The sequence below is a fragment of the Sulfitobacter pontiacus genome (genome assembly GCF_040790665.1).
In the GTDB taxonomy this organism is placed as follows: domain Bacteria; phylum Pseudomonadota; class Alphaproteobacteria; order Rhodobacterales; family Rhodobacteraceae; genus Sulfitobacter; species Sulfitobacter pontiacus.
On the sequence record NZ_CP160849.1, the window covers coordinates 1135975 to 1193645 of the forward strand.

The 57671-nt window shown below is 59.3% G+C and carries 48 protein-coding genes (2 of these 48 only partly in view); 17 read left to right on the top strand and 31 right to left on the bottom strand.

Translation table 11 applies throughout. From position 1 onward, the window contains the following. The 5 genes from AB1495_RS05610 to AB1495_RS05630 all read right to left on the bottom strand — a co-directional run. On the bottom strand, window positions 1-1103 hold the 5' portion of the coding sequence (locus AB1495_RS05610; protein WP_167543141.1) for a polysaccharide biosynthesis tyrosine autokinase. 1027 nt of this gene lie to the left of the window's left edge; only the first 1103 of its 2130 coding nucleotides appear in the window; its start codon is at window positions 1101-1103; the stop codon falls past the left edge of the window. Window positions 1104-1328: 225 nt separating this feature from the next. Then, a complete protein-coding gene (locus AB1495_RS05615) occupies window positions 1329-1892 on the bottom strand; it encodes a membrane integrity-associated transporter subunit PqiC (protein WP_074636576.1) in 564 nt (187 codons plus the stop codon). Between the two features lie 3 nt (window positions 1893-1895). Beyond that, a complete protein-coding gene (locus tag AB1495_RS05620) occupies window positions 1896-3980 on the bottom strand; it encodes an MlaD family protein (protein ID WP_244268951.1) in 2085 nt (694 codons plus the stop codon). Beyond that, the gene (locus tag AB1495_RS05625) at window positions 3973-4578 is read right to left on the bottom strand and encodes a paraquat-inducible protein A (RefSeq protein WP_009825638.1); all 606 of its coding nucleotides are present in this window, start codon (window positions 4576-4578) and stop codon (window positions 3973-3975) included. The genes AB1495_RS05620 and AB1495_RS05625 overlap by 8 nt, the downstream gene beginning before the upstream one ends. Before the next feature lie 11 nt (window positions 4579-4589). Beyond that, entirely contained in the window at window positions 4590-5237 is a 648-nt protein-coding gene (locus tag AB1495_RS05630) for a paraquat-inducible protein A (protein ID WP_005850602.1), read from the bottom strand. 166 nt (window positions 5238-5403) lie between these two features. Between AB1495_RS05630 and AB1495_RS05635 the strand changes: the two genes are divergently transcribed. Then, complete coding sequence (locus AB1495_RS05635) at window positions 5404-5964, top strand: type 1 glutamine amidotransferase domain-containing protein (protein ID WP_074636579.1); 561 nt, start codon at window positions 5404-5406, stop codon at window positions 5962-5964. A 66-nt stretch (window positions 5965-6030) separates the two neighbouring features. On the opposite strand, the gene AB1495_RS05640 is transcribed toward AB1495_RS05635, so the two are convergent. The 6 genes from AB1495_RS05640 to AB1495_RS05665 form a co-directional block, all read right to left on the bottom strand. Further along, the gene (locus AB1495_RS05640) at window positions 6031-7005 is read right to left on the bottom strand and encodes a C45 family autoproteolytic acyltransferase/hydolase (RefSeq protein WP_074636581.1); all 975 of its coding nucleotides are present in this window, start codon (window positions 7003-7005) and stop codon (window positions 6031-6033) included. Window positions 7006-7023: 18 nt separating this feature from the next. Next, window positions 7024-8484 carry a biotin carboxylase gene (locus AB1495_RS05645; RefSeq protein WP_009825641.1) on the bottom strand — a complete coding sequence of 487 codons (1461 nt, stop codon included), beginning with the start codon at window positions 8482-8484 and terminating at the stop codon, window positions 7024-7026. 23 nt (window positions 8485-8507) lie between these two features. Then, the gene (locus tag AB1495_RS05650; RefSeq protein WP_074636583.1) at window positions 8508-11246 is read right to left on the bottom strand and encodes an aminotransferase class I/II-fold pyridoxal phosphate-dependent enzyme; all 2739 of its coding nucleotides are present in this window, start codon (window positions 11244-11246) and stop codon (window positions 8508-8510) included. A gap of 83 nt (window positions 11247-11329) precedes the next feature. After that, window positions 11330-12436: a carbon-nitrogen hydrolase family protein gene (locus AB1495_RS05655; protein WP_009825643.1), complete on the bottom strand. Its 1107-nt coding sequence runs from the start codon at window positions 12434-12436 to the stop codon at window positions 11330-11332. Window positions 12437-12603: 167 nt separating this feature from the next. Further along, on the bottom strand, window positions 12604-15372 hold the full coding sequence (locus AB1495_RS05660) for a TRAP transporter permease (RefSeq protein ID WP_074636585.1): 2769 nt from the start codon (window positions 15370-15372) through the stop codon (window positions 12604-12606). 123 nt (window positions 15373-15495) lie between these two features. Further along, window positions 15496-16455, bottom strand: a complete 960-nt coding sequence (locus AB1495_RS05665; RefSeq protein ID WP_005850616.1) for a TAXI family TRAP transporter solute-binding subunit — start codon at window positions 16453-16455, stop codon at window positions 15496-15498. Between the two features lie 445 nt (window positions 16456-16900). On the opposite strand from AB1495_RS05665, the gene AB1495_RS05670 reads away from it, so the two are divergent. Next, window positions 16901-18517: an FMN-binding glutamate synthase family protein gene (locus AB1495_RS05670; protein WP_074636587.1), complete on the top strand. Its 1617-nt coding sequence runs from the start codon at window positions 16901-16903 to the stop codon at window positions 18515-18517. Window positions 18518-18587: 70 nt separating this feature from the next. Here AB1495_RS05670 and gabT read toward each other — a convergent pair whose 3' ends face one another. After that, window positions 18588-19982, bottom strand: a complete 1395-nt coding sequence (gene gabT, locus AB1495_RS05675) for a 4-aminobutyrate--2-oxoglutarate transaminase (protein WP_197145863.1) — start codon at window positions 19980-19982, stop codon at window positions 18588-18590. Window positions 19983-20160: 178 nt separating this feature from the next. On the opposite strand from gabT, the gene AB1495_RS05680 reads away from it, so the two are divergent. Continuing rightward, window positions 20161-20712: a cupin domain-containing protein gene (locus AB1495_RS05680; protein ID WP_009825647.1), complete on the top strand. Its 552-nt coding sequence runs from the start codon at window positions 20161-20163 to the stop codon at window positions 20710-20712. A 43-nt stretch (window positions 20713-20755) separates the two neighbouring features. Here AB1495_RS05680 and AB1495_RS05685 read toward each other — a convergent pair whose 3' ends face one another. The 4 genes from AB1495_RS05685 to AB1495_RS05700 form a co-directional block, all read right to left on the bottom strand. Continuing rightward, window positions 20756-20905, bottom strand: a complete 150-nt coding sequence (locus tag AB1495_RS05685) for a hypothetical protein (RefSeq protein WP_005850628.1) — start codon at window positions 20903-20905, stop codon at window positions 20756-20758. Between the two features lie 295 nt (window positions 20906-21200). Continuing rightward, window positions 21201-22871 carry a sensor histidine kinase gene (locus AB1495_RS05690; RefSeq protein ID WP_244268953.1) on the bottom strand — a complete coding sequence of 557 codons (1671 nt, stop codon included), beginning with the start codon at window positions 22869-22871 and terminating at the stop codon, window positions 21201-21203. Window positions 22872-22924: 53 nt separating this feature from the next. Then, complete coding sequence (locus tag AB1495_RS05695) at window positions 22925-23482, bottom strand: RNA polymerase sigma factor (RefSeq protein WP_005850631.1); 558 nt, start codon at window positions 23480-23482, stop codon at window positions 22925-22927. Continuing rightward, the gene (locus tag AB1495_RS05700) at window positions 23479-23634 is read right to left on the bottom strand and encodes a NepR family anti-sigma factor (RefSeq protein ID WP_005850632.1); all 156 of its coding nucleotides are present in this window, start codon (window positions 23632-23634) and stop codon (window positions 23479-23481) included. The genes AB1495_RS05695 and AB1495_RS05700 overlap by 4 nt, the downstream gene beginning before the upstream one ends. 108 nt (window positions 23635-23742) lie before the next feature. Between AB1495_RS05700 and AB1495_RS05705 the strand changes: the two genes are divergently transcribed. The 3 genes from AB1495_RS05705 (at window position 23743) to AB1495_RS05715 (ending at window position 25378) form a co-directional block, all read left to right on the top strand. Beyond that, window positions 23743-24552, top strand: coding sequence for a response regulator (locus tag AB1495_RS05705; RefSeq protein WP_074636590.1), 810 nt, complete (start codon window positions 23743-23745; stop codon window positions 24550-24552). A 146-nt stretch (window positions 24553-24698) separates the two neighbouring features. After that, complete coding sequence (locus AB1495_RS05710) at window positions 24699-25001, top strand: YqjD family protein (RefSeq protein ID WP_235183729.1); 303 nt, start codon at window positions 24699-24701, stop codon at window positions 24999-25001. 11 nt (window positions 25002-25012) lie between these two features. Beyond that, window positions 25013-25378, top strand: a complete 366-nt coding sequence (locus AB1495_RS05715; protein ID WP_235183728.1) for a hypothetical protein — start codon at window positions 25013-25015, stop codon at window positions 25376-25378. On the opposite strand, the gene AB1495_RS05720 is transcribed toward AB1495_RS05715, so the two are convergent. Then, a complete protein-coding gene (locus AB1495_RS05720; protein WP_009825650.1) occupies window positions 25341-25697 on the bottom strand; it encodes a hypothetical protein in 357 nt (118 codons plus the stop codon). The genes AB1495_RS05715 and AB1495_RS05720 overlap by 38 nt on opposite strands. 83 nt (window positions 25698-25780) lie before the next feature. On the opposite strand from AB1495_RS05720, the gene AB1495_RS05725 reads away from it, so the two are divergent. Next, entirely contained in the window at window positions 25781-26509 is a 729-nt protein-coding gene (locus AB1495_RS05725; protein ID WP_005850638.1) for a Crp/Fnr family transcriptional regulator, read from the top strand. A 3-nt stretch (window positions 26510-26512) separates the two neighbouring features. On the opposite strand, the gene AB1495_RS05730 is transcribed toward AB1495_RS05725, so the two are convergent. After that, window positions 26513-27439 (bottom strand): YihY/virulence factor BrkB family protein, encoded by a 927-nt coding sequence (locus tag AB1495_RS05730; protein ID WP_005850639.1) that lies wholly within the window; start codon window positions 27437-27439, stop codon window positions 26513-26515. 53 nt (window positions 27440-27492) lie between these two features. Continuing rightward, window positions 27493-28344, bottom strand: a complete 852-nt coding sequence (locus AB1495_RS05735) for a formate/nitrite transporter family protein (RefSeq protein ID WP_074636592.1) — start codon at window positions 28342-28344, stop codon at window positions 27493-27495. A 120-nt stretch (window positions 28345-28464) separates the two neighbouring features. Here AB1495_RS05735 and AB1495_RS05740 point away from each other — a divergent pair, with 120 nt between their 5' ends. Then, window positions 28465-29715, top strand: a complete 1251-nt coding sequence (locus AB1495_RS05740; RefSeq protein ID WP_074636593.1) for an aminotransferase class V-fold PLP-dependent enzyme — start codon at window positions 28465-28467, stop codon at window positions 29713-29715. Between the two features lie 100 nt (window positions 29716-29815). Then, entirely contained in the window at window positions 29816-31096 is a 1281-nt protein-coding gene (locus AB1495_RS05745) for an acetylornithine deacetylase/succinyl-diaminopimelate desuccinylase family protein (protein WP_074636595.1), read from the top strand. 5 nt (window positions 31097-31101) lie between these two features. Here AB1495_RS05745 and AB1495_RS05750 read toward each other — a convergent pair whose 3' ends face one another. Next, on the bottom strand, window positions 31102-32373 hold the full coding sequence (locus AB1495_RS05750) for an Hsp70 family protein (RefSeq protein ID WP_074636756.1): 1272 nt from the start codon (window positions 32371-32373) through the stop codon (window positions 31102-31104). Between the two features lie 142 nt (window positions 32374-32515). Between AB1495_RS05750 and AB1495_RS05755 the strand changes: the two genes are divergently transcribed. Beyond that, complete coding sequence (locus AB1495_RS05755) at window positions 32516-33994, top strand: ABC transporter substrate-binding protein (RefSeq protein WP_074636597.1); 1479 nt, start codon at window positions 32516-32518, stop codon at window positions 33992-33994. Between the two features lie 70 nt (window positions 33995-34064). On the opposite strand, the gene AB1495_RS05760 is transcribed toward AB1495_RS05755, so the two are convergent. Beyond that, the gene (locus AB1495_RS05760; RefSeq protein ID WP_244268955.1) at window positions 34065-35702 is read right to left on the bottom strand and encodes a type I secretion system permease/ATPase; all 1638 of its coding nucleotides are present in this window, start codon (window positions 35700-35702) and stop codon (window positions 34065-34067) included. Between the two features lie 236 nt (window positions 35703-35938). Then, a complete protein-coding gene (locus AB1495_RS05765) occupies window positions 35939-37093 on the bottom strand; it encodes an O-antigen ligase family protein (protein WP_367581970.1) in 1155 nt (384 codons plus the stop codon). 323 nt (window positions 37094-37416) lie between these two features. On the opposite strand from AB1495_RS05765, the gene AB1495_RS05770 reads away from it, so the two are divergent. Beyond that, a complete protein-coding gene (locus tag AB1495_RS05770; RefSeq protein ID WP_244268957.1) occupies window positions 37417-39495 on the top strand; it encodes a hypothetical protein in 2079 nt (692 codons plus the stop codon). Here AB1495_RS05770 and AB1495_RS05775 read toward each other — a convergent pair. Genes AB1495_RS05775 through AB1495_RS05790 form a run of 4 tightly spaced genes read right to left on the bottom strand, consistent with a single transcriptional unit; the run spans window position 39467 to window position 44338 of the window. Further along, on the bottom strand, window positions 39467-40561 hold the full coding sequence (locus AB1495_RS05775; protein ID WP_074636602.1) for an acyltransferase: 1095 nt from the start codon (window positions 40559-40561) through the stop codon (window positions 39467-39469). The two genes, AB1495_RS05770 and AB1495_RS05775, sit on opposite strands and share 29 nt — an antisense overlap. A 57-nt stretch (window positions 40562-40618) precedes the next feature. Then, window positions 40619-42028 (bottom strand): oligosaccharide flippase family protein, encoded by a 1410-nt coding sequence (locus AB1495_RS05780; RefSeq protein ID WP_244268959.1) that lies wholly within the window; start codon window positions 42026-42028, stop codon window positions 40619-40621. A 27-nt stretch (window positions 42029-42055) separates the two neighbouring features. Next, entirely contained in the window at window positions 42056-42973 is a 918-nt protein-coding gene (locus AB1495_RS05785; RefSeq protein WP_074636605.1) for a glycosyltransferase family 2 protein, read from the bottom strand. 48 nt (window positions 42974-43021) lie between these two features. Further along, a complete protein-coding gene (locus tag AB1495_RS05790) occupies window positions 43022-44338 on the bottom strand; it encodes an HlyD family type I secretion periplasmic adaptor subunit (protein WP_244268961.1) in 1317 nt (438 codons plus the stop codon). A 570-nt stretch (window positions 44339-44908) separates the two neighbouring features. Here AB1495_RS05790 and AB1495_RS05795 point away from each other — a divergent pair. Further along, window positions 44909-48178, top strand: coding sequence for a Hint domain-containing protein (locus AB1495_RS05795; RefSeq protein ID WP_074636607.1), 3270 nt, complete (start codon window positions 44909-44911; stop codon window positions 48176-48178). A gap of 98 nt (window positions 48179-48276) precedes the next feature. On the opposite strand, the gene AB1495_RS05800 is transcribed toward AB1495_RS05795, so the two are convergent. Further along, a complete protein-coding gene (locus tag AB1495_RS05800; protein WP_083350893.1) occupies window positions 48277-48729 on the bottom strand; it encodes a hypothetical protein in 453 nt (150 codons plus the stop codon). Between the two features lie 172 nt (window positions 48730-48901). On the opposite strand from AB1495_RS05800, the gene AB1495_RS05805 reads away from it, so the two are divergent. The 4 genes from AB1495_RS05805 to AB1495_RS05820 all read left to right on the top strand — a co-directional run bounded on the left by AB1495_RS05805 (window position 48902) and on the right by AB1495_RS05820 (window position 53307). Next, window positions 48902-49849: an ABC transporter permease gene (locus tag AB1495_RS05805; protein ID WP_074636762.1), complete on the top strand. Its 948-nt coding sequence runs from the start codon at window positions 48902-48904 to the stop codon at window positions 49847-49849. Beyond that, window positions 49846-50661, top strand: a complete 816-nt coding sequence (locus tag AB1495_RS05810; RefSeq protein WP_074636608.1) for an ABC transporter permease — start codon at window positions 49846-49848, stop codon at window positions 50659-50661. The genes AB1495_RS05805 and AB1495_RS05810 overlap by 4 nt, the downstream gene beginning before the upstream one ends. Beyond that, window positions 50658-52244, top strand: a complete 1587-nt coding sequence (locus tag AB1495_RS05815) for an ABC transporter ATP-binding protein (protein WP_074636610.1) — start codon at window positions 50658-50660, stop codon at window positions 52242-52244. Before AB1495_RS05810 ends, AB1495_RS05815 begins: the two co-directional genes overlap by 4 nt. A gap of 67 nt (window positions 52245-52311) precedes the next feature. After that, window positions 52312-53307, top strand: a complete 996-nt coding sequence (locus AB1495_RS05820) for a P1 family peptidase (protein WP_074636612.1) — start codon at window positions 52312-52314, stop codon at window positions 53305-53307. Between the two features lie 62 nt (window positions 53308-53369). Here AB1495_RS05820 and AB1495_RS05825 read toward each other — a convergent pair whose 3' ends face one another. The 4 genes from AB1495_RS05825 to AB1495_RS05840 form a co-directional block, all read right to left on the bottom strand. Next, the gene (locus AB1495_RS05825; RefSeq protein WP_074636613.1) at window positions 53370-53852 is read right to left on the bottom strand and encodes a cytochrome c family protein; all 483 of its coding nucleotides are present in this window, start codon (window positions 53850-53852) and stop codon (window positions 53370-53372) included. Between the two features lie 91 nt (window positions 53853-53943). Continuing rightward, window positions 53944-54648: a fumarylacetoacetate hydrolase family protein gene (locus AB1495_RS05830; RefSeq protein WP_074636615.1), complete on the bottom strand. Its 705-nt coding sequence runs from the start codon at window positions 54646-54648 to the stop codon at window positions 53944-53946. Between the two features lie 159 nt (window positions 54649-54807). Then, the gene (locus tag AB1495_RS05835; protein WP_074636617.1) at window positions 54808-56319 is read right to left on the bottom strand and encodes a heme biosynthesis protein HemY; all 1512 of its coding nucleotides are present in this window, start codon (window positions 56317-56319) and stop codon (window positions 54808-54810) included. Window positions 56320-56331: 12 nt separating this feature from the next. Beyond that, entirely contained in the window at window positions 56332-57231 is a 900-nt protein-coding gene (locus AB1495_RS05840) for a COG4223 family protein (protein ID WP_074636618.1), read from the bottom strand. Between AB1495_RS05840 and AB1495_RS05845 the strand changes: the two genes are divergently transcribed. Beyond that, window positions 57212-57671: the 5' portion of a hypothetical protein gene (locus tag AB1495_RS05845; RefSeq protein WP_244268962.1), read on the top strand. Its footprint extends 272 nt past the window's final position; only the first 460 of its 732 coding nucleotides appear in the window; the start codon lies at window positions 57212-57214; its stop codon lies off the right edge, out of view. The two genes, AB1495_RS05840 and AB1495_RS05845, sit on opposite strands and share 20 nt — an antisense overlap.

The following is a 57671-nucleotide window of genomic DNA, read 5'->3' on the forward strand; positions in this document are numbered from 1 at the left end:
AGCTCAATCAGGTCTTGTCCTTGCGAGGCCAGCTGCGCTGCAAGCTCTTCTTCCGAGTTGCGCAGCGCCTCAAGTTGTTGCGTGCTGCGCACAAGATCAGCCCGAACCCGTGTCATCACCGTGTCAAACCGCAGGTCAAATGCCGTCTGGTTCGTTTCGGACGACAGCCCGTTGCTAAAGATACGGGTCAGTGCGGCGTCTTGCGCGGCGTCGAGCTTTTCATCCGGCGTCTGCGCGGCCTCCAGGTCAGCAAGGCGTGTTTGAAGCGCCTCGCGCGTCAAGGCGGCACCATCAATGCGGTCACGGAGCTCTTTGATCTGACGCTCAAGCGCTTGCAGGCCCTCGATCGAAACCAGTTGGGTGCGCGCCGTAAATTCGGATACTTTCTTCTCGGCATTCTCAAGCTCGATCTGAAGCTCGGACACACGATTGCTTAGCCATTCAGTCGCTTTTTCCGTCGCCTCGAATTTCACTTCGATCTGGTTCAAGATGTACAGTTCGACAATCGTATTCGCGATCTGGGCAGATTTAACCGGAGATTCCGTTTCAGCCGTGACGTTGAACACAAGGCTTTGGCGGATGTTAGAAACCGAGACCTTGTCCAGCAAAGCCTGCACAACCGCATCGCGGGTTTTGGCTTTCTGAAGTTCAGGGTCCAACTCTTCTTCGGGTGCCCCCGAAGACAGCATCCCCTTGAGGCCAGAGATCATGCCACCGATCATGGACGGTTCGCGCAGTGCGCCGTTAAACTCTGGGTCATCAATCAGGTTCAGCCGGTCGACAACTTTGCCCGCCAACCCACGGGACCGCAGCACTTCGACCTCTGTATTGACCTCGGTGCTATCGCCCGAGAACCCGCCAACCACGGCCTGCAGGTCCACGATGCTGTCTTCCTTGGTGTCCAGCACCACAACCGCGGTGGACCGATAGGTCGGCACAGCCACGCCATAGGCATAGTACCCCGCCAGCAGCATGAAAATCAGTGTGACAGCAGCGATAATCAGCTTGCCCCGCCACAACGTACCAATCAGCGCGCCAAGATCGATGGTGTCGTCATCTTCGTCCCTGGGCCCGGAAAAGTTCGATTGGCTTTGGTTCATCATATGCATGTGGTCCGTTGATCATGGCCAGAACTGGCTAAAAGTAATGTATCAGGCAAGATGCCCGCGATATCGCAGGTAGCGTCAACGGGCATGAGATGAAGAAGGTCTGCCTGTTATGCGATTGCGCCCAAAGGGTGATGGCGGCCTTGCTAAATCCTTATGAAAAAAATTCAATCAAAAGTCGTATAAAATTTTCCCCTATCGGGAAATCGCGCTGGAATTACGTCACTTTAGTCCATTCTTGGCGATATAGCTGGCCAAATCAAGGATCAGTTGCCCCCGTGCGGCTGCAATGGCAGCCGGTCCCCCCTTGGGGTCGAAAGCCACGGTCAGGTCAAACAACCCCGATCGTTCGCTTCCACCGGTGGATACGGCGACGAAATACTGGCCCGAGGCGCGGAACTGGCCTGTTTCAGCGGCCAGCAATTCGGTGAACCGCAGCTCAAGCCGGGCATCGGGATAGGCTTCGAATGGCCAAGGCTCGGATGCGATCCGACGGTTGGTGAGGCGCGACAGGTTCTCGCTCAATTCCAATGCGACGGCCCGTTCGGGCGAATCCGCCCAAAGTTCGTCGGAAGAGCTCACCAACGTACCGTTCGATTTGCGCACGTGGATTTCATCGGCAGCCGCATAGCTGGGCAGCGATACGTCACGCACTTCGACCGAGTTGAAGCGGATGCTCACCTGCTCTGTGACCGGGGGCATGTCCACGGCATAGCGATCTGCGGATCCACAAGCGGCAAGAAAGGCCACGAGACCAAGGCTTGCGATACTTTTTACAACGTTCATATTTTACCGTCCCAGCAACAATGAATTGGGGTTACGTTCAATGGTGCGCGCCAAGGATGCAAGCGCATCGGCTGCTTTTTGGATATCACGCATGGTTTCTTGTGCGGTACGGCTGATCTGATCACCCTTGTTGTACCCTTCAATTGTACGCTCTGCCTGCGTGAACAGGGTCGACAGACGGTTCACGATCTGTGGCAGGTCTTGTGCCGACACCGCGATGTTATCCGCCGCGTTACGCGCTGATGCCAGCGTCCGGTTCACGTTCTCGACCGCGCCGCCTTCGCGCAGTTCCTGCAGCGTATAGTTCAGCTCGTCCAACGCGTTTTTCAGCGATCCGGGCAGCGCCACGGCGTCCGGTGTACCAATCACCTGATCGGCAGAGCGGGTCAGCGCGGTCAACTCGTCCACCAGCTGTTGCAGTTCCAGCTCGCTTGCCTTGGCGGCGACGGCCTGCATCTCTTCGACCAGTTCGGGCACGCCCTCGGTCGAGGTGCTGAAGGAGGTGGCGGCCTCCGAGACGGAGTCGACCGCATCCAGCAGACGTTTCGCCATCTGCTCTTCCTCGAGTGTCGCGACCAGCGTCTCGACACGCAGCAGCGTGGCGTTCAGCGATACGGGGATATTCTGCACCTCATCCGACGATACCAGCCCCGTGACCTCGTTGATCAACGTGCGGACATCGCGCGGGGTCTGTTGCAGCTCGTCACTGCCAACAAAGGCCTGTAGCGAATTCATCAGACCGATGGCGCTGTTCAACAGCTCTTCGATGGGCAGGTTGTTGATGCGGCTAAAGACACCTTCGACAGTGGCAGCGGCATCTGATGTTTCGTTCTTGGTCGTCGGCATAACAGGGAAGTTTTCGCCCGCGGCCACCAGACGCCCGCTTGGCGCGTCCTCGACCACCACCAGTTCAACCTTCAGGCCACCGGTCAACAGGCTAGCAGAGGCAAGCCGCGCGCGCAGACCGTTCACAACACGGTCCTGCAAGAACGCCAGCGCGCTTTCGGCAGATACATCACCCGGCAGGCCAAGCCGCGCGGGCTGGATGGCCAGCGTCACGTTCAACCGCACGCGGCTGTCACCAAACTGGTCGTAATCCACGATACCGGCGAGGGAGTCGACCTCGCCGATGTTCAGACCGCTCAGCTCGACAGGGGCGCCGACGGCCAGTCCGGAAACGTTTTCATCAAAGATCACGTTGATCAACAGCGGCTCGACTTCCGAGGCGTTGAAAACCGCGCTGCGAGCGTCTTCCTTGCTTGGGAAAATGTCGAATACGGTGCCGTCTTGCACGCGGTCGCCGCCGGAAACGAATGTATCAAACGTCACCCCGCCCCCGATAAGCGTCGCAATGGACTGAAAGTCGATCTCGGCACCACCTGGCCCGAGGGAGAGGCTGAAACCAGAGCTGTCCCAGAAGCGTGTGCTGCTGTTGATCAGGTTGCGGTGCTCTTCGTAAATCAGCGCCTCTACGATGGCAAAGTTCCCGCGTGGGGCGATCTCTGCCTTGCCCAAACGGCCCACCTCGATCCCACGATACAGGATCGGGGCATCATCGGTCAGGGTGCCGTTGCCAACGGTGCGGAAGGCGATTTGCAGACCGGATTGCCCGGCGCGGATCAGCGGTGGCGAATCCGACCCGACGAACCGTTCGGCGAAATCGCCCACTTCGTCATTCCAGCTGCCCTCGATATAGACGCCGCTTAGCACCGTCCCCAACCCCGAGATCCCCTGCGCCGAAACCTCGGGCTGGACGATCCAGAAGGACGCGCTTGCGTCGATAAAGGGCGCCACATTCTTGTCCACGCGGATCGACGCGACGACCTTGCCCAGACCGGTGGTAAAGCCGACTTCCTCGACCCGGCCAACGGTCACGTCACGGTAACGCAATTCGGTCTCGCCCGCCTTGATGCCGGCCCCTTTGTCAAATTCGACAAAAATCACCGGACCGCGGGAATTGTAGCTGTTGAACGCAACACCCAAAGCCGCAACCAACGCCAGGATCGGGATGATCCAGACGATCGACGCGCTGCTCAGGAACAGTTTGCGCGCGGATTTAACCTTAACCTCGGGTGGCGTGTCAGACATGTTGATCGGGGTCCCCATCGAAAGCATTCGTGTCCCAGATCAGTCTGGAGTCGAAGGCCTGTGCAGAAAGCATGGTAAAAATGACCGACAAGGCGAAAAACATGCTCGCAGGGCCGGGGTTAATGGTCGCAAGGGTTTTGAGTTGCACCAGCGACGAGAGGATCGCAACCACAAAGATATCGATCATAGACCAGCGGCCGATATACTCTACAATTTCATACATCACATGGCGCGACCGATGTGCCGCGGCATTACGCGTCTTAACGCTGACCGCCAGATAGGCGATTGCCCAGAACTTGGCCAGCGGGATCGCGACCGACGCGAGCAGGATGATAAAGGCAATACCGTAAGAGCCGTGATGCGCCAGTTCGACCGCACCGCCGACGATGGTGCTTTCATCCACCTGAAACAGGGTCCGCGTTTTCAGCATCGGGTACATATTGGCGGGGATATAGCACATCAGCCCCACGACCCAGAACGCCCAGACCCGCTGCATACTGCCAAAGTCACGCGACAGCATCTTGTGGCCGCAGCGTTGGCAGACAGGCGTGCCGATAGGCCACGCACGGGTACACCGTGTGCAGGCCACCAACCCCATGTCGCGGGCGCTTAGGATTTCTTGGGATTTTCCAGCGAATTCCATACCGACCATTTACACATGAATTTGTCCTGCGCCACAATCAGAACAACCAAACCACAAAACATCCAGAAAGCTGGCCCAAACCCCACAGTTGCCAGATCGGCAATCTTCACCAGCGCCACGGCACAGCCAAGCGCGAAAATCTCGGCCATCGACCACGGTTGCAACGCTTGCGACAGGCGGAACGCCTGCATTGCGTGGCGTGCGGGCGGCAGGTCCAGCACGATGGGCACCAGCACATAGAGCGTCAGCATCACCCGCGCCAAGGGCACCAGCATGATCAAGGCAGCCGTCGCCAGCGACAGCAGCAAAAGTGGCCCGCTGGAAAACGCCAGCGCCGCGTCCATCACAGAGACAGAGTTCTTGTTGCCCGCCGCATCAATATCCAGAAACGGAAAGAACGTCGCGCCAAGGATCAGAACAAAGGTGGCAATGGCGATGGCAATGATCTTCAGCCCCGCTTTTTTGCGCGGTTCGATCAACACGGTATGGCACCGTTCGCACACCGCCTTCTCGCCGACCTTGGGCACCTTGAGGTGATACACGGCGTCGCATTGGGGGCAGACGATGATCTCCTCCAGATTGACGGATGGTGCAGGGTCGACGGTGTCTTTCATCCCCTTGGTATAAAGGAGATCACAAACCGTGTGTATCGAATTCTGGACACGAAAAGTTCATTCTGGGCATCGGCGGAATCCCGTCAATGCAGGTTCCAGCGCTGGAACATTCGCGCAGTGTCTTTGTTGTGTCGGTGAAGATAGCGAAGATGAAAGGAGCTTTCTAATGACACAGATCACAGACGCGAAAATTCTGATCCTATCCACCAATGGTTTCGAGCAATCCGAGCTGGAGCGCCCGTTGAATGACCTCAAGGCCAAAGGGGCCACCGTGCATGTTGCCACCCCTGATGGCAAAGACATCAAGGGCTGGGACAAAGACGACTGGGGCAACACAGTTGCTGCCGACAAAGCCCTGTCGGATGTCACTGTTGATGACTACGACGCGATTGTCCTGCCCGGCGGTCAGATCAACCCCGACCTGCTGCGCGCCAACAAGGACGCGGTATCGCTGATCAAAAGCTTTGCTGACGCGGGCAAGACCGTTGCCGCGATCTGCCACGCCCCTTGGCTGCTGATCGAAGCAGGCATTATCAAAGGCCGCGCCGCAACCTCCTATGCCTCAATCGCGACGGATGTCAAAAACGCCGGTGCGCATTACGAGGATAGCGAAGTTGTCGTGGACCAAGGCATCATCACCAGCCGCTCCCCGGAAGATCTGGATGCGTTTATCGCCAAGATCGTCGAGGAAGTCGAAGAAGGTGAACACAGCCGCAAAGCCGCTTAAATTAGGCGACAGCGAACCACAAAGGCGGGGCATGTGTCCCGCCTTTTTTCGTGCGCAGGGAAAAAGTTACGCCACAACCCCCGGCATCAGGACGTTGCGCGACCCTTCCTCGAACGCGTCCAGCTTCTGATGCCAGACGGTTCCGGGCCAGCGATGCTCCATCTCGCGTTTGCGGGGGCGATAGACAGCGGTATAAAGCGTGCCGAAGCCTGCGTTGAACTGGTGCGAATACAGCGGCGGTTTCAGGAACGTATTGATGAATTTCTCTTCCGGATCACGGTGGAACCGGAGCCGTTGCAGCAGATATCTTTCGCGTTCAACCGTCGCCGTGAACCGCGCATGGCTGATCCATTCGACATTCTCCTGATGGTTGGTGGCCACCGCTGCCTTGGTGATGATCGCAGGCCGATCCGGTGCCATCAGCGCCGTCAGATACTTGCGTTTGCGGTCCAACACGGTGACGTTATAGCTCATGTGGGTCGGCACACGTGCCAGAATTTCGCCCGCTTGCTCGGCAGTCTCGCAGGTTTGCAGCACATAGCGCAGGATCAGCGGCACGCCAAAGCCCACCCCCACCACACGACGGCCCCCAAAGGTGAGCGAGATCGACAGCCCCGCGTCATTCACCCCGTCCACCAGCCCGAACAACCCGTCAGAGGTGCCCATCACGCGGCGCCCCTTCCAGCCGGTGTGCAGCACCAGACTGTCGAACGCGTTGGTGTTATAGTCATAGTTGCGCACCATGACAGGTTCCTTGCCGCCCCAAACCGCCTGACTGCATCCCGATAGATAGGGCGGAGGGCAGTAAAAGCTCAGGAACCTTGCCGCCAGATCACCCCCGCCCGCCTGATCACATAGATCTTCGTACAGCGGGATGAGGTCGGGCATATGCGCCTTTAGCGCACGACGACATTCGGCATAGGTCGGGCGCGCGGGCTCGCCCTCCTTCAGCCACCATTTACGGTAGAAGGGCCAATATTCGGCGAAAAGCCCGGCCCATTTGGGACCGGGCAATTCTTCTGAAATGGCACGCCACAGCATGTGCTGCCCTTTCGGTGCTTAAAGGATTTTGAACGCCGGATCAGACATCGCCGGACCCGCCTCTGCGACGGGCAGAGGACGACCGTTCACCGATTGCTTGATCCCGTGAATCCACTTTTTCGCGCGCTCATTCAACTGGAAAGACTTCGTCATCGACCGACCGCGGGTCACAAGGATGCCAATATCGGCCCCTTCATAGCGGTAATCCCCCGGTTGCAGGATACGCAGGAAGAACGCCTCGTTCTCGGATTCCACGGCGCGACGGTGATAATCGAAACGGTCAAACACAACGCGGCCATCTTCCAGCATCTTGTAAATGCCTGTTTCGGGCGCTTCGGTGCAGATATCGACGCTGTCTTCGGTATGTTTGATCACCATCTGGCTCCAACCGTCGATCATCTCGGGGTCGGCCCAACGGTTGTTCAGCTCTTCTACATCCAGATTGAACTTCTTCTTGCTGAATTCCAGCAGGTGGAACAGGAACAAGGGCGCATCCGCATGGGCAAAGGCGGCGTGGTTCGTCATCGACGACGCGCCCGTGATGCGCGGGTTCAGCTCGCCCAGCCAGATGTCACCGGTCTTTTTGTCGATCAGGAAGTCGAGCTCGAAATAGCCGCGATAGCCTTCCTTGCGCAGCTGTTCGCCGAACTTATAGGTCAGCTCGCGCGCTTTCTGGCGGACCTTGGGCGGGAAGGCGGTCGACAGGATTTCATTGCCACACCAGCCCCCGCGATAGGGCGTCAGATCCTTGAAACCGACCAATTCGGTCATCAAGGGGCCAACGATCGTGCCCTCCTTGGTGGCACAAGCCTCGATCGCGGAACCGCGGCAGTCGATCCGCTTCATGATCTTGATCTCGCCCTCGCCGACGATTTCGGATTCATGACGGCGGAAGTCTGCTTCGGACTTGATAAAGAACGTCGTGTGGCCACTGTCACCAAAGGCGGATTGCAGCACCAGATCGTGACCGATCCCGGCCTTCTCGCAGGTCTTCTTGAGGTCTTCGTAATCCTTGACCTCGGCCAGCACGTTCGGCACCGACGGCACACCGGCCTTGTTGCCGATCCGCACGGTTTCGATCTTGTTGTCCATCTTTTGGCGCAGCTTGGCCTTGGGGAACCAGACATCCGCCCCCAGCTCTTTCGACAGACGTTCGGTTTCCTCGTCGAACATCAGGAACACGAACTTGGGCTTGCCACCGCGCCGCTTGACGAAGTCGATCACCTCTTTGTGCTGCAACAGATAGTTGTTGATGTCTTCGATGCTCTGGAATTCAGCGTGGGGCTGTTCCGAGGGGCAGAACACGTTGGGGTGCTTGCCGCCGTAGCAGTCGATGTAACAGATATACTTAAAGTTTTTCACCCACTCATCGAGACCAAGAAGGTTAAAGTTCGTGGCCGAGATAAAGTAAACAGGGTCTTCGTTACGGTGAAAGAACCGACGAATTTCCGAGATATTCTTGAGAACAGTCGTTGCCATGATATTTGGTCCTTTGCTTAATCTTAGTCAGGTGAAGACGACAGGTTTTTCTTGCGCACCCGTTTCAGCGCCGCATCCGTAAAGACGCGCAGCCCCAGATCGGGGCGGTAACCGTGGATTTCGCTGACGTCCAAATTCCGCATGAACGACAGGATTTCCTGGCTTACCACCTGTCCGGGGACGAGGATGGGAAAGCCGGGGGGATAGGGGATGATAAAGCTGGCGGACACGACCGTCTGGTTGGCGTCCATCGCCTCTTTCAGCGTGCCGTTCAGCTCCAGGTAATCGGTGTTCTTCTCGTCATAGGCGAGGAAAAACGCCGTGCGGATATCCCCTTCGGAGGTGACGTCGTCGTTGCGGAAGGCCTCGTGAAAGCGGCTGAAGTCCGGCAGCGGCGGGTAGTTCTCCATCAGGTTGGCGACGCGGTTGTCGAAAGACCGACGCTCCATCTTGCTGGCGTCATCCAGACGGTCATCCAGCGATTTCGCGATCTCGACCAGCACCTCGATCAGATAGGCGACGCTGGACCGCGTGGTGCCGATATTGGTCATGAACAAGACCGTGTTGCGCGATGTCTTGTTGATCTGGATGCCGTATTTATCCATCAGAATATCGGTCTTGAACGTGTCACCGTCCCAGCCCGTCCCGCCGACCAGCAGCGTCACACGGCTGGCATCAAGGACGAACTGGTCTTTCTCCCAGCAGTCCCACATATCGGTCCAGCCCTGTTCCTGATGGTAATAGCTGGTCACTCCGCTTTCGCGGTATTCCTCGGGGATCATGTCGCCCGCTGTCAGCACCTTGAAGTATTTGCTCAGCAGCGGGTGGTCGGCAATCGCACGACGCATGGACAAAGCGGCCTCGATCTGGCGCTGCACGAATTCGAAGCCTTCAAGTTCCACCTGTCGTCGCCCCACATCAAGCGAGGCGATGATCTGGTAGTTCGGCGAGGTCGAGGTATGGGTCATATAGGCTTCGTGGAAGCTTTGTTCGACCTCGCCCTTAAAGTCCTGATCGTTCACGTGAATCATCGATCCCTGCCGCAGGGAGGTCAGCGTTTTATGGGTCGATTGCGTGGTATAGACCCGCACCCTCGAATCCGGCGCAGGGATCAACCGCGTGTTCAGCAGCGTCTCGTCGTCGGCATCCTTCAGTTCAGCCTGTTGCTTTTCATAGGCGATGCGGTGGTCGTCCGACTTGAACCGCGCGCGCAGCGTATTGGCCGCGTTCATGCCCGTACGCTGGCGATAGGTCGGGTTGAAACGGGCAAAAGCGAACCACGCCTCGTCCCACAGGAAGATGAGGTCAGGCTTGATCGCCAGACATTCCTCCATCACCCGTTCGACGTTATAGACCAGCCCGTCAAAGGTGCAGTTTGTCAGCAGCAACATGCGCACCTGATCCAGCTTGCCCGCAGCCTTGAGCGCCAGAAGCTGATGCTTGATCTCGCGCAGGGGCACGGCACCGTACATGGAATATTCATTCAGCGGGTAGCTATCAAGGTAGCACACCTGCGCCCCCGCCAGCACCATCCCGTAGTGGTGGGATTTGTGGCAATCGCGATCGACCAGCACGATGTCACCGGGGCGCACCAGAGCCTGCACCACGATCTTGTTGCAGGTCGAAGTGCCATTGGTGGCAAAGAACGTCTGCTTGGACCCGAAGGCGCGGCTGGCCAGTTCTTGCGCCTCTTTGATCGGCCCGTGTGGTTCAAGCAAGCTGTCCAGCCCGCCCGAGGTGGCAGAGGTTTCGGCCAAAAAGATGTTCGGCCCGTAGAACGCGCCCATGTCCTGAATCCAATGCGACCGCGTGATCGACTTGCCCCGGCTGATCGGCATCGCGTGGAAAACGCCCGTGGGCTGTTTGGAATATTCGACAAGCGCCGTGAAGAAAGGCGATTTGTTCCGCGCCTGCACCCCGCGCAGAATGTTCAGATGCAGCTCCATAAAGTCTTCTTGGTTATAAAAGACCCGACGGCAGATCCCCAGATCCAGACCCGCGATATCCTCGACCGACCGTTCGGTCACCAGATAGGCGTCGAGCTCGGGGCGAACCTTGGCGATCATGCGGCAAAGCTCGGGGCCGTAGTTCTCGGGCTGGAGCTTGTCGATCTCTTCTTGCCCGCCAGCACGCGCCAGATACCGAACAAGGATCGTCTCGTCCATCTTGGACTTGAGCGTCAGCCCCGGGCGCACAACGATGGCCTGGATGTTGTGGTTGAACAGCACCGCGATCAGCGCGTCTTCGATGGATTTGACCACCACGGCTTCGTAGTGGAACGGGTCTTCGGGGCGGCGCATCCGGCTGACGTTGGATTTCAGCCAGCGCTCTTGCTGGTCGTTCACATCATCGACGATCAGCACCTCGAAATACGGTTTGGTCAGCGCCCGCGCCTCGGGAGAGAGCATCGCCTCGTCGTCATGTTCGTCGTGATCGATGCTGTCGCGTTCCAGCGGGATGGTGCGACGGCGATAGGCCCCTGTTGTCAGCGCCCGCGTGATGCGGTTCACCGCAAAGGCCATGTCGTCAAAGCTGTTGTTATTCAGCATCCGCTGCAGGTGTTCGAACGCCGCCATGCCCGGAAAGGCCCAATAGGGTTCGATCAGCGACAGGGAGTCAAACAGCGCGGCGCATTTGCTGCGCAGGGCTTCGATTTCCTTGGCTGTGGTGGTGCGGGTCAGGCCGCTCGCCGCTTCACGCAGCGCGCTCCATCGGTCGGACCTCAGCTGAATTGCCGACGAATAATCGTTCATAGAATGCATCAATCGTACTCCGCTTTGGGCGGTCGACTGCTGCATCCCGGTGTCCGGCACTTTTGAAAAGCGCCGGACCTGAACGCCGCAGCCTAGCCGCTAGATGTCGGCCCGCTGCCCGGCAAATCACCGGGCTTTACGGGTGGATTTGGTGTCGCTGCAGCCGGAGCCACAGGTGTTTCGGCAGGGGCCGTGATATTGGCAGTCCCCGCCGTTGGATTTGGTAGCGGTTCGGGGGCAAAGCCCGGCTGAACCGCTGGTGTCGTTGTTTCATGCCCTTTGAACACGGGCGCGTCCGGTACCCGCTGCGCGGGCACATCGACGTGCAGACCGGCGCGGGTCCCCTGATGGGGCACCTCAAGCGGGCCAAGCGTGTTCAGATAGGCGTCTGTCCCGCTGGAACGGTCATAGATCGAGAAGTCGGTAGACCGGTCGCGGAAGGATTTAAGCACCTGCCCCAGACCCTTCATGCCGGTTTCGCGCTGACGACGCACCATCGACAGATCGACTTCGATCGGGAACATGTCTTCCTGACCGGCGGACTGGTGCAGGACCATTGACGTCGGATCGACAACCAGCGATTTACCGACGCCGCCTGCGCCCAGACCGTTGACCGCAAAGACATAGCACTGGAACTGCGCCGCGGTCGCGCGGGCAATCGCCAGCTCTGCGTCGCGGTCGGTGGTGCCGGTCAGAACCGGTGTCAGCAGAACCTCGACGCCTTGGCTGGTCAACTGGCGCGTGGTTTCGGGGAACCACATGTCATAGCAGATCGACAAGCCGAAACGCCCGACTTCCGGCACGTCGAACACACAGAATTCGGTGCCCGCCGCGATGCCGGATTCATAGGGCCGGAACGGGAACATCTTGGCGTAGCGGCGGATGATCTCGCCCTCGGGGTTGATCACCACGGCGGTGTTGTACACGCGCCCGTCCTCGGGGTTCTTGAGGAACATGGAGCCGGGGATCAGCCAGACACGGTGCTTGCGTGCAGCGGCCTGAAACACCTCTAGCGTTTCATTCTCGGGGGGCAATGCAAACCGGTCAAGCGGGCCAAAGGGGGCCAGCTCGGAAAACAGGACCATCTGGGTCCAAGGAAAACGCGCCATCAGGATGTCCAGTCGTTGGATCATGCCATCGACGTTGGACTCCAGCGCGTTGACGTACATCTGCACGCCTGCAATCGCAAAAGGTGTCATAACTTGTCACTCCGTCCAAACGGGCGGAAGGGGCCGGAAATACTCCGCCCATACGCCCAAGGTGACAAGTCCATACTCCCATTGTTGGGAATATTAAACACGTGACGTGATGGCGAACCCACCGTCATTTGCATGGCTTCTATGCGTAACATGCACAAACTAATTTGCTACACCACCGCTGCTTTGTGGGCCGCACGTGCATTGCGGCCCCGTTGCATGACGACCACGAGGGCCAGCAACAACAGCGCGGGGATAAACATCCAGTATTTACTTGGGGTTGCCACGGGTTTGAGCACGCGCAGCACCTCTTGGTCCCAATCCAGACCCGCCGATTGCGCGGCAGAGTTGTACAGAACGTCGTCGATGAACATCTGGTCGCCCTCGACACGCGTAATCACGCCGGCAGCCTCCAGCCGTTCTTCGCCCGTGGAGCCTTCGTTGATGGGCAGAAGGGCGACAAATTCGATCGGGTCACCCAGATCATTGATACCCGCGACGCGCAGGCGCAGATCCTCCCCAAGCGGTGTGTCGGCCGCGGCCTGTACAATCTCGGCCGGTGCTTCTTCGGTGTAGGGCGGAAAGACCATATCCATCCAGAAACCGGGCCGGAACAGGGTAAAGGCGATCAGCAACAGGGCAATCGTCTCGTAGAAGCGGTTCCGCGCAAGGAACCAGCCCTGGGTCGCCGCTGCAAACAGCAGCATCGCAAAGGTCGCGACAATGAAGACGAATATACCCTGCACCATCGTCACATCAATCAACAGAAGTTCGGTGTTGAAGATGAACAGGAACGGCAGGGCCGCCGTCCGCAAGCTGTAGAAGAACGCGACGACACCGGTCTTGATCGGATCCCCACCAGACACAGCCGCGGCGGCAAAGCTCGCCAGCCCGACCGGAGGCGTCACATCAGCCATGATGCCAAAGTAGAACACGAACAGGTGCACCGCGATCAGCGGCACGATCAGACCGTTCTGCTGCCCCAGTGTCACAATGACGGGCGCCAGCAAGGCCGACACAACGATATAGTTCGCCGTCGTCGGCAGCCCCATCCCAAGGATCAGCGACAGGATCGCGGTCAGGAACAGGATCGCAAGGATATTGCCGCCCGACAGAACCTCGACCACATCGGCAAGCGCCGACCCAACGCCGGTCTGGCTGACAACGCCCACGATGATACCCGCAGTTGCCGTGGCGATACCGATACCGATCATGTTGCGCGCCCCGACGACCAAGCCATCGATCAGGTCACGCACCCCCGCGACCACATCATTGGCAAACTGGCTTTCGCCCCGGAAAATCGCCATCAGCGGACGCTGTGTCACGAGGATAAAGATCATATAGGTCGTGGCCCAGAACGCCGACAGGCCGGGTGACAGACGATCCACCATCAAGGCCCAGACCAGCACGACGATCGGCAGGATAAAGTGCAGGCCCGACCGCACCGTCGGACCGGGCAAGGGCAAACGTGTCACCGGCTCGTTCGGATCATCGAGCACCAGCGGCTCTTCTTTCGATCCGATGTACAGCAGACCGGCATAGACCGCGGTCAGCAACACAAAGATGATATAGCCTGCCGTCTCGGGGAAGGCAGGGCGCAGCCAGCCCATGCCATAGTAAACGGCAAAGCTCAGCGCACAGATGCAGGCGATGATAAAGGCGGACACCAGCAAGCGCTGCACAATCGGCTTGGGCGTATAGGGGCGTTCCAACCCGACCATACCGGCCTTCAGCGCTTCGAGGTGCACAATATACACCAGCGCGATGTAAGAGATCACCGCGGGCAGAAACGCGTGTTTCACCACATCGAAATAGGGGATGCCCACATATTCAACCATCAGGAAGGCCGCGGCCCCCATGACGGGCGGCATGATCTGACCGTTGACCGAAGACGCAACCTCGACCGCGCCGGCCTTTTCAGAGCTGAACCCCACCTTTTTCATCAGTGGAATGGTAAATGTCCCCGTGGTCACGACGTTGGCGATGGAGGAGCCCGAGATCAGCCCCGTCATCGCAGAGGACACAACAGCAGCCTTCGCAGGCCCGCCTTTCATGTGGCCCATCATGCTGAAGGCGACCTGGATGAAATAGTTACCGGCACCGGCCTTATCCAGCAGCGCGCCGAACAGGACGAAGAGGAATACGAAAGACGTCGACACACCAAGCGCGATGCCAAACACACCTTCGGTGGTGATCCACTGATGGTTCACGATCTCAGAAAGCGAGTTACCCTTATGCGCGATGATATCCGGCATCATCGGGCCCAAGACGTTATAGACAAGGAAGACCGACGCAACGATCATCAGCGCAGGCCCAAGGGCGCGGCGCGTTGCCTCTAGCAGGATCATGATGCCGATCACGAAAACGACCGTATCTTGCATGTTCGGCGCACCGACACGGCCCGAGATCTCGCGATAATACACAAACAGATACAACGCAGCCGCCGCGCCAACCAGCGCCAGGGCCCATTCCCACAAGGGGATACGGTCTTTGGGCGATCCAAGCACGACACATGCGACAATGACGATGGCGACCAGCGGGATCCACCAGGTCGGCGTGCCGTCTTTGGCCGCGACCATGAACAGATAGGCCAGCACGACGGGCACGATAATCCCCAGCCCCAGTTGCACCTTGGTGCGCGCGGCGGGGAAGGCGGCGATGCCAAGGAAGATAGCAAAGGCCAGGTGGATTGACCGGGCTTCGGTATCGTTAAAAACACCCCAGCCGAAAACAAATGGAAGCGGGGAGGCGATCCACAGCTGGAAAAGCGACCACGCCAGCGCGGTCAACGCCAGAAAGACGCCAACGCTTCCGGTCGCTGACCTGCCGCCCGTGTCCGAAGACGCGACAAGTTCGTCCAGTTCGCTTTGGCTCAGCCCGCCTTTTCCGGCGGCTTCGGCTTCTACAGCGGCGGCTTGGTGTTGATCGTTCTGTGACATCTTCGTCCCCTTGGTGGCCCCGTATCAGGACAGGTGCACGTTTATTGTCGGTCGACTGCGGTCGTTGCCGCAGGATGCGAACGCGAGGCTGTCCTCGCGTTCGCGAATGGTCAAACGGCGGGCTTATTCAATCCAGCCACGCTCTTTGTAGTACTTCGCCGCACCATCATGCAGAGGGGCGGACAGACCGTCTTTGATCATCTCTTCTTCTTTGAGGTTCTCAAACGCGGGGTGCAGCTTTTTGAAGCGGTCAAAGTTGTCGAACACAGCTTTTACAACTTCGTACACGACTTCTTCGTCCACATCAGCGGAGGTCACAAAGGTCGCTTTCACGCCGAATGTTTTCACATCCGCGTCGGTGCCTTTGTACATGCCACCGGGGATGGTGGAGTATGCGTAGAAGGGGTTATCGGCGACCAGCTTGTCGATCGCTTCGCCTTCAACCGGCACCAGCTTGGCGTCGACGGTGGACACGGCTTCCTGGATCGACCCGTTGGGGTGGCCCACGGTGTAGATGATCGCGTCGACCTTGTTATCGCCCAAAGCGGCGGCCTGTTCGGCTGGCTTCAGCTCGGATGCGAGCGCGAAGTCATCCATTGTCCAGCCTTTGGCGTCCAGAACGACTTCCATCGTGGCGCGCTGACCGGAACCGGGGTTACCGACGTTGACGCGTTTGCCTTTCAAGTCGTCAAAGCTTTCGATGCCGGAATCGGCACGCGCGATGACGTTGAAGGGTTCGGCGTGTACGGAAAAGACCGCGCGCTCTTTGTCGAACTTGTCGCCTTCGAACTGCGAAGACCCGTTGTACGCGTGGAACTGCCAGTCGGACTGGGCAACACCCATGTCCATGTCACCCGCCTTGATGGCGTTGATGTTGGCGATGGAACCACCGGTGGACGGAGCGGTACATTTCAGGCCGGTTTTGGCGCTGTCACGGTTTACCAAGCGGCAGATCGACTGACCCACAACAAAGTAGACGCCGGTCTGGCCGCCGGTCCCGATGGTGATGAATTTCTCCTGCGCGGTGGCGGCGGTACCCGCGACCAGTGCAGAGGCGATGGCGATGGACTTGAAAATAGTCATTTGAAGTCTCCCAACTTAATTGTCTGAACACACGTCATTGATGCGCATGCTCTCCGTCATGGTTGAAATGAGCGCAGATATTCCGGAGCAAAACAAGCTGATTTATTGCGATTTTTCCCCGAAATAATGCTCTGACCCTGTGCGAATCGCGGCGTGAAATCATGAATTATTTTCACTATGCGGCACACATGGCACCCGTCATTTAGGGGACGCGGATGGTAAATCGCAACGCGAAAAACGATGTAATAAACTGATTTTCCATATTTATTTCACTTCCCCCAATCCCGTGCCTAAAAATACTAGCGCGCAGCGGCACAAAATCAAAACTGCGGGCCGGAATATGTGCCGGACATCTGCCTTCGCCGCGCGGTACTTTCGGGTTATTTGTGCTATATAACCGAAAAAGCAGCGATTTTCGACCCAGACGCGCGAGCAGGAGCCCTCCATGAAAGCACTCAAATCCCTCGGCCGCTTTGGCCTTTTTGCGATTGTCATCGTCCTTTTCGGTGCCTTCGCGATGCTCACAGCGCTGTGGTCGTGGTGGATGGCTCTCCCGTCGGTGACTTTCGGCATCCTGGCGGTGATGGGGGTGTACGACCTGATCCAGCCCAAACATTCGATCCTGCGCAACTATCCGGTGCTGGGGCACATGCGGTTTTTCTTTGAAGGTATCCGCCCGGAAATCAGGCAGTATCTGATTGAATCCGATCAGGACGAAGAACCCTTTAGCCGTGATGATCGGTCGCTGGTCTATCAACGCGCCAAAGGCGTGGAAGATGCGCGGCCTTTTGGCACGCGGATGCGGGTCTATGATGCGGGGTATTCATGGGTCACCCATTCGGTCCAGCCGGTCCATATCACCGACACGGATTTTCGCGTGACCATCGGCAACAAGGACTGCAAGCGGCCCTATGACGCGTCGATCTACAATATCTCGGCGATGAGCTTTGGGTCGCTATCGGCCAATGCGATCAGCGCCCTGAACAAGGGGGCCAAGATGGGCCGGTTCGCCCATGACACCGGCGAAGGCGGGATCAGCCGCTATCACCGCGAGGGGGGCGGCGACCTGATCTATGAAATCGGGTCGGGCTATTTTGGCTGCCGCACAGAAGACGGGCAGTTCGACCCCGACAAGTTCAAGGAACAGGCCGCTAACGACCAGATCAAGATGATCGAGCTTAAGCTAAGCCAGGGGGCCAAACCCGGTCACGGGGGCATGCTGCCCGCATCCAAGATCAGTGCCGAGATCGCGGCGGCACGGGGCATCCCGATGGGGCACGATTGCATCTCGCCCGCCGCCCATTCGGCGTTCACCTCTCCTGTGCAGATGATGGAGTTTCTGGGCAAGCTGCGCGATCTGTCGGGCGGCAAGCCTGTGGGGTTCAAGCTGTGCATCGGCCACCAGCGTGAATTCATGTGTATGGTCAAGGCGATGCTGGATACGGGGATCGTGCCTGACTTTATCGTCGTCGACGGCACCGAAGGCGGCACGGGTGCGGCCCCGCTTGAATTCGCCAACCACGTCGGCATGCCGATGGTCGAGGGGCTGACCTTTGTGCACAACACCCTGCGCGGTGCCGGTATTCGCGATCAGGTGAAACTGGGCGCGGCGGGCAAGGTCGTATCCGCCTTTGATATCGCCCGTGCGCTGGCTTTGGGCGCGGATTGGTGCAATTCCGCCCGCGGGTTCATGTTTGCAGTGGGCTGTATCCAGGCGCAAGCGTGCCACACCAATCACTGCCCCGTCGGCGTCGCGACCCAAGACCCCACGCGTCAGCGCGCCCTGGATGTGGATGACAAAAGCCAGCGTGTCGCGCGGTTCCACCGCAATACGCTGATGGCCTTGGGCGAGATGACAGGCGCCGCCGGTCTAGAGCACCCCAGCGATTTCCTGCCCCGCCATATGATGATGCGGCAAAGCGATAACAGCATGGTGCAGGGTGATCAGGTCTATGGCTACCTGCCCGAAGGCTATCTGCTGGATGATCAATCGCCCGACTATAACGGCAATAAAACCCGTTGGGCGCGGGCGCAGGCCGACAGCTTTGTACCGTTTGATTAAACGCGCCCAAGACCGGAAACACAAAAGGCGCGCAGGTTTCCCGGCGCGCCTTTCATTTTGATTACAGAGCTTACTTTGCTTCTTCGGCGACCGCGGCAGCGACGGAGGCTTCGAAAATCCCGAGCCCCTCTTCGATGATCTCATCCGACGCGGTCAGCGGCACCATCACACGCACGGCGTTGCCCTGCATGCCACAGCTCAGCAGCAGCAGACCGCGCTTGAGCGCGTGCGCGATGACGCGTTTGGTGAAATCACCGTCCGGTGTCGCCGTGTCAAAGTCGGTCACAAACTCGACCGCGACCATCGCACCCAGACCGCGGATATCCCACATGCGGAACGGCGCAGAGCGTGCGCCGATCTCGGCAAAGCGCGCCTTGAGGTGTTCCCCCATGTCCAGCGACCGCTGCAGCAGGCCTTCTTCCTCGATCGCCTCGATCGCGGCAAGCGCTGCGGCACAGGCGACGGGGTTGCCCCCGTAAGTGCCACCCAACCCGCCGGGGATCATCGCGTCCATCACATCAGCGCGGCCAATGACACCCGCCAGTGGATAGCCACCCGCCATCGACTTTGCGACGGTGATCAGATCGGGGGTAACGCCGGAGTGTTCGATGGCAAACCATTTGCCGGTGCGGCCAAAGCCCGCCTGCACTTCGTCGGCGATCAGCATGATACCGTGCTGGTCACAGATCTCGCGCAGCTGGTGCATCATCTCGAACGGCACGGGGGTATACCCACCCTCGCCCAAGACGGGCTCGATGATGATGGCGGCCACACGTTCGGGCTGCGCATCGGTCAGGAACAGGTTCTTCAGGCCGGTGATCGCATCCTCGACCGTGATCCCGTCGCGAGGCGATGGGAAAGGCGCGCGGAAGATATCGGACGGGAAGGGACCAACGTCTTTTTTGTAAGGAGAGATTTTACCCGTCATCCCCAACGTCAGCAGCGTGCGTCCGTGGTAGCCGCCGGTAAAGGCGATCACACCGGGGCGGCCGGTTGCAGCCCGGGCGATCTTGACCGCGTTTTCCACCGCCTCGGCACCGGTTGTCACCAGCAGCGTTTTCTTGGGCGCGTCACCGGGGGCCAGCGCGTTCAGCTTTTCCGCCAGTTCGATGTAGGGGGCGTAGGGCACAACCTGAAAGCTGGTGTGCGTATATTGGTCTTCTTGCGCCTTAGCTGCCGCGATCACCTTGGGGTGACGGTGGCCGGTGTTCAGCACGCCGATGCCGCCAACGAAGTCGATGTAGCGGTTGCCGTCCACGTCCCAAAGTTCCGCGTTCTCGGCGTATTTCGCATAGATCGGCGCCGCAGAGGCAACGCCACGTGGAACAGCCTGTTCACGGCGGGCGATCAACTGAGCGTTGGTTTCGACAGATACGTTTGCATCAAGCATGTCGGGCACGACGCTGCTTTTTGCCGGTTTCTTTGCAGCGGCCTTGCGCGGCTGCTTTTTGACAGTACTAGGCATATACAAATCCTCTTGTTGAAACGCGACCCGCGTTTAAAATCCTCTTATTGCGTTTAATTTAATTGTCAATATAGATTTGCCTCAGCGCGCGTCAGTTGAATCGGCTGCGCCAAAATTTGCCTGTGATCGCACCAAGATACGGGTTAGGTAGCTGACAGAAATAATCCGGGGACCGGACGTGGACATAGGTCAAAGACTAAGATCGATTCGAGAAGAACGCGGCCTGTCTCAGCGCGAACTGGCGACCAAGGCAGGGCTGACCAACGGCACCATCTCCTTGATCGAGAAGAACAAGACGAGCCCCTCGGTCGCGTCTTTGAAAAGCCTGCTGGACGCGATCCCGATCAGCATGGCTGAATTCTTTTCAACGCTGGAAGATACGCAATCGCCCAAGGTCTTTTACCGCGAGAGCGAGTTTACCAAAGTCTCCCCCACCTATGACGGTCAGGTGTCATTGCGCCAGCTTGGCAATGCGGAGCAACACTCCTTGCAGGTGCTGCACGAAACTTACCCGCCCGGCGCGGACACAGGCCCCGAACTGCTGGTGCATGAGGGCGAAGAAGCTGGCGTGGTTATTTCCGGAGAGATCGAGGTGACGGTCGATGATGCCGTCGCGGTGCTGGCACCGGGGGATGGCTATCTTTTTGACAGCCGCTTGCCGCACCGGTTCAGAAACATCGGCGACGTACAATGCATTGTTGTAAGTGCATGTACGCCGCCGAGTTTTTGACTTCGTTTTCTTGACGTGCGGATGGCCCGCACTAAACCTTTGATTATCGTTCGTCGTCGCGCCGGGAATGGCTATGCAATGACGATCTTTGGCGCTTTTTCTCTTCGCTGCCCCGTTGCGTGGTCAGCGAAACGATAGCGATTGCGGCCAAAGCGAGAATCAAAAATGAAGCGATAAACAAATCTGTCGTCATTGATGCCTCCTGTTCGCTTGTGTGGCTCGTTCAGGAGACTAACAGCCCACGGGTCACATGGTTCCACAGGCTGGAGGGCGCAATTGCTGCATTGCAGAGTTTGCGCGGCGCTTTGCTGAGACGGCGAATGTCGCCTGACATACGCGATCGGGACCACATCCATCGCGAAACGACCGAAAGTCCCATGAATCCGGCAGGTTGCAGCCTAACAGGCCCCGCTGGCTGGGACGCGAAGGATTCACCGCCGACATACTGAAAATAAATTTAATTTTACCGAGTTTTCTGCGCCGAACCCTCAGTAGTCGTAGACTTCTTTCGCCTGCAGCGGCACGTGGAATTCAACGCTCAGCGTATAGGTGCCCTCTTCATCGATGATCTCTACCTGCCCGTTCAACTGACGCGAGAACGCGTTGATCAACCGAGAACCAAGGCCCGTCCCTGCTTCGGGATCAATATTGCCGGTGGTGTTCTTAACAAACAGCAACGCCATTTCCGGCTGGGTATGAGACAGGCTCACCTCGATATGTCCCTTTGCCTTGCCGTCGGCGGCGACATATTTCAGCGCATTGGTAATCGCCTCGGACACCAGCAACGTCAGCGGTGCGGCGTCGTCGGGATCAAGCTGAACCGCCTCGTAGTTTTGCGACACCGTCACGCCAGAGCCGGACGGCAGACCTACGCTAAGGAGCTGGTTCACGATCTCATGCATGAGCGCGCCCCCGTCGACGCGGGTCAGGTTGTCGTTCTGGTACAGGCTTTTGTGCACCGTCGCGAGGCTGAGGATCCGGTCCTGCAAACGCTGTAGCACGCGTTTCGCATCCGATGTGGTCGCCTGACGGATCTGCATGTTCATGATAGAAGAGATCAGCTGAAGGTTATTCTTCACCCGATGATGCACTTCTTTCAGCAGAATATTCTTTTGGCGCAGGTTGTCTTCTAGCGACGCTTCATCCCGCAGGATCGATTCCGCCATACCGACAAAGGCATGCTCCATATTCACGATCTCGGTCGGGACGACACCCCCCAAGGGCGTGCGCGGCAAGGTTCTGTTCAACGCGAAATGGCGCATCTGCCGACCAAGTTTGCGGATGTGTTTAATGGCCAGACGGTTCAGCGCCCAGAAGGCCACGACAAGGCTTGCCAGCCACATCGCCACTGGCAGCACGAAGCTAAGCGTTGTCATCGCCCCCGCCTGAAGCAGCGGTGAATCCTCGGGCCAGACGCTCATGGCGTAGGCAACACCGGGGACGATGGGCAAAACGGCATAGACGCGGTCCTGCCCTTGCTGGTTGGTATCATGGAAGACGCGACCCGACTGGCCCACATACCATTTCAACGCGGCAAAGGAGGGCAGCTCTTGCTCGGCCGCTTCAAGGCCATTTTTGGTCGTCAGGATGTCGCCCTGCGCGTTGAAGGTCAGCATCGCGATCGGCTGCGACCCTGTCTCGGGCACCGGTGCGTCGTTAAAAACCTTTTCGGGAATGGACAGGTTGATAAAGCCGATCAGCTCTTCTTCCACCTTAAGCGGGTTGGTGACGATCAGCACCGGTTCCTTGCTTTGCGCCGGCGTGCTGGTGACATTCGCCATGCGACTTTTGTGTTCGATCATCTTTTGAAATACAGGCCGGTCCGACACGTTTCCAGAAACGCCTGTCGACACACAATCCATCCGCCCGTCGTTTTGGATGAAGCTTGCGACCGTATAAAGTTCAGAAGATTGTTGGTATTCCCGCATGAAGGCGCTGCAGGACACATTGTCAGACTTGATCAGTTTGACCACGGACGCCAAAGCCGCCGCTGCGCCGAACGCTTCCTGAATGGTGCCGCTTTCCTTCGCCGACGCTTGCTCTGTAATGGCAAGCAGCGACAGTTCGGCATTCTCGAGGTTCTGCTCCGCAATCTCTCGCGTCTGCACAACGGCGATCAAACCGATGGGCAGCAACGCGAGCGATAGGAAAAGCAGCACGCGAAACGCGAGGCCACGAAAGATATTTGTGGACAGAAACCCCGACGTCACGATCAGAAAGAAGACACTTTAGATGCCGAGATAACCGACATCGTCGCATCATCCGTCATTTCGAGGCTTTCGTCATCGCGCAGGCCCATCAGCTCAGCCAGCCGCGCGCGGGCACGGTTCGTCCGGCTTTTGATCGTACCGACGGCAACGCCACACATCTCGGCGGCTTCCTCGTAGGAAAAGCCCGATGCACCGACCAGCAGCAATGCTTCGCGCTGTTCGTCTTTCAGCAAACCCAGAGCTTTACGGAAATCGGTCATTTGCATATGCCCGTCATGCGCTGGCTTTTCGGCAAGGCTTTCGGTGAAGACACCATCCACATCAGCGACCTCGCGGTTGGCTTTACGACGGGAAGAATAATAGGTGTTCCGCAAAATTGTGAAGAGCCAGGCGCGCATATTTGTGCCGACTTCAAATTTTTCGATGTTGGTCCAGGCTTTGACCAGAGTATCCTGAACCATGTCATCCGCGACGGCACCGTTCCGGGTCAGGCTGATGGCAAAGGCGCGCATGGCGGGCAAATGCTCCACCAGTTGGTCGCGGGGATCAGAATTGCTCATCCTTTTTTACCAGCGTTTTTATCCTGTTCTTTCAACTGATTAAGCAGGTCTTTAAATTTATCGGGAATCCCTTCTTCCATCGTCTCGTCATAAACGCGGCGAAGATTTTCGTCGATAAAGCGCTCACGCTCGTCGTTTTGGCCTGATTGCATGAACAAGTTTCCTGCCTTCTTTAAATACTGTATTTATACATATGACACGGAACCAAACACAGCGTTAGGGGGTTTGGTTCCAGAAATATTTTAAAAGGACGACAATAAATGACGGATGTCACCGAAACACCAAGTGTCAGCGATGCGTTGGGTGAATGCCTTCCTTACCTGCGTCGCTACGCGCGCGCACTGACCGGCAGCCAGAACAGCGGCGACGCTTTTGCAGCCGCCTCGCTCGAAGCGATTTTGACGGACCGGTCGGTTCTGGATGGTGTAGACACCCGCACAGGTGTGTTCCGCGTTTTGTACGGCATCTGGGCCAGCGCCGGTGCGCCTGTCGAGGAAGGTGAAAGCGGGCCCCGCGCCAAGGCGCAAAAGCACCTCGCCAAACTGACCAACCACAGCCGCGAAGCGTTGCTGCTGCACACGATCGAAGGGTTCTCCTTTAAAGAAGTCGGCCAGATCATCGGTGTTGAAGAGAACGAAGCCAGCGAGCTGGTGCAGATTGCCCGCCGCGAAATGGCAGATAGCGTGACCGGTTCGGTCATGATCATCGAGGACGAGGCCATCATCGCGATGGACATCGAATCCATCGTCGCCGAAATGGGCCACCGTGTGACCGGTGTTGCGCGCACGCGTGACGAAGCTGTCAAACTGGGCAAGGCGGATGTGCCAGACCTGATCCTTGCGGATATCCAGCTGGCCGATAACTCCTCCGGCATCGATGCCGTGAACGACCTGCTGCGCGATTTGGGTAACCGTCCGGTGATCTTCATCACCGCATTCCCCGAGCGCCTGTTGACCGGCGATAAGCCCGAACCCGCGTTCCTAATCTCCAAGCCCTACACGGTGGATCAGGTCGTATCGGCTGTTTCGCAAGCGATGTTCTTCTCGTCGACAGAGACGCTGCACAGCTAAACCGGCATACAGGCAAACGAACAAGGCCGCGGTGGTTCCACCGTGGCCTTTTTTTATCGATCCTGTGGGATGCAAGCCACGCCTTTAAGGAACTTATATCTACAGGGCGCGTTTGGTTGGTGAACACATGAATAATGGAGACCACCATGGCCAAGGACGTAACCAACACAAGCAACCTGTCTGTCGATGATATCTCGGTCCAGCTGGCCGTTTTGAAAGACGACATCGCGTCGCTGACAAGCACGATGGCCGATCTGACCAAAGCCAAAAGCGCCGAAGCCGCCAACCAGGCGAAATCCACAGCGCAAGATCTGGCGAACTCTGGCCGTGACAAGGCATTGGAAGCGCAGCAAACAGCCGAAGACTTTGTACGCACACAACCCGCCGCCGCATTGGGCATCGCTGCCGGCGTCGGCTTTATCGCCGGTCTGTTCGCGACACGCCGCTAATGTTCGAATATGTGACGGATAGGGTTGCCCAAAAGGCAACCCGAACGGCGCAAACTGCCGCCATCGGCTTTGGCGCAATGCTCTGCCTGATTGTTGGCGGGGCGTTTCTTGCCGTCGCCGCGTGGCTGTTTTTGCTTACCATCACCACACCGCTGGTAGCCTGTCTGATTATGGGCAGCCTGTTTTTCGGTATGGGTCTTGTATTGATTGCGGCCCTGTCAATCCGGGCTCGTGCAATCCGGCGTCAGAAACGCGAAGCCGCCTTACGCGCACAGGCGATGCAACAGGCACAAGCCACCGGCGGCGTCGGCGGAATCGCCGCGATCATCACGGCTTTCGTCAACGGTCTGAACGCAGGGAAGCAAGCGCGTCGCTAATGCCTTGCACCATGGTGTCATTGGTGAAAGGCCGGTCTACGACGGAATAGATGTAGGTGTCGGGAATGCTTTGACCTTCGCCGTATAGAACATAGGCGACATCTTTCGTGGGCAGGTCTGCGGCAAAGAGTTCCGACAGGTCATTCGACGTGCCGGACACAAGCGCCACGGCCTGAGACGAACAGCTACGCAGCTCAGAGATAAAAGCGGAAAGGGTTTCGGACACAGACAATGCGGCGTCACCGAATGCCTGTTCCAGCATGTCGATCACATCCGCCCGAACGATCGGGTCAGTATCGAATACGAAAAAAGGAATCACATCGCGCCTTTCTAATCCCGCAAAGGTAGCAATATTCCCAAAGCGCCGCGTTAAACTATGACATACGAGTTAGGAATTTTTTCATGGGTATCGATTGCCGCTATTGTCCGCTTCACAAAAAGGACGCCTTTGTCACCATGACAAGGGAAGAGCTTGAGTTCATGCAGAAATTCAAGGTCGGTGAGCTTAGCGTCGACCCCGGCACGACAATCCTGATGCAGGGATCCAACTCCCCCCAACTTTATACGGTGCTGTCCGGCATGGGCATCCGGCATAAGTCGCTGGATAATGGTGAACGGCAGGTTATTAATTTTGTCTTCCCCGGCGATTTCATGGGGCTTCAGGCCGGTATGCTTGGCGAAATGGGCCACAGCGTGGAGGCGCGGACACATATGCGCATGTGCGTGTTCAACCGGTCGGATTTCTGGACCTTCTTCCGCAGCAACCCCAGCCGCGCGTTCGATATCACATGGCTCGCCGCGATAGAGGAGCATTTCCTTGGCGAAACGCTTGCCACTGTCGGCCAACGCACCGCGCTGCAAGCGGTGTCATGGGCGATGCTCAAGTTCTTTGAACGCGGGATGGGGCTGGGCTTGGTGACAAATAACACAATGACCCTGCCCTTCACGCAACGCGATCTGGCGGATGCATTGGGTCTATCGCTTGTCCATACCAACAAAACCCTCGCGAAGCTGCGGGACCAGCAACTCGCGTCCTGGTCGGATCAGGTTCTGCAGGTCAACGACCTCGACAAGCTCGCCGACGTCGCCGAGACAGAGCGCAGCAAACCGGCCAAGCGCCCCTTGATGTAGGCGCTATTCCTCGCTCACACTTACCAGATTATCCGCAACATAGGCCCCGCGTTTGCCTAGCGGCCGGTCGCGTCCAATGGTGCTGTCAGGGCGCGTGCGCAGTTCCACCTGCGCGTTCCACGACGCCCCCATCAGCACCAGAAAACTGCTGATCCACAGCCAGACCAGCATGGCGATCACAGCGCCAATAGACCCGTAGACCTGATTGTAATTGCCGAAGTTCGCAACGTAATAGCTGAACCCGATCGACACCACTGCCCATGAAAACACCGCGAAAACGGCCCCCCATGTCAGCCAGCCGATGCGCGCCGCACGACGGTTCGGGCCAAAGCGGTACAGCACACCAACACCGGCCAATAGCACCAAAATCGCGATGCTCCAGCGGATGATCTCGGCGACGAAATAGCCGAATACCCCCAGGGGGATGAACGACAGCACAATCGGTGCGATCACCACAGTGATCAGCGCAATCAGCCCCACCATCACCAAGGTAAAGGTCAGCATCAGCGCCCGCAGATAATGCCGCGCGGCGTTGCGATTGCGTTCACTATACACGCTGTTCAGGCCGATCATCATCGCGCCCACACCTGCCCGCGCCGACCACATCGCCACCAGAACCGAAGCCGCACCAGCCCACCCCAGTTTGCCGGTGCTGGTCGTGACCAATGACACCACCTGATCATTGAGAATATCATAGACGTCATCGGGCAGCAGACCGCGCATGTCTTCCAGCTGGGCAATGACAACCACAGGGTCAGAGATCAGGCTCAGGATCGTGACCAAGGCGGCAAGGGCGGGAAACAGCGACAACATCGCATAAAAAGCGACCCCCGCCGCGATCAGCGAGACGTTCTTTTCAGAGATATCAACCAGCGCCGCTTTCAGCGCATCCCAGTACAGCTTTACGGTGCCCACCGATTTCTGTGTCAAAACCCTTGATCCTCGTTCCCCACGGCTGCTGCCCCCGCCACATCACATTTACGCTACTTTTCCTCTTCTACCTCATCGCGCACCTGACCCCAAGCGACGAGGGTAAAGATGATCGTTCCGCCAACAATGTTGCCCGCAAGCACCGGTAAGAAGAACTCGAACACCGCCGCCATCAGGCCAAGCTGGCCGTCCAGTATCATCACCGCCATCTCGACCGACCCCGCAACGATATGCGCAAAATCCCCCGCGGCGATAAGCCAGGTGAACACAAGGATCAGGAAAAACGACGTCTCATCCGCCTGCGGCATCATCCAGACGATAAGCGCGACGATGACCCCCGCCGGAATGGCCCGCCAGAACCCCTGATAGGCCCCCATGCTGGTTGCGTGATGCGACAGGTCCAGAATGGCGGGCAGCACCTCGGGCGAAATCGCGGGCGTCCAGAGAAACAGCATCGCCGCGGCAAAGGCCCCCACCACATTCGCCGCCAGCACGATCCCCCACAGGCGGAACATGCACATCAGCGAATGCCAGGTCTTGGCCCGCATGATCGGCAAAACGGTGGTGATGGTGTTTTCGGTAAACAACTGCATCCGCCCCATGATCACCGCCAGAAAACCCAGCGAATAGCCCAGGTTCTCGATCAGGAAACGATGCGAGGTATCGGGCAGATAGGTCCGGAACACGGCCTCGCCCAGAACCGACAGGCTGATCATCACCCCCGCCGCGATCCCCGACCAGATCAACGACCGCTTGCTGCGCGCCAGCTCTTCCTCGCCCTCACGGCGGATCACTTCGTAGATCAGCTTGGGCGACAACGCCGTCGCTTCGCTGACCGATTTCTCCTCGGCTTGTGCGTCCTGTGGTTTCTTACGCGAAACCCTGCGTTGAATAAGAGGGGCCATTCCTGCGCTCCTGAAAACTACGAACAAATGGGGCCGAGCCCGCAAAATCTGATTGTGATCCAGCATCAAACTAGCGCAGAAACTGCATAAGCACAGAAAGTAACGCAGCAGGGCCGCATAATGTTCACAGAAGATACCAAACTCATGTCGGCAATCCGCGACCGCTTTGCCCATGTTGACAGCTGCCCGTTCCAGGGACCGCGCGTGTTTTTCGAAAACGCTGGCGGCGCGCTGACATTGAACACGGTCGTCGAGACCTCGACCAAATTCGCGGCCATCCCCGACAATCAGGGGCGCGACAACCCCGCGTCCCATGCGCTGGTCGATATCATCAAACAGGCCCGCGCCGATATGGCGTTGTTCTTCAACGCGCCTGACGGGCAGTTCTTTGTCGGCGAAAGCGGGACAGAGCTGTCGTTCCGCCTGATCCGGACAGCCGTCATGGGCAGCGCCCCGGGTGCCGTCATCGGGTCTACTGTGGAACACCCCGCCTCGCGCAGCGCCGCGCAACACTGGGCCGATGTGGCGGGCAAACCCTATATCAGCGTGCCCCACGATAACGCGACAGGTCAGGTAACGCCCGACGCCTACGCCGCTTTGATGATCCCCGAGGTACGGGTCGCCACGATCCTGCACACCTCCCCCGTGACGGGGATCGCCAATGATGTGGCGGGCATCAGCGCCGCGATCCGCGCCATCGCCCCCGACGCCTATATCTTTGTCGACGGCATCCAGCACGCCAGCCATGGGCATATCGACATCGCCAGCTATGACATCGACGGCTATGTCATCTCTCCGTACAAACTGTTCTCGCGCCACGGCTATGGCATTGCCTGGGCGTCCAAGCGTCTTACCGCGCTGCCGATCGAGACACTGGCGAACGGTCCCGCAGGGAATTGGGAAATGGGCACCCGTGACACGGGCGCCTATGCGACATTCTCGGATGTGGTGCGCTATTTCGACTGGCTCGGCAGCCAGGTGTCAGACGCCACTGCCCCCCGCGCGCGGATAGAGGCCGCCGCCGCTGCGATCCACGACCACGAACAGCAGCTGACCAATGCGCTGCTGTTCGGCACGGGAAACCTCGCCGGATTGGCTGATCTGGCGGGCGTCACGATCCTGGGCGGCACCGACAACCCCGACCGCGAGGGGCTTGTGTCCTTCACGCTCGACACCCTGGCCGCGGCGGATATCGTGGCGCAACTCAACGCCCAAGGCATCCGGACCCATGTACGCAAGGCAGATCACTACTCCGGCAACATCCTGACCCCGCTCGGGCTTGATGCCGCGGTGCGTGTGTCGCTTTGCCATTACAACTCCATGGACGAAGTCCGCGCCCTGCTCACGGCGATGAAAGACATCGCCGCATAAATGCCCGGTTGCGGCTTCATTTTGCAAAATAAACTCGAATCCGACGGGGCAACTGCAGACTTCGCTTGCCATATATGAACGCCCGTTCAAACATGGCGGTATGATAAGCACTCTCTCTACCGCCATTATCGCCAAGCGTGACGATCTGATCGCGCTGACCCAAGATCTGATCCGCATCCCGACGCTTAATCCGCCGGGTCAGGACTATCGGCTGATCTGCGAATACCTTGATACCCGCCTGCGCAAGCACGGGTTCGAGACGCAGCTGATCCGCGCCTTTGGTACCCCCGGCGATAGCGAGAAATACCCCCGTTGGAACATCATCGCCCGCCGCGAAGGGCGCAGGGCGGGCGAATGTGTCCACTTCAACAGCCACACCGATGTGGTCGAGGTCGGGGCCGGCTGGACGTTTGATCCCTTTGGGGCCGAAATCTCGGACGGCAAGATTTACGGACGCGGCACCTGCGATATGAAAGGCGGGCTGGCGGCCTCTATCATCGCGGCGGAGACCTTTATCGAACAGCACCCCGATTTCAGCGGCGCAATCGAAATCTCCGGCACAGCGGACGAGGAATCCGGCGGCTACGGCGGTGTCGCCTATCTGGCCGAGCACGGGCATTTCAACCCGGACCGCGTTCAACATGTGATCATCCCCGAACCGCTGCAAAAAGACCGTATCTGTCTGGGGCACCGGGGCGGCTGGTGGGCCGAGATCGAAACCAAGGGCGAGATCGCCCATGGCTCCATGCCGTTTCTGGGCGATTGCGCCGTGCGCCACATGGGCGCAGTGCTCTCCGAGTTCGAAAACAAGCTGTTCCCTGCCATGGCCGCCCGTCACACAGACATGCCCGTGGTCCCCGAAGGGGCGCGCAGTTCGACCATGAACATCAATTCGATCCACGGTGGGCAAAAGGAGAACGACCCGGATTTCGACGGGCTACCGGCCCATTGCGTGCCAGACAGCTGCCGCATCACCATTGACCGGCGCTTTTTGCTGGAAGAACCGCTGGATCAGGTGCGCGGCGAAGTGCGCGCCCTGCTGGAAGGTCTGCGCGAAACGCGGGTCGATTTTGACTACGAGCTGACAGAGCTGAATTCGGTCCTGCCGTCGATGACCGACCGCGATGCGCCGGTCGTGCAAACTGTCGCCCATGCGATCGAGGATATCATGGGCAAAGCGCCTGAATACGTCGCCTCCCCCGGGTCATACGACCAGAAACACATCGACCGGATCGGCAAGCTCAAGAATTGCATCGCCTATGGCCCCGGCCTGCTAGAGCTGGCGCATAAGCCGGATGAATATATCGACATCGACGATATGGTCGACAGTGCCTGCGTGATGGGCGCCGCGCTAGAGACGCTGTTGCTTCCGAAAGACTAAGGCCCTCAGCCGTCAGCAAAGGCGTGTGGCGCGGCGATTGCCAGACCGTCGACGATCGCGGTCATCGCGGCCCCGCGGTGCAGTTCGGCCTGCGGAAATGCATCGCGCATGGCGCGGTCGATCACGCCCATCAGGCTGGACCCGCCGACAAAGATCAGCTTGGTCACGGCATCGGGTTTTACCTCTGCCTGCGCCGTCAGATCGGTCGCAACCTGCGCGATCTCGGTCGCCATCTGCGCCAAACTCGCCGCCATCATCGCCGGTGGCAGTGGGACCGTCAGCCCGCGCTCCACGATCTTGAGGTCGATCTGCGGCGGGGCGCTGGCATCGGGGTCATTCGCCGCGATCTTGCCGGCCTCTACCGCGAAGGCCATATCGTGGCCCAGCTCATCCTCCAACACACGTTGCAGTCGGTTCAGCAGCTTCGGCTCTACCGCGTATTTCGCCAGATCCTCGACCGCGCGACGCTGTTCGCGGGTGTAAAGGAACGGGATTTTCTGCCACGTCGCCAAATCGGCAAAGACCGCATGAGGGGCGGCGTGGGTTTCATCACCGAACACATGTTTGATCTGGCTGCCCATCCCCAGATGCGGCATCACATGCTGAAGGCTCAGCTCGCGGTCAAAGTCGGTCCCGCCAATGCGCACCCCTTTGCTGGCGAGGATATGAATGCCCGCGTCACCTTCCTGCCGGAACAGGGTAAAATCAGACGTACCGCCCCCGATATCGACGATCAGCCCCAGATCGCCGGGTTCAAGCACGGCACGATTGGCCAGAGCCGCGGCCTCGGGTTCGGGCATGAAGCGGACCTGTTTGAACCCGGCTTGCGTATAGCATTCGGTCAAATCCACCAACGCCTGCGCGTCCCGCGCCGGATCGGCGCTGTGGAACATCACAGGTCGCCCTGACAGCGCCCGATCAAACTGCTGGCCGGTGGCGCGCTCTGCCTTCGTCTTCAGCTCGGCCAGAAAGCTCGCCACGATGGCGATGAAATCCATGCGTTTGCCCAGCAGAACACGACTTTCGCGCATCAAGGGCGTGCCCAGCAGACTTTTGAGCGCACGCATATAGCGCCCGTCGTCGCCGCCGATCAGCGCCTCTTGGGCACCGCGACCATAGATGATCCGCTTTTCCTCATTATCGAAAAACAGCGCGGTCGGCAGCGTGTTCTGCCCCGCCTCGACGTTAATCAAATGCGGCACACCGTCTACTGCATACCCCACGGCAGAGTTAGACGTTCCGAAATCGATACCCAAAGTGGGTGACATCGTAGCCATGGCGCGCCCCTTCAAAACCTCAAAAAACGGCGCATAAACCGCGCACAGGCTGGGTACAACCGATAATTGCGACAGCATCCCGACGCTGGTCAAACCTGACAGAACTGGTTAACATTTTCCTTATTGCCAACAGGAGACACCCATGGCCCATCTTCGCAAACGTATTCTAGGCACCTGCGCTGCCGCGCTGATGGCCACCGGCGTCGCCGCGAAAAACGACATCACCGTCGCGATGCAACTTGAGCCACCGCATCTGGACCCGACCAGCGCTGCGGCGGGGGCTATTGATCAGGTGCTCTATTCCAACGTTTTCGAAGGGCTGACCCGCTTTATGGGCGACGGATCGGTCGTGCCCGGGCTGGCGCAATCGTGGGAAATCTCTGACGATGGCCTGACCTATACGTTCAAACTTCAAAGCGGCGTGACCTTTCACGACGGAACGACGATGGATGCCGCCGACGTCAAATTCTCGCTTGACCGGATCAATGCCGAAGACAGTGCAAATGCCCAAAAGGCGCTGTTTGGCGCGATCTCGGAGGTGACAGTCGTCGACCCGTCGACCGTCGAAATCAAACTGTCAGAGCCGGACGGCAACCTGTTGTTCAACCTCGCATGGGGCGACGCGGTGATCGTGGCACCCGAAAGCATCGACAATATCAAGCAACTGCCCATCGGCACCGGCGCGTTCAAATTCACCAGCTGGACCCAGGGCGACAATATCCGCATCGAGAAGAACCCGAACTACTGGGGGACCCCGGCCGCGCTGGATATCGCCACGTTCAAATTCATCTCTGACCCGACCGCCGCTTTCGCGTCGATGATGGCCGAAGATGTTGATGTGTTCGCCGGCTTCCCCGCACCCGAGAACCTGCCGCAGTTCGAAGCGGACCCGCGGTTTCAAGTGCTTGTCGGTTCTACCGAGGGCGAAACCATTCTGGCGATGAACAACAAACAGCCGCCGTTTGATGACCCCAAGGTGCGCGCTGCCGTCGCCCATGCCATTGATCGTCAAGCCATTATTGACGGTGCGATGTTCGGATACGGCACGCCCATCGGTACGCATTTCGCGCCCCATAACCCGGCCTATGTCGATCAAACCGCGCTGAGCCTGCATGACATCGAAAAATCCAAAGCCTTGCTGGCCGAAGCCGGCTTTGCCAACGGGTTCGAGACCACGCTGGACCTGCCACCCCCCTCCTACGCCCGCCGCGGCGGAGAGATCATCGCCGCGCAGCTGGCCGAGGTTGGTATCACCGCCAAGATCAACAATGTCGAATGGGCCCAATGGCTTGAGACGGTGTTCAAGGGAAAGAACTTCGGCATGACAATTGTAAGTCACACCGAACCGATGGATATTGGCATCTACGCCAACCCTGATTACTATTTCCAATATGACAACCCCGATTTTCAGACTTTGATGACCAAGCTGAACACGACCACCGACCCGGAAGCACGCAACGCGTTGCTGGGCGAGGCGCAGACCATGATCGCCCAAGATCACGTCAACGGTTTCCTGTTCCAACTGGCGTCACTGTCCGTTGCAAAGGCAGGTCTGACCGGCCTTTGGCGCAATGCCCCGACGCAGGCTGTCGACCTTACCGGTGTTTCTTGGTCCGAATAGGGCGACATTTGAAGAAAGCGATAGAAGGGGGCTTGGGTCGTGCGCAATGCCCCTTTTTTATACCATATGATTACCCCCCGCTCGCCCGTGGTGTGCCATTGCCCAAGATCGGCAGTGTCTGAACCTTCGCCGCCACCCGCGTAGGGAAAGCGCGCCCGAAGATATCATTGGTCAAGCCGAACTGCCTTATCCGCCCCTCGGACAATACTAGCACTTTGTTCAACGCCGAAATTACACAGGGCTGGCGCGCCGTGATCACCACCGTGCTACCCCGATCACGCATATGGCGTGCGACCTCTGCCACGATCTGTTCAGCATCGGGACAGCTGAAAAGCGACCGCAGCGGATCATCCATCACAACCAGCGCCGGATTGCAGACCAACGCCCGCGCCAGCCCGATCTGCTGTATCTGCCCTTGGGTTAACGAGGATCCCCCACCGCCGCTCACAACACTCATATACCCATCCGGAAGAGCCATAATGGCGTGGTGTACACGGGCCAGCTTCGCAGCGGCGATCACCTGCGCACCCGTGGTATCGGGGCGAAATCTGGAAATATTATCGAAAATCGTCGCGGGCAGAAGATCAATGGTATCGGGCAAATAGCCGATCGCAGGGCCGATCTGCGCGGAAGGCCATCGGACCAGGTTAACGGCATCAAACCGAACCTCACCGGTTGTAGGAGCCGCAACGCCAACGGCCAGTTTTGCCAATATGCTTTTGCCCGCATTTGGCCCGCCAAGCACGCACAGCCCATCCCCCGGTGACAGGTCAAAAGAGACATCCTTCAGCCCGTTTTCCGCCCGCCCCTCGATCCCGTGGGAAACGGCGGTGAAAGAAATCCGGCCCTTTGGTTCAGGCAATGCAACCCCCTCGCGCGCCGGGATATTCTGTGAAAAATGTCGGTGCAGGTGGCGGTGCGCGGACCAACCGCAGGCAACCCCCCGCCAGCCGCTGATCATCTGGTCGATAGGGGCCAGAACGCGCCCCGCCAAGATCGAAGCGGCCATAATCATCCCCGCCGAGATTTGGCCCTGAATGACCAATATGGCCCCGACTGTCAGGATCGAGGATTGCAACATCAGACGGAACGATTTGCTGAACGATGCCAGCGCATCCGGCGGGGCATGCAGGCGCTGGTGCCACGCCAGACTGCTGCGCTGAAGCCCACGCCAATATGTGGCAAGATCATCTTGCATACGCATGGCGCGCAGCGGCTCCGCCAGACGGCGACTGTGATAGGACATATCAGCGAGGGTATGTTCCTGATTTGCCGAGATGCTGATCGTGTTGCGCGTCAAATAGCGGCCCGTTGCCATCACGGCACAAGCCAAGGCCGCGCCGCCCAGAACCATCGCCCCCAACCAAGGGTGAATGATGAATAAGGCCAACAAAAAGATCGGCACAAACGGCATATCACAGACACTTATGAACGCGGGGCTAGACAGCAGCCGTCTAATATCCCCCAGTTGTTGCAGGGGCTCTTGTGCGCTTGCCGGTACGTTGTTCTTTTCATCATTGCGGATCCAAGCCGCGAAACACTCAGCCCCAAGCGCCAGGTCCAAACGCACCGAAAGGCGGGCCAACAACCGTTGCCGGATCAGGTCAAAAAGCCCGAAGAAACAATAGAGAAGCAGCACAATTCCGAAGAGCCCCATCAGCGTGACCACTGACCCACTAGGCAAAACGCGGTCATATATCTGGATCATGTAAATCGATCCTGTGAGCAGCAGGATGTTGATCAACCCACTGACCACAAAAAGTAACCCAATCCCCCCAAGCTGTGATCGCAACGCGGCGGCATAGATGTTGTGCGTCTGCACGTTGCACTTCCCCCAAACCAATCAGTCGTCATGGCCGACATCCCCTTGCGGCCTGACTTCTGTGGTAGGGTGATTTCCTTTACAAAGTGGAAAAATTGGCAAACCCGAAAAGGATCAATATTTCAAATTGTAGTTTCATTCCGCGGGGATCGCGGCTTCGCATCCACCATCCACAGTCCTGCGCCAAATATGAAGAATACGAAACCATAGATGCTGCCCCAAATGTGCACCGTCGACAGCGTGAGGGTGAGCCCGGTAAAGCAGAGTATCCAGCCTAGCCGTAGCGCCGCTAGGGTCCGATCCATGGTGAAATCTTTGCGCCCCACACGCCAGAGCGCATAGCCATAGCCGACTGTCAAAAAAGTAAGCGCCGGCAATCCGAAACGCATCGCGATAAATAGCCAAAAATTATCGATACTCGAGGTGTGCATCCAAACCGGCCTGAGCCAATCGTTTAGCCCAAGTCCAAATACAGGCGCGCTCCAGACATTGGTCATGCCCCATTGGAAAATAGCAGACCGCCAGTAGGCGCTTTCGGCAGAAAATGTCGCATAGCTCATGAAAACTTGGATCGGGGTTCGATTGGAAAGCAAATCGATCACGACGTAAAAAATAACAAAACAAGTTGAGAGGATTAGCCATCGTCGCCCGATCCTGCGACATAGGAAACTCCAGAAAATCAGCCCTATCTGCACGATTGCCGCCAGTAGCGCGCCGCTGGACAGCGATAGGAAACAACTGGCGCAAATAACCGTCATAACCACGGACCGCAAACCCAAGCTGTGCCGTCCCGCCAGCCCAATAAAGTACAGGGACGTCGCGATTGTACAAAACAAGCCCCAGTGAATTGGATGCTCGAACGAAAGTTGCACCCGCTCCAGTCCCATGCGGCGATCAATCGCCAGATCCACCGGGGTCGTAAGCCCGGTCATCTTCCACAATTCAATGAGAACAGATGTCCCACTTTGCGATTCTATCAAAGCCAGAGGGAAGCATAAAATGATCAGTCCTGTGAGGATCTTAACCACTGCGGCAAAGCTGTGTCTGTCTCGGATAAAGGCGCGCCCGATCAAATACCCGCCTAGAAACTCGACCCCGATTGAGCCTGCATTCTGGGTCGCTTCCACCGGGTTGTTGACCGCCAAGGCCAGCGAAACCCAGAGAAAATGCATAAAGAACATAATGTCTGTCAACAAAACACGCCCGAAGTGGCCGCAAAACAGGCGGAGACTTAGCGGAATAATCAGCACTGCTAACAACGCCTTGGTCCCGGTCATATAGACCGACCCTAAATTGAAGCCGACGGGCACCAGCAGGAGCCCGAAATACACGAGCACAACCCGTGATACCGGCTGTTGATGATATAGCCGTATGCGCTTGAGAGAGCGGTGCTGGTCCGTCGCGTATATATGGTTCACGTCCAAATCATATCTGTCCTTTCGTAAGAAGAATCGGCGGTGCCACCACCATTGGGCTGAACATTTAATATTGCGTGAAGATTAACCCGCCCTCCGCCTCTTTCCCTGCGAATGCAACGGTTCAGCGAGGTTGATATGTATCGATGCCTACGAATTCTGATCGCAAGGTATGGACTATGCAGATGACACTCGGACTGGGCATGAAACTGGGGCAAACGATGGCGGGGTCGCTGCCGCTAAAGATTTCGCCCGTCACGGAAATTCTTGCAGATGGTTGGCGGGCCGAGCACCGAGATATGCCGTCGTTTTCCACCACTTCCGAGGCGCGGAATGTGACCGTGAACCGGCGCGGTTTTGATACGGCGGCGACGGCTGTCAGCAAGGCTTCGGTTGTGCAGCTCACCAGCCGTGTCAGGCAGCCCTACCCAGATCATTCAAATTTTACTGACAAGACAGTCGCGTGTTCAGACTTTGTTTACGCGGGCGATACTATCAACGGTGCAATCAATCACAGCACAAGGCCAGCGCCCCGGCCTATTGCCATGTGGTTAAACCACGACCGTGAGAGGGTAGAAGATGATGCACATATACTAAGGCTGGCAGTTGCCCACGCATATGCCCAACAGGGGCAACCCGTCGCGGCGGTGCGGTTCATCGTCCGCGATACGCTTGGCAACGAAGCATCGCAGCTTGTGTCGTCGCAAAGCAGTCTTGGATTTGAGGCGTCGGGGCTCCATGTTCCGCATTATGCAGCGACGGTTGATCTATTAGGCTTGGCCCAGGAGGATTTATTGACTGTAGATGCCACCATCTACCCATGGGTGGGGGACGCCTTTTCCATCAGTGCCGGCGCCGATGAATATCCGTCCCCCAACCTGACGACGCTTCGGATGCTGAACGACACGAGCGGCGGGTATGGGGCATGTTATGCCCAAGTCGATGGAACCACGGGCGACGATGCGACGGGTCAGGCTGCGTCTGCGCGCGCAGATGCCATTGCCGCCCCATTTGCGTCAATCGCGGCCGCGGCTAACGCGATCAAGGAATTCAATGCCGCGCATTTTGGGCGGGTGGATGATGCGGGCGGTGGTACGATTTTACTGGCAGAGGGGGCGCATATCCTAACGCCTTTCAAGGCTGCCGGTCGATCGGCACAGCTGCCCTTGTGTATCAGGGCTGAAGACCCGTCCAAACGGGATAGCACGATCTTAACGGACGGTGGAGTCAATCGGTTCAATGGCATACCAACGCACCTCAAGATTTGTGATGTCACTTTGCAGAAAGGCGGGGCGAACACGGTGTTTCTGGACAGTGGTGCAGACTCGGCAGGCAATCTTTTGATAACAAAGAACTGTCTTTGGGACGCTAACGGTTTCGGCAGCTACGGCGCTTGGGTTTACCGGGTGGGGCGTTTTGTACAAATCAACTGCTCCGTCGTGCCCAACAAAGATCCACGCCAGGGCAATTCCTTTTCGACCGAAGCAATCATGGTCACCGCGATCGGCTGCGAAAGCTGTGCCGGAACAATTACCTATCAGGCGCTCGGCTGTTCGGGACTTGACGAATTCACCCTCCGGGCACCGATTGGCAACCGGCCTGCCATGACCGGCACGTTTTTAGGGTGGAACACTTTCAGCAATGGCAGCGCGACCAATGCAATCGTTTCCGTAAGCACCGAGATCGGCGCGCAAGGCTTTGCTTTTGTAGGGAACATCGTGGAAAGCTGGGGGAGCTCTACAAATGCGGCGCTGCGATTGAACGCTGACAGCGACGCAAATGCAGCCCAAAACATCGTTGTGCACAACAATACCATCGCGGGGGAACGCGCGAATTTGCTGTATCTGGACGGCACCGAGAACGTGGCGAAATCGGGCTCTTTCCGGAACAATCTGTTTCACCGCATCAATATCAAAAGCGATGTATTTTCCGGCGAAACCTCCCTTACCGGCAACTGGCCAGCGCGGTACAAGGTTGGATGGTCGCATAATGTCGCAATCGCAGGGTCAAGTAATGAACCCGGCTATGGCCCGTCCTCGTGGCTGGGGGAACTGCCGTCGATCGGTGAGGTTTCACATATCGCCTCGCCTTGGGTCGACGACCGCTCTCACACCGGTAGCAACACAGGCAGCGGTGACTACCGCCCCGACGCACTGTCCGATCTGCCCAAAGTATCACCCGCGCAGGCCCCCTATGGGAGCGACCTTGTGGGAAATACATTGGGCGATAGCGGCTTTATCGGCGCGGTGCTATCCTCCGCGTGATCAAAGACCCGCGCAGAAAACCCTCTCGCACGAAGGTCAGCGCGGGCCGTTCAATCCAGTGCCAGGACGATACCGCGCAAAGCAACGTCAACGGCAAGGCCAGCGCAATGTTCAGCGCCGGCGTCATGTCCCCCCACACCCAAACCACCAGCCCCTGCAGCGGCATCGCGTAAATATATATACCGTATGAATAATCTCCGACCCTATTGAACATCAGCAGGGGGCCCAGCTTGCAATACCCGGCCCAGAGACTGGTGTAGGTCACAGCCAGTGCAAGCATTGGAAAAGCAAAAACCGTAGCGTGCACGGCCCATGTCAGGACGATCAACCCAACGACGAAGGGCCACCGCAAGGGGATATAATCGCGCCAGATCCAGCAGGACGCCCCGAAAACAAAGGGCAAGGACAGCAGCCGCGTTTGCTGTAGGCGCGGATGAATGAGGTCGCCGAGATACGGCGCACCCATCCACGCGATCAGGTATAGCGCCAACAGCACCGCCATCACCCGCCGGCGGGACAGGGCCCCGACAAGGCCGACGAACAGGATCAGCGCGTAGCAGGCGACCTCATGCGCGAGCGTCCAAATCGACCCCTCTACGGTGGGATAGGGATTCGTGGTGAACACGCCCGGCAAGGTATATTGTGGTTTAAACAAGAGTATATTTTGCACGATAAACCGCGCCGTATCGGGATGCGACAGGTACGTACCCGCGTCTAACCCGCTGACCAGCGGCCCCATGATCAGCGCCACGATCAAGATGGACACGGCCAACCCCGGCAGCAGACGCGCGGCCCGCGCCGTGACAAAGGACAAGGCAGACCCCTGCCGGTCGTAGCTGCCCGCGATGAAAAAGCCGGACAGGCCAAAGAACACAAAAACCGCCAGCTCCCCCAGCGAATAGCCAAGCGCTGTTTTCAAAGGCTCAACCGTGCCGCGCCCAAGCGCGAGCGGCCACGCGTGAGAGACCAACACCGCCACCGCCGCGAGAAAGCGAATGAGGTTAAAGTGGTTGTCCCGCCCGATGGCAAGCTCGGACAGACGAGGCGGCTTGACGCGTCTCTTCATGGTGAGCGGCTGCCGTTGCTTTGGCCGGGGCATGTCACTTGTGCGGTCAAAGTCTTCTTATCGGTGCTGTATCGCCTTGGACTCCATCCCATCGGGTGCTCCTTTTGTGAAAGTAATTCTGCAGACATCAGGCAGCACCATCGCCAGACCGGCCAGCAACAGACCGAAGCCTGCGGCCCGAACCCCCATCGGCTGGCCCTGCGTGAAAACCGCCCAAGCCAATACCGCGACCATACAGATCAGCGGCAGGGCCAATGACCGGAGCGGCACCCGTTGCACGCGGTGCATCCAGAGCAGCGCAATCATCAGCCCCGCGGCTTCGCCCAGTCCTGCGATATGCACCACATGGGGCAGGCTTGCGCCTTGCAGCACACCCCATGCCGCGAGGGGTAGGAACGTGATACGCAACAGGTCCGTCAAAAGCTCGGTCTTGCGATACCCTTCGCCCAGCGCGACAATCGCACACCCGCCTTTGACCACCCGCAACGCCTGAACCGCCGTCAAGAGCGTCAGCAGGGGCAGCACAGCGCGGTATTTATCGCCCAACACATGGTGCACGAAGGAACCGCCAAGCAGGTTGACTGCCATGACCATTCCCGCAGCCAGCACAATATGGCTTTGGATCGTGGTGATCGCCTGGGCCCGAAATTCCTGGCGCGCGGTGCTGGCTGACAGGCGGGGCAGAAACAGGCTCATCGTGCTACGCATCAGGACCAGCGACGGGGTCAGTGTTAGCGATACGGCCATGGAAAACAGGGCCAGCGCCTCTAGCCCCAAAAGACGCCCGACGATGGCGCGTTCGCCATTGAACACCAGAAACATCACCGCGCCGCTTGCCATGAGGGGCCAGCCGAACCGCATGCTTTGAACCATAACGGTGCGATCAAACCGCAGCCGATAAGGGCGTTTCGCAACTGCATGAGACATGAGCGTGGCCAGCGCCATATGCACCAACACGGCAAAAAGCATGATGCGGAAGTCATCGAACATCCGCGATAGGGGCAGCAGCGCGGCCAACGACCCCAGCGGCGGCAGCAGCGCGATCCATATCGCGGCGCGATGTTTGTGGTGACGGGTCTGGCGATAGACGTCCAGATGCATCCCCCCCTGTAACAGCGGCACCACAGAGATCAGCTGAAACGCCCATGATAGCTGCAACACCCCAAAGGCATGCGCCAGAAGCGGCGCGAGAAGGAACAGTGCCACCGCCCCGATCATGCCACGTATCAGCGCCACACCATGCAGCGCGCTATGGAAATCCGCGTCATCCCCCTTGGGCGCATTGACGATCTGTTGTTGAAAGCCAAGCGCGGTCAGCATCTCTATCATAGCAAGCGCGAGCACGAGGCTTGTGCCGATCCCGAAATCTTCGAGGCTGATCAGGCGCGACACCACCACCGTGCGCAGCAGCAAGATCGCCGCGGCGCAGGCGTTGCCGGACAGCAGAAAGCCAAAGGACCGGATCACGGTCCACCCCCTGTTGCGCATCTGATGTCAGGGCAGGTCAATGCGGTTCCACCGGTGCAAAAGCCGTTCGGGGTCATGGCCCCGCAGCAGCGACAGCATCCGTCGCGCGCGGTAAAGCCGGATAGACGTCAGCCCGATCAACGCCATCACACGGTTGCGCGCACCCTTGATGCGGGGGCTGGTCATAACCTCCGCTACAGCGCATAGCGGTGACGGAATAAGCAGCAGCGCCTTTATCGCCCACCGGATCCGGCCGCCAAGGCCGGTACATCGCGTCCAGTCATGGGCAAGCTGCCTGTCCCATTTCAGCCGCAGGCCCGTCGCCGTATGCGGCGGATGATAGACAACCAGATCGGCGGCGAAGCCTATGCGATATCCGGCAAAGGTGGCGCGCTGGCCCCAGTCGCGGTCCTCGGCATGGTGGAGGCCCTTGAACGGGCCGACCGCGTCGAACACCTTGCGATGCACGATCAGATTGCCCGTCCCCGTGAACCCCTGCTGCGCGATATAGCGGTCCATCCGATAAGCAAAAACCGCTTGATATGCGGTCGCGGGGTCAAGTCTGCGCCCTTTACGTTCGATACGGACATCACCGCCAAGGATCCTATGGGGGTCGCGCGCCATATGCGCGGCAATATGCGCCAGCCAATGCGCGTCGGGCAGGCAATCGGCGTCCAGAAAGGCAAGCACATCGCCCCGTGCCCGCGCCGCGCCAAGGTTACGTGCGGGGCCGGGGCCGGGGATCGGCTGGTGGATCAGGGATACCCATGGGTAATCGTTAACAACTTCTTGCGGTGACCGGGCGGAGCCATTGTCGACGACGATCACCTCGACCGGCTTGCATGTGCCCGCGTCCAGCGCGGCAAGGCAACGCGCAAGGGCGTTGTGTTGGTTGAGATGGGGGATCACGACAGTGATGCCGGGCGGGGCGGACGGTGTGTTCATCCCCTCTTAAGACGCGAAGATGGTAAAGATTTCGCTAACGTCGAGGTCTCAGGAGCCGCGGAACCCCCGGCGCAGCTGGCTGCTGATAGGCTCTGCCAGATAACTCAACACGGTTCTGTCTTTGGTCTTCAAAAACGCCTCGATCGGCATACCGGGGACCAAACGGACGGAGGCTGGCAGACGGTCCAGCTCGGTACGGGGGATATCCAGAATGACCCGATAAAAGCTGTCGCCATTGCGCGGGTCCACCACCACCTGCGGAGAGATGCTGTAAACGCTGCCGGTCAGTTGCGGGGTCGTGTGCGGGTCAAAGGCGGTGAGCACGAGGGTGGCAGGCTGATCATAGCGTACCAGATTGATCGAGCGCGGATCGACCTGCACCTCGAATTCGAACTTTGACTGCTGCGGCACGATATCCATCAAGGTCGCACCCGCCCCAACAACCGCGCCAACGGTCGTGGCGCGCAGTTCGTGCACCATCCCGTCGACGGGGGCCCGAAGGGCGATACGGTCAAGCTGCGCCTGGCGGGTGAGGATCGACAGGGTCAGTTCCTGAACTTCGGCAGTGACCTCGCGCAGTTGCAGCGCGACCTGTTCCTGAAACCGGCGATCGGCTTGCAGGCTTTCCAGCTTGAGCGTCCAGCGTTGGTGGATCAACCGCGCCAGATCCGCCCGCCGCGCGGCAAGGTCACCGCGCAAACCGGCCCGCGTGGACTGTAGTTGCGACAAACGGACCTGCGGGGCCAACCCCTTTTCAACCAAGCGCGTGAGGCTGCGCAGCTCTGTCGTGAGGATGGCAAGTTGTTGTTCCAGCGCAGAGATTTGGCCGTTAAGGCCCGTGGCCTGGGTTTCGACATCGGCAAGATCACTGGCCATACGGGCGCGCATTCCCGCGCGCATCTGGGCCCGCGCCTTGAATATCGCGGCCTGCCCTGCCTGCGCTTGCGACATATCCAGCGCGCCGATTTTTGGCGGCAGATCAATGGCATCGAAACGGGGGGCGGGGCTTTCGTCACGCTCTGCCTCCAGACGGGCACGCAGACCCGCTGCCTCGGCCAGACGGGCGCGCGCCATGCGCAGGTCAATCTGCAAGATCGTGGCATCAAACCGCGCCAAGACCTGCCCCGCCTTGACGATATCCCCGTTCTTGACCGGCAACTCTGCCAATACGCCGCCATCCACCGTCTGGATCACCTTGGGCTTGCCCGCCACATCGATCTGCCCCGTCGCGATCACCGCCCCCGAAATCTGTGTTGTCGCGGCCCATCCCCCAAGCAGCGCAAACAAGCAGAACATCGCGGCCATCGCGGCACCGGTAATGTGCCAAAGGCCGGTCTTGGGCTCAGGGGGGGCATGATGTGGCACGGAAAGCTCCTTTGGTTGATGAACCCGGCGGGGATGCTGGGGGTGCATTCACCTTCGACAGAGGCTTGAGGCGCTGCGGCGGCATTCGTGCGGCGGAATTGAGGCGCGGAGTCTGCATGGCGGCGCGGTACAGGGTCAGGGGCGCCCTGTGGCCCGATGGGTTTAAACCGAGCAAGAGATCAGCCCCGAGGGGGGAGAGACGGATAAACTCGCTTATTTTCAGTCGACTAGGGCAAAACCTCTGCGGTCAACCTTCCGCAAGCCCCCCCTATGACCGCTGCAAGTTCACGCCGCTTTTACCGTGCACTTCGGTCACATCTCTAAATACCCGGCATTTTAGACCATTTGATCACATCGCAGCGCATACGCCCTGCCCCCGCGTTTCCGCGCTGTGCGCTTGGCGTTGATCCTTACCAGAATGTGTATTGTTTCGATCAAAAGCATAGAAACATGGCCACATTGTTTTTGTTTCCGGTCAAAGTGACGCCACATTGTCCCCGTACCCACAACAATACACAGGACGCGGGCCACAGGCCTGCCACCGGTTCAAAGATGTTGAGGGCTGTAACAATGGCAACCAGATTTAACGTTTTCTACCTTGGGAATGTCGGTCGTATCGATACGACCGAGGGAAACCAGATCAGCGAAAACGCACGCTCGCTGGAGGGGGAAACCTTTGGGGGTGCCAACAGCCCGCTTTACAACAACATCAAATCCTTCTCTCCGGGGGCGCGGGGGTATGGAAATACTGCACGCGGCACATACTCTACTGATAACAGTGGGGAAAACGGGTCTGATACCTTCCGCATCGACGATGGCAACAGCCAGAACTTTGACGCCATCGCTTCCTATGCCGCGACGCTGACCTACGCCGACGGTTCCCAGGCGACCGTAACGGCGATTGTCTTCCAATCCACCAACGGAGACCTGTTTCTTGCGCCGGCTGCCAGCTCCTCCGATTATCAATCCGCGCTTGAGGCGGGGCCCATCGACTCCATCACGTTCAACACTGTCTCTTCAAACGAGTCGATGATGTACGCCAGCCGCGTCGATGCCGACTATGTTGCGCCGGATGGCACCGTTGATGGGACGTCGGGTGATGATTCCATGCGTGTGGGATCGACGGACGCGCAAGCCGACGAGGTGGACAACAGCGGCAACGTGGTGAAGCTGGGCGCGGGCAACGACAAAATCTCGGCCGGGTCGGGCGATGACACAATTTTGGGCGGTGCGGGAAATGACTATATCGCGGGGAATGACGGCGACGACCGCATCCACGGCGACGCCGACACCACTGAAGCAACGTCGTTTTCCTGGGCCAACCAAAACATCGAAGATGGTGTCAGTGTCACGGGTGGCATCACCGGCGTCACCGACTCCGGCGATATCCAGGTCACGATGTCGCTTGATCAGGGGGAGAACTTTCGCTCTGCCACGATGGAGCGGAACGACCCGCTGTACGACTACAACGAACTAAGCGACAGTTCGTCGATCCATATCCTTGGCGGTGCGGCGGGGTCGGACCCGAATACCGCGAAGATGAGCATCGACTTCTCGTCGCTGGACAGCGGCGTGTCGGACGAGGTGAGCAATGTCACCTTCGGTATTTTCGACATCGATCAGGCCTATGGCTTCGTGGATGAAGTCATCGTGCGGGCCTATGACGCCGACGGCAATCTTATCCCTGTTAATCTGACGGCGGGCAATAGCGATACGCTGGACGTGAACGACGAAACCGGCCGTGCCATCAGCACGGATGCGGGGCGGGGCACGACCAATGCCAAGACGGGTTTCCTGCAGGTCGATATCGCGGGCCCCGTTTCGCGGATCGAGATCGAGTATAACAACCACGACCCCGATGATACCGGCCACGCGATCCGTGTTGGCGACCTCAAGATGTCGACCATCAGCGCGACCGATGCGGGCAATGATACGCTGGACGGTGGGGCTGGCAACGATACGATCTATGGCGACGGTGGGGATGATAGCCTTTCCGGTGGGGCGGACAATGACAGCCTGTCCGGCGGCAGCGGTGACGACCGGATCGAGGGTGGCACGGGCCACGATACGATCGCGGGCGGCACTGGCAATGATGCCATGTCGGGCGGGGATGACGCCGATCTGTTTGTCATGGAAGATGATTTCGGCACCGACAAAATCGCCGGTGGCGAAGGCGGCAAGGACTATGATGTCGTTACCTTCGACGCGCTGAGCAACGGTGTCTCTGTCACCTATACCGGCGCAGAGGCGGGCACCGCGACCGAAGGCCCCAACAGCGTTTCCTTCACCGAGATTGAAAAGCTGGTTCTGACCAGTTCATCGGATTATGTGGATGCCAGCATTGGCGGTGTCGCGGTTGATACCGGTGCAGGCGATGACACGATCAAGGTTGGTGATGGCGCCTATAACATCGACGCCGGCACGGGCGACGACCGGATCATCCGCGAGGCGGGCACCACAGCGGACGACGCGAACTCCGTCATCGACGCGGGCGATGGCATCGATACCTATGTCGCAGGCAGCGGGCTGGGGGCGGACCACACCGTCGATCTTGCCGCCAGCCGGCTGGACCACGCAGGAAACGACCGTGGCGATCTGCTGAACTTTGAAAACGTCGCGCTCGAGAACTCTGCCGCGTCGGTCAAGGGCGACAGCAAAGACAACACCATCACCGCGCGCGGAACACAGGACAACAGCTTGTCCGGCGGCGACGGCAATGATTCAATCGATGGCGGCGGTGGCAATGACAATCTACATGGCGACGCGGGCCGCGATACCCTGATCGGGGGCGACGGCAATGATACGCTGGACGGCGGTCAGGGCGATGACCAGCTGACAGGCGGCGACGGCGATGACGTATTCGTCTACTCCGGCGGTCACGACACGATCACCGATTTCAACGCGGGCAATACCGGCCCGCTGGATGACGACGACACCACCAATAATGATTTCATTGATCTAAGCGGCTATTACGACAAGATCTTCGATCTGCGCGCTGACTATGAAGACAATGGCATTCTGGATCAGTCCAACTTCGAAACCACGGATTACACCTATAATTCCAAGTTCGAGGATGGGTCGCTCAAGTTCATCGGCGTGCAGGCGCAGCACTTTACCTACGACAACACCGGCGTTGTCTGCTTTGGCAAAGGCACCGCCATCCGCACGCCGCGCGGGGATGTCTTGGTCGAAGACCTGCGTGTCGGCGATCTTGTCACCACAATGGACAACGGCCCGCAGAAAATCCGCTGGATCAACACGCGGTCCTACGATCCCGAACAAATGCAAAAGGGATCACATCTGCACCCCGTGCTGATCAAACGTGGCACTTTCGGTGCCGAACGGGATCTCTTGGTCTCGCAGCAACATGGTGTTTTGGTCGGCCAGAGCGGCGACAGCTTTGCCCGCGCCAAACATCTTGCCGACGCGGCCAAAGGCGTGCGCATCGCCAAGGGCAAAAAATCGGTCACCTACGTTCACCTGATGTTTGACGACCATCAGGTGATCTTTGCCGAGAACGTCCCGTCGGAAAGCTTCTACCCCGGCCCGATGGCGCTGACGCAGATGAGCAAACCGCATCGCGCGGCATTCTCCAAGGTACTGCCCGCCTTGGGCACGGGGCGCGTCAGCCGCGAAGAAGTCGCCAAGGTCTATGGCCCCACAGCACGCGTGTTCCTGAAAAAGAAACAGGTGTTGAACCAACACGGCGCGCCTGCGCGCGGCAAGGGCAAGACCCCCTCGCGCCTGATCCTGCAAGCAAGCGCTGATCTGGCCCGGCAGCAGGCGACCAAGGCCATTCGGACCCGTAATACAGTGACAACGGCAGAGGCCCGCACCTGACCCTAAAACGCGGTATAGTCACTGTATTCTACACTGTATCGCACAAAAAAGGCGGGCGCATTTCTGCACCCGCCCGCAAAACCCTGAAGGGTTAAGTCTTATTTGTCGCCTGGCAGACCGGCAGCGGCCTCACCAACTGTGGCGTCAAGGTTCTGGTTACATACAACCATGAACTGCTCCATCGCGGCTTCGTCCATAGGCTCTGCCGTCATGTTGGATTCAGCAGTGTTACCACCTGTGTCTTCAACAGCTTTCAGATCACCTTCCAGCGAACCTTCTTCAGCTTCGTCGTTAGTTGCTTCAGCAGCTGTCACTGTTGTAGTGGTGGTTGCATCGCCGGTGTCACGGCCAGAGTCGCCCATTGAGCCACCGTTGTCACCATCGTCGATCTCTGCGATCGCAGCGGAAGCCACCATCATCTGATCGTCTTTCGACAGTTCGTTGAACTCGGCGCAGGTCATCGAGGTGTCAGCATGTGCGGCAGCAAATGCTGGTGCGGATACGGTACCCATAAGGGCGGCAATAGCGAGTGTCTTAAATGTGTTGGTCATCGTTAAGCTCCTAAATTCTCGTTTCTGCATACCCAACCCCGTGCAGCGCGAATTGGTTCCCCTGCCCCAAAACTAATCGCTTCACCAAAAAGAGAGCGACGGGTAAGCCGTTCGCCTTAAAAAGGTTTTTCTGCGCTGGACGCTGTTGGATTGCGCGCCTACCTTCGGCCCCATGATCCGGTACACGCTCAAACGTTTGCTTTCGCTCTGTATCAGCCTGGCTGTTGCGTCGCTGGTGATCTTTACCGTTATCGAAGTTGCCCCCGGTGACCCGGCCTCTTTTATGTTGGGGATGAACGCGCAGCCTGAGACGCTTGCTGCGCTTCGCAACGAACTTGGGCTCGATGCATCGAAACCGGCGCGCTATCTGGCTTGGGTCGGCGGGCTGCTGCAAGGGGATTTCGGCACCTCCTATACCTACCGCACCCCCGTGTCCGAGATGATCGCCGCGCGGCTTTGGGTGTCCCTGCCGCTGGCGCTGTACGCGCTTGGGCTGTCCACGCTGATCGCCTTTCCCGCGGGGATCTATGCGGCGGCACGGCGTGGCAAAGCCGGTGATATGGGGGTCATGGGGGCCACACAACTGGGGGTCGCGGTGCCCAACTTCTGGTTCGCGATGATCCTTGTGCTGATATTCGCCATCAACCTGCGCTGGTTCGCCGCCGGCGGTTTTGTCGGCTGGGATCAGGGTGTGCTGACGGGGCTGCACGCCCTGACCCTGCCCGCCATTGCGCTGGCCCTGCCCCAGGCGGCCATTCTGGCGCGGGTCATGCGGTCGGCGCTGCTGGATGTCTTGGGCGAAGACTATATGCGCAGCGCCCGCGCCAAAGGGCTGACCGAAAGACAAGCGCTGTGGCGGCACGGGTTACGCAATGCGCTGATCCCTGTGCTGACGATCATCGGGCTGCAATTTTCCTTCCTGCTGGCGGGGTCGATCATCATCGAACAGGTGTTCTATCTGCCAGGGCTTGGACGGCTGGTGTTTCAATCCATTTCGGCGCGGGATCTGATCGTGGTGGAATCCGTGGTCATGCTGCTGGTCTTCTCGGTCATTGTGGTGAACTTCCTTGTGGATCTGGCCTATGCGGCGGTTGACCCGCGTCTGAGGGCGCGCGCATGAACCGGAACCTGATCCTTGGCGCGCTGCTGACCTCGGTCTTTGTGCTGTCCGCGCTTGTGTCCTTTGTCTGGACGCCGTTTTCCCATACGGCAATGGATATCCCGAACAAGCTGCAAGGGGTCGGCGGTGCGCATCTGCTGGGCACCGATCACTTTGGCCGCGACATCCTGAGCATGATCATGGTCGGCGCGCGCACCTCTATCGCCGTGGCGCTGGTGGCGGTGGGTATCGGCATGGGCCTTGGCGTGCCGCTTGGTCTGTGGGCGGCAGCCAAACGCGGGTCGCTGGTGGACGAGATCATCATGCGCGGCAACGATCTGGTCTTTGCCTTCCCTTCACTGGTGATCGCGATCCTGATCACGGCGATCTTCGGGGCCAGCGCGGTGAACGCGATCATCGCCATCGGCATCTTCAACATTCCCGTCTTTGCGCGTATCTCCCGCGGGGCCGCGCTCAGCCTGTGGGAGCGTGAGTTCATCCTCGCCGCGCGGGTCGCTGGTAAATCGGCGGCGCGGATCTCGGTCGAACATATCCTGCCCAATGTGACCAATCTGTTGATCGTGCAGGGGACGATCCAGTTCAGCCTCGGCATTCTGGCCGAGGCAGGGCTGTCCTATGTCGGGCTGGGCGCGCAGCCGCCGACGCCATCCTGGGGCCGGATGCTGGCAGATGCGCAGACCATGGTCAGCATCGCACCGCATATGGCGCTGGTGCCGGGGTTCGCGATCATCCTGACGGTGCTGGGGCTGAACCTGATGGGCGACGGGCTGCGCGATGCGCTGGACCCGCGGTTGCGGGTGCGCCGGATATGAGCTTGCTTAGCATCACCAACCTGTCGGTGGCGATCCACCGGTTCGATATCCTGCAGGACGTAACCCTCTCTGTCGACGCCGGAGAGATCGTGGCCGTCACCGGCGAAAGCGGCTCGGGCAAATCCATGACCGCGCTGGCGGCGATGCAGCTGCTGCCCAAGGGGACGCAGGCGCGCGGTCATATCATGCTGGGGGATCAAGACCTGCTGGCCCTGCCCGAAGCCGAGCTTTGCGCGATTCGCGGCAATGACATCGGCATGGTGTTTCAGGAACCGATGACGGCGCTGAACCCGGTGCAAACCATCGGCCATCAAGTGGCGGAAACCATCCGGATCCACGACAAAACCGTGTCACGTCACGCCGCAGCCCGCCAAGCCGCCGAGACGCTTGAACGGGTCGGCCTGCCAAATGACCGCTTTCCCCTGTCCCGCTACCCGCACGAGCTGTCGGGCGGTCAACGCCAACGGGTGGTGATCGCGATGGCCATTGCGCTGCGGCCGCGCTTGCTGATCGCCGATGAACCGACCACCGCGCTGGATGTCACGACCCAGGCGCAGATCCTTGATCTGCTGAAATCGCTGGCGCGTGACGACGAGATGGGGCTGCTGATGATCACCCATGATCTGGCGGTGGTCGCCGATATGGCCGACCGCATCATCGTCATGCGCAAGGGAGAGATCGTCGAACAGGGGCACACACACACCCTGCTGCACACCATGCGCCACCCCTATACGCGGATGCTGTTTGCCGCCTCGACCCATGCGGTCGCCCTGCCTGCCGCCCCGCCTCCGCAACCACTGCTGAAGGTGGAAAACGTGAGCCGCGACTACGTGCTGCCACGCAAGACGCTGTTCGGCAAACCGGGGCGTTTCCGCGCCGTCGATAACGTGTCCTTCACCCTGCAACGGGGGGAACGCCTTGGCCTCGTGGGTGAAAGCGGCTGCGGGAAATCGACCCTGACACGGGCGCTTTTGGGTCTGGAACCGGTTCAATCGGGCAACATCACACTCGACGGCACCGCGGTCTATAGCGGCAGCAAACCCGATCTTGCCGTGCGGCGCAAAATGCAGGTGGTGTTCCAGGATCCCTTCGGCAGCTTCAACCCGCGCCACCGCGTGGACCGGCTGATCACCGAACCGTTCCACCTGCTGCCCGACCCGCCCAAGGGCCGCGCCCGCAGCGATGCCATCGCCGATGCGCTGACCGCCGTGGGGCTGTCGCCGGACGATGCGACCAAATACATCCACGAATTCTCGGGTGGGCAGCGCCAGCGCATTGCCATCGCCCGCGCCCTGATCATCCGCCCCGACCTCATCCTCTTTGACGAGGCGGTGAGCGCGCTCGACGTCTCGGTTCGGGCGCAGATCCTTGATCTGCTGGCAGAGCTTTGCAGCGCCTATGACCTGACCTACCTCTTTATCTCCCATGATCTGTCGGTGGTGCGCACGGTCACGGATCGGGTGCTGGTCATGAAATCGGGGCAGATCGTTGAACAAGGCGCCACCGTCGACGTCTTTGATCACCCCCAACACCCTTACACACAAAAGCTCCTCGCCGCCGCGCCCCGTTTGCCGGATCTGTGATGCCCTGCTTCATTTTGCCAAATAAACTCCCCGCGGAGCGTCCCGCACCAACCAAAGGCCCTGCCCTATGAAATCCGGACCCAGAAACCTGATCACCGATGTGCCCGGCCTTCGGGTGGGAAACGCGCAGGACGATGCGCTGAAATCCGGCACGACGGTGCTGCTGGCGGATGACCCCTTTACCGCCTCTGTCCATGTGATGGGCGGTGCTCCCGGCACGCGCGAGACGGATTTGCTCGCCCCCGATAAATCGGTCGCCGCGGTGGATGCGCTGGTGCTGTCGGGCGGGTCGGCCTATGGGCTGGATGCCTGTTCGGGCGTGGTGGACGGGCTGCGCGCGGCGGGGCGCGGGTTCCGGCTGGGCGACGCAACGATCCCGCTGGTGCCGGGGGCGATCCTGTTCGACCTGCTGAACGGCGGTGACAAGACCTGGGCAGAGAACCCCTACCGCGCCTTGGGCCGTGCCGCCTATGATGCCGCGGCTGAGGATTTCACGCTTGGCACCATCGGCGCGGGCACCGGCGCGCTGAGCGCGATGGTGAAAGGCGGGCTGGGGTCCGCGTCACTGCACCTGCCCGATGGAACAATGGTCGGCGCATTGGTCGCGGCCAATCCGGTGGGTGCTGTCACCACGCCGAGTGACCGTCACTTCTACGCCGCCCCCTTCGAGGTGGATGCAGAGTTCGGCGGCATGGGCCCGGACCCGGCGACGGGGCTGGGGATGACGATGGAAAGCCGCAAGATGGCGTCGATGTCCCCGCGCGAGAATACGACGATCGCGATTGTCGCCACGGATGCGACCCTGACAAAGGCGCAATGCCAGCGGATGTCCGTTGCGGCCCATGACGGGATCGGGCGGGCTACGGTGCCTGCGCACACCCCCTATGACGGTGATCTGGTCTTTGGCCTTAGCACCGGCGCGCATGAGGTTGCCGAGAGCATTCTGCCGCTGATCGGCCATGCCGCGTCACTGTGTCTGGCGCGGGCGATTGCGCGGGCAGCCTATCACGCGACACCGGCGGCGGGCGATCTGCTGCCCTGCTGGTCTGATCTGAACAGCTAAACTCATAAAAAAGCCCGCGCTCCCCTCTGGAAACGCGGGCCAATCCGGCTGGTTAGAGCCGCTTATTCGGTTTTCTCGGCCTCTGCATCGTCAGCCATGGGCGCGTCTGCTGCGGCCTCGGCTTCGGGAGAGAACGTCGCGAGATAGGCCGCTACATCTTCGCCGCCTTTACGCATTCTGAACGACATTTTCGAACGGGCTTTCTTGTCATCCAGTGTGGTGCGCAGGAAATCGGTGGGGTTCTGCAGGTATTCGGCCATATTGGCTTCGTCCCAGACCAGACCGGCTTCACCGGCGGCGACCAGATCATCGCCATAGCGATAGTCTTCGACGGTGCCGGCCTGCTTGCCGATGATACCGTAAAGGTTCGGACCGACCTTGCCGCCCCGCTGGATCGTCTCGCCTGCGTCGTCCACGATCATGTGGCAGGCTTTGCATTTGCCGAACTGCTTTTCGCCGGCGTCTGCGTCACCCATGCTATGGCTGTCTGCCAGGGCCGGAACCGCGATCACAGTGGCCAGTAGAGCGCTATAGATATGTTTCATTGCGATTTCCCATATGTATCAATCATCTTGTAACCTAGGGGGTGCCCCCGTGATTTCAACGGGCGCTTTTGTCGCGGGGCGATGCTGGGGCTCAGGCGCGGGGGCCTATTGTCACCTCAAGCGTCGCGATCCCGTCAACGCCGCCGGTCACGACATCCCCTTCCACAAGGGCTGCGACACCGGCTGGAGTGCCCGTCATGATGATATCCCCCGGGGCCAGCGCCATAGATTGCGACAAGATCGCCACGTGTTCGCGCACCGACCAGATCAGATCGGCCAGATCGGCGTCCTGCCGCACCTCACCGTTCACGGCAAGCCAGATGCGCCCCTGTTCCACAGACGGGACGTCGGCGATGGGTTTCAGCGCGGCAATCGGGGCGGAGTTGTCAAAGGCCTTGCCCCAATCCCATGGCCGACCGGCTTTCTTCGCCTCTGCCTGCAGGTCACGGCGGGTCAGGTCGATCCCGACCGAAGCCCCCCAGACGTGATCCATCACGTCAGCTTCCGCGATGTTGCGCCCGCCTTTGCCGATGGCGATCACCAGCTCGATCTCGTGGTGCAGATCTTCTGTCTGGGGCGGATAGGGGATGATGCAAGGCGTATCCAGCACCGCATCGGCGGGTTTGGTGAAAAAGAACGGCGCCTCACGCGTCGGATCTTTGCCCATCTCGCGGGCGTGCGCCTCGTAGTTGCGACCCACGCAGAAGATGCGGCGCATGGGAAAACGGGCGTCGGTGCCCTGCACAGCCAGACTGGCCTGAGGTGCCGGGGGGAATACAAAATCATCAGCGGGCATGGGGGATATCCTTTGCAATAGTCGTGCCACAGACATACGCCCCTGCGGCAGCCCCGTCATCCGATAAGACACCAAAAGGCCGGTTAGACATAAGCTGCAACGCAAAAGGCCGACACAATACGTGCCGGCCTTTGTTTTCGTTCACCTTTGGGCCCTGCGCTATTTCTCGGGCTGGGTCGCTGGTTTTTCAACCGGATCGACGGTGCCTGCGGGGGTGTCGTCGATCAGCTCTGCATCCTCGATATCGGCGCGGGTGGCGACAGGCGGCTTGGCATCCGCGCCCGAGTTATCCTCTAGCGCGCCGACGATCAGCGGCAGCATCTGCACACCGCCGGGCATGGCGACTTCGGACAGGGGCGGGGTTTTCCACGCCAGCGTATCGAAGCTGTGGCAGTTTTCGCAGATCGGCTTCCAGCTCGCGTGGATATGTTGGCAGTTGTCACAAATCCACTGAGGGCCGCGCGATACGGTCAGCGCCCGTGCCAGCCAGCCTTTGACGATGGTATCCGAAGCCCCCTCGCCGCGTTCGATGGCCGCCATCAAGGTGACCGAACGCGCGGTCGGGTCGGTTTCGACCAGATCCCCCAAGGACCGGCGCGCTTGCGGGAAATCTTCGGCGGCGATGTTCAGCTCTGCCAGCAGCATCTTGGTCTCGGGGTGGTCCGGCTGCACGCGGGTCAGCGTGGTAAACCGCTTGAGCCGCTCTTTCGGGGTCTCGTCCGGCTGGATCGCGGCGAAGGCACCGGCCAGATCGGGGTGCGGCTGCACGTCCCACGCTTTTTTCAGCACGCGGGCCGCATATTTCGGTTTGCCCTGATCGATATAACCATGCGCCGCCATCACGGCTGCGGGGATCAGATCGGGGGACAGGCGGTTCGCCTCGATCGCGGCCTCGCGGGCTTCGATGCTGTTGCCTTCGGCAATGACGTCTTTCGCCTCGGACAGGGCGAGCACGGCATCGCGACGTTTATGCACATCACGCGGCATCTGGCCGTTCTTGAGCTTGGTGTTCAGCGTTTGGCGCGCACCGGCCCAATCTTCTTTCTCGGCCTGCAGTTTCAGCAGCACATCACCGGTTTCGGCATGTTTCGGTTTGATGGCAAAAGCTTTCTCGGCCAGCTTCAGCGCGGTTTCCGTATCGCCTTCGGCCAGCTTCTGTTTCATGATCCCGCGCACACCGACAAAACGGGTGCGTTCGTTGGTGACCAGCTTGCGATAGGTCTCTTCTGCCTTGCGACGGTCGCCCGCCATTTCCGCAGCCTGCGCGATCAGCAGATTGGTCAGGTCGGGACGTTCAAGGTATTTATCCGCCTTTGCGGCTTTGGCCATCGCCAGACGCCCTTCGCCGCTGGCCAGCGCCATAAGCCCTTCGGAGAGCGCCTCGTAGCCTTTGCGTTCGCGGTTGCGGTCAAAATAGCGCGACAGCGCGGTTTCGTCGCCGTTCAAGAAATGCCAGACCGCAACCAGCAGCGCAAAGATCTTGAGCATGATCCAGACCGCGACAACCAACAGGACCACGGCGATGACGGATTGCAGCGGGCCAAAGCTGTATTCGGTGCCCATCACGGTGACCTGCAACCCGCCCGAGCTTTCCAGCAAGAACGATGCGCCCCAGGTGATGGCGGCAATCACCGCAACGAACACAACGATCTTAATCAGTGACCAAAGCATAAATCAGGTTCCTCAGTTCGCCGTCAGGCGTTGTGTCAATGTCTGTACGGCGTCTTGAGCGTCGTGACGCGCTTGCGCATCAGAGAGCCATTCGGACAGGGGCTCTTGGGCTTCGGGCGGCAGGGCTTTCACCTCTGCCAGCGCATCGGCCAGACGCCCGTCGCGCATTGCGGCTTCGGCGCGAGACAGGATCGCGTCGGGGTCATCCCCGTCACGCGGCGCAACCGACCGCGCACCCAACTGCTGCTTGAAGAAGCCGCCAATGCCGCCCCCGTCCACCTCGGGCGAGGCCGCACGCGCCGCTGCAAGCGATGCCCGTGACGCATCGGGGAAACGGTCCTGAAGATTGGCAGCGGTGACAACGCCCGTCGCCGCCGTATCAGCAAGGGCCGGCGGGACATCCTGAATACCATTGGCTTGCAGATCGGCGATCTCTGCCTCGAAGGGCTGGCCGGTTGTGACGGCAGATACGATCCGGCCCAAGGCGGATTGCAACGTCGCGGCCTGTGCGGCTTGCGCGGTCGCTTCCTCTACGCTGAGCGCATTGTCGAGCAGACGTTGAATCTCGTCGCGCTGTGTCTCGACCGAGGATTGCAGCGCCGCCAGTTCCTCTTCAAAGGCTGACGTATCGACGGGGGCCGGTGCCTCTGTCGCGGGGCGGTTGCCCAGATCATCCACACGGGTGGCCAGCTCGGCCACCAGCGCCTGAACCTCTTGCAGGGCGGCGTCATCGGTGGGCGCGGGGGCCGGGTCTGTCTCTTCCAGCGCCTTGATCCGTGCTTCTTGCGCGGCGATCGTGTCGGTCAGGTTAGATTGCGAGGTGTCCGCAGGGCGCAGGCCTGCTTGTTCCAGCAGATCATATTCCGCAACAGCGAAACCGATCCCGCCCGCGATGATGCCGCCGAATAGCATCGGCCAAAAGACACTACCGCGCTTTTCAGGCTCTGCCACAGGCGTGACGGGGGGCGGCGTCTTGGTCGGCGCGGCCGGTTTCGCTGATGTGGTCGATGCGGTTGACGTTGCGGGCTTTGACGCGGGCGTGGTCGGTTTATCAGAGGCCGTGTCCGACTTCGCATCCTTCGCGTCAGGCTTTGCGTCGGATTTTGTCTCGGTTGGCTTCGTCTCGGGTTTGGCGGACGTCGCGGCGGTGGCGGAGGCCGCGGGCGAAGCAGCCTTGGCCGCCGTATCACTGCCCCCCGTTTTCACGGTGGGTGTCGTTGCCTCTTTGGCGTCGCTTGCTTTCGCGGCGGTCGATGCTGTGTCGGTGGCTTTCACGCTTTCCGGTTTGACGGTCGCTTTGTCATCGCTGGCTTTACCTGTCGCGGTTTTATCAGCGCTCGCCGCGCTCGCAG

Bases quoted from the DNA above. Each gene is read 5' to 3' on its own strand.
- AB1495_RS05615 (WP_074636576.1), bottom strand. From the start codon at position 1,892: ATGAACGTTGTAAAAAGTATCGCAAGCCTTGGTCTCGTGGCCTTTCTT.
- AB1495_RS05620 (WP_244268951.1), bottom strand. From the start codon at position 3,980: ATGTCTGACACGCCACCCGAGGTTAAGGTTAAATCCGCGCGCAAACTG.
- AB1495_RS05625 (WP_009825638.1), bottom strand. From the start codon at position 4,578: ATGGGGTTGGTGGCCTGCACACGGTGTACCCGTGCGTGGCCTATCGGC.
- AB1495_RS05630 (WP_005850602.1), bottom strand. From the start codon at position 5,237: ATGAAAGACACCGTCGACCCTGCACCATCCGTCAATCTGGAGGAGATC.
- AB1495_RS05635 (WP_074636579.1), top strand. From the start codon at position 5,404: ATGACACAGATCACAGACGCGAAAATTCTGATCCTATCCACCAATGGT.
- AB1495_RS05640 (WP_074636581.1), bottom strand. From the start codon at position 7,005: ATGCTGTGGCGTGCCATTTCAGAAGAATTGCCCGGTCCCAAATGGGCC.
- AB1495_RS05645 (WP_009825641.1), bottom strand. From the start codon at position 8,484: ATGGCAACGACTGTTCTCAAGAATATCTCGGAAATTCGTCGGTTCTTT.
- AB1495_RS05650 (WP_074636583.1), bottom strand. From the start codon at position 11,246: ATGCATTCTATGAACGATTATTCGTCGGCAATTCAGCTGAGGTCCGAC.
- AB1495_RS05655 (WP_009825643.1), bottom strand. From the start codon at position 12,436: ATGACACCTTTTGCGATTGCAGGCGTGCAGATGTACGTCAACGCGCTG.
- AB1495_RS05660 (WP_074636585.1), bottom strand. From the start codon at position 15,372: ATGTCACAGAACGATCAACACCAAGCCGCCGCTGTAGAAGCCGAAGCC.
- AB1495_RS05665 (WP_005850616.1), bottom strand. From the start codon at position 16,455: ATGACTATTTTCAAGTCCATCGCCATCGCCTCTGCACTGGTCGCGGGT.
- AB1495_RS05670 (WP_074636587.1), top strand. From the start codon at position 16,901: ATGAAAGCACTCAAATCCCTCGGCCGCTTTGGCCTTTTTGCGATTGTC.
- gabT (WP_197145863.1), bottom strand. From the start codon at position 19,982: ATGCCTAGTACTGTCAAAAAGCAGCCGCGCAAGGCCGCTGCAAAGAAA.
- AB1495_RS05685 (WP_005850628.1), bottom strand. From the start codon at position 20,905: ATGACGACAGATTTGTTTATCGCTTCATTTTTGATTCTCGCTTTGGCC.
- AB1495_RS05695 (WP_005850631.1), bottom strand. From the start codon at position 23,482: ATGAGCAATTCTGATCCCCGCGACCAACTGGTGGAGCATTTGCCCGCC.
- AB1495_RS05700 (WP_005850632.1), bottom strand. From the start codon at position 23,634: ATGCAATCAGGCCAAAACGACGAGCGTGAGCGCTTTATCGACGAAAAT.
- AB1495_RS05705 (WP_074636590.1), top strand. From the start codon at position 23,743: ATGACGGATGTCACCGAAACACCAAGTGTCAGCGATGCGTTGGGTGAA.
- AB1495_RS05710 (WP_235183729.1), top strand. From the start codon at position 24,699: ATGGCCAAGGACGTAACCAACACAAGCAACCTGTCTGTCGATGATATC.
- AB1495_RS05725 (WP_005850638.1), top strand. From the start codon at position 25,781: ATGGGTATCGATTGCCGCTATTGTCCGCTTCACAAAAAGGACGCCTTT.
- AB1495_RS05735 (WP_074636592.1), bottom strand. From the start codon at position 28,344: ATGGCCCCTCTTATTCAACGCAGGGTTTCGCGTAAGAAACCACAGGAC.
- AB1495_RS05740 (WP_074636593.1), top strand. From the start codon at position 28,465: ATGTTCACAGAAGATACCAAACTCATGTCGGCAATCCGCGACCGCTTT.
- AB1495_RS05745 (WP_074636595.1), top strand. From the start codon at position 29,816: ATGATAAGCACTCTCTCTACCGCCATTATCGCCAAGCGTGACGATCTG.
- AB1495_RS05750 (WP_074636756.1), bottom strand. From the start codon at position 32,373: ATGGCTACGATGTCACCCACTTTGGGTATCGATTTCGGAACGTCTAAC.
- AB1495_RS05755 (WP_074636597.1), top strand. From the start codon at position 32,516: ATGGCCCATCTTCGCAAACGTATTCTAGGCACCTGCGCTGCCGCGCTG.
- AB1495_RS05760 (WP_244268955.1), bottom strand. From the start codon at position 35,702: ATGATCCAGATATATGACCGCGTTTTGCCTAGTGGGTCAGTGGTCACG.
- AB1495_RS05765 (WP_367581970.1), bottom strand. From the start codon at position 37,093: ATGACCGGGACCAAGGCGTTGTTAGCAGTGCTGATTATTCCGCTAAGT.
- AB1495_RS05770 (WP_244268957.1), top strand. From the start codon at position 37,417: ATGACACTCGGACTGGGCATGAAACTGGGGCAAACGATGGCGGGGTCG.
- AB1495_RS05775 (WP_074636602.1), bottom strand. From the start codon at position 40,561: ATGAAGAGACGCGTCAAGCCGCCTCGTCTGTCCGAGCTTGCCATCGGG.
- AB1495_RS05785 (WP_074636605.1), bottom strand. From the start codon at position 42,973: ATGAACACACCGTCCGCCCCGCCCGGCATCACTGTCGTGATCCCCCAT.
- AB1495_RS05795 (WP_074636607.1), top strand. From the start codon at position 44,909: ATGGCAACCAGATTTAACGTTTTCTACCTTGGGAATGTCGGTCGTATC.
- AB1495_RS05800 (WP_083350893.1), bottom strand. From the start codon at position 48,729: ATGACCAACACATTTAAGACACTCGCTATTGCCGCCCTTATGGGTACC.
- AB1495_RS05805 (WP_074636762.1), top strand. From the start codon at position 48,902: ATGATCCGGTACACGCTCAAACGTTTGCTTTCGCTCTGTATCAGCCTG.
- AB1495_RS05810 (WP_074636608.1), top strand. From the start codon at position 49,846: ATGAACCGGAACCTGATCCTTGGCGCGCTGCTGACCTCGGTCTTTGTG.
- AB1495_RS05815 (WP_074636610.1), top strand. From the start codon at position 50,658: ATGAGCTTGCTTAGCATCACCAACCTGTCGGTGGCGATCCACCGGTTC.
- AB1495_RS05820 (WP_074636612.1), top strand. From the start codon at position 52,312: ATGAAATCCGGACCCAGAAACCTGATCACCGATGTGCCCGGCCTTCGG.
- AB1495_RS05825 (WP_074636613.1), bottom strand. From the start codon at position 53,852: ATGAAACATATCTATAGCGCTCTACTGGCCACTGTGATCGCGGTTCCG.
- AB1495_RS05830 (WP_074636615.1), bottom strand. From the start codon at position 54,648: ATGCCCGCTGATGATTTTGTATTCCCCCCGGCACCTCAGGCCAGTCTG.
- AB1495_RS05835 (WP_074636617.1), bottom strand. From the start codon at position 56,319: ATGCTTTGGTCACTGATTAAGATCGTTGTGTTCGTTGCGGTGATTGCC.
- AB1495_RS05840 (WP_074636618.1), bottom strand. From the start codon at position 57,231: ATGCTATTCGGCGGCATCATCGCGGGCGGGATCGGTTTCGCTGTTGCG.